This is a genomic window from Frankia sp. R82 (genome assembly GCF_023716925.1).
Taxonomy (GTDB): domain Bacteria; phylum Actinomycetota; class Actinomycetes; order Frankiales; family Frankiaceae; genus Frankia.
This window is the reverse complement of record NZ_JAMQQG010000022.1, coordinates 1-57,671: the sequence shown is the minus strand read 5'-3', so window position 1 is coordinate 57,671 and position 57,671 is coordinate 1. Positions and strand designations below refer to the sequence as shown.

At 69.7% G+C, this 57,671-nt stretch carries 51 protein-coding genes (1 of these 51 running past the window's edge); 30 read left to right on the top strand and 21 right to left on the bottom strand.

Annotated elements, in window-relative coordinates; genetic code table 11:
* A protein-coding gene (locus tag ND747_RS06800) for an esterase family protein (RefSeq protein ID WP_251732613.1) crosses the window boundary here: on the bottom strand, positions 1-1,060 show its 5' portion. The gene continues 101 nt to the left of window position 1, outside the view; 1,060 of the gene's 1,161 nt are visible here — the first part of the coding sequence; the start codon lies at positions 1,058-1,060; its stop codon lies beyond the left edge, outside the window.
* Between the two features lie 262 nt (positions 1,061-1,322).
* On the opposite strand from ND747_RS06800, the gene ND747_RS29235 reads away from it, so the two are divergent.
* From ND747_RS29235 to ND747_RS06770, 6 genes are all read left to right on the top strand, one after another.
* Positions 1,323-1,457, top strand: a complete 135-nt coding sequence (locus ND747_RS29235; RefSeq protein WP_285900107.1) for a hypothetical protein — start codon at positions 1,323-1,325, stop codon at positions 1,455-1,457.
* A gap of 1,264 nt (positions 1,458-2,721) precedes the next feature.
* Positions 2,722-3,279, top strand: coding sequence for a hypothetical protein (locus tag ND747_RS06790; RefSeq protein WP_251732612.1), 558 nt, complete (start codon positions 2,722-2,724; stop codon positions 3,277-3,279).
* A 221-nt stretch (positions 3,280-3,500) separates the two neighbouring features.
* The gene (locus ND747_RS06785) at positions 3,501-3,767 is read left to right on the top strand and encodes a hypothetical protein (protein ID WP_251732611.1); all 267 of its coding nucleotides are present in this window, start codon (positions 3,501-3,503) and stop codon (positions 3,765-3,767) included.
* A gap of 942 nt (positions 3,768-4,709) precedes the next feature.
* Complete coding sequence (locus ND747_RS06780) at positions 4,710-6,098, top strand: glycosyltransferase family 4 protein (protein ID WP_251732610.1); 1,389 nt, start codon at positions 4,710-4,712, stop codon at positions 6,096-6,098.
* A 778-nt stretch (positions 6,099-6,876) separates the two neighbouring features.
* On the top strand, positions 6,877-7,065 hold the full coding sequence (locus ND747_RS06775; RefSeq protein WP_251732609.1) for a hypothetical protein: 189 nt from the start codon (positions 6,877-6,879) through the stop codon (positions 7,063-7,065).
* A gap of 44 nt (positions 7,066-7,109) precedes the next feature.
* Positions 7,110-7,958, top strand: coding sequence for a hypothetical protein (locus ND747_RS06770; protein ID WP_251732608.1), 849 nt, complete (start codon positions 7,110-7,112; stop codon positions 7,956-7,958).
* Between the two features lie 52 nt (positions 7,959-8,010).
* Here the strand turns inward: ND747_RS06770 and ND747_RS06765 are convergent, their stop codons facing one another.
* Both ND747_RS06765 and ND747_RS06760 read right to left on the bottom strand, forming a co-directional pair.
* Positions 8,011-9,339, bottom strand: coding sequence for a HAMP domain-containing sensor histidine kinase (locus tag ND747_RS06765; RefSeq protein WP_251732607.1), 1,329 nt, complete (start codon positions 9,337-9,339; stop codon positions 8,011-8,013).
* Positions 9,339-10,001 (bottom strand): response regulator transcription factor, encoded by a 663-nt coding sequence (locus ND747_RS06760; RefSeq protein WP_251732606.1) that lies wholly within the window; start codon positions 9,999-10,001, stop codon positions 9,339-9,341. The genes ND747_RS06765 and ND747_RS06760 overlap by 1 nt, the downstream gene beginning before the upstream one ends.
* Positions 10,002-10,319: 318 nt before the next feature.
* Between ND747_RS06760 and ND747_RS06755 the strand changes: the two genes are divergently transcribed.
* From ND747_RS06755 to ND747_RS06710, 10 genes are all read left to right on the top strand, one after another.
* Positions 10,320-10,652, top strand: a complete 333-nt coding sequence (locus ND747_RS06755; RefSeq protein ID WP_251732605.1) for a hypothetical protein — start codon at positions 10,320-10,322, stop codon at positions 10,650-10,652.
* Between the two features lie 181 nt (positions 10,653-10,833).
* The gene (locus ND747_RS06750) at positions 10,834-11,211 is read left to right on the top strand and encodes a metalloregulator ArsR/SmtB family transcription factor (RefSeq protein WP_251732604.1); all 378 of its coding nucleotides are present in this window, start codon (positions 10,834-10,836) and stop codon (positions 11,209-11,211) included.
* Between the two features lie 11 nt (positions 11,212-11,222).
* Positions 11,223-12,974 (top strand): NRAMP family divalent metal transporter, encoded by a 1,752-nt coding sequence (locus ND747_RS06745; RefSeq protein ID WP_374216166.1) that lies wholly within the window; start codon positions 11,223-11,225, stop codon positions 12,972-12,974.
* A 205-nt stretch (positions 12,975-13,179) separates the two neighbouring features.
* Positions 13,180-13,428, top strand: a complete 249-nt coding sequence (gene tatA / locus ND747_RS06740) for a Sec-independent protein translocase subunit TatA (protein WP_251732602.1) — start codon at positions 13,180-13,182, stop codon at positions 13,426-13,428.
* Between the two features lie 102 nt (positions 13,429-13,530).
* Positions 13,531-15,114, top strand: coding sequence for an LCP family protein (locus tag ND747_RS06735; protein WP_251732601.1), 1,584 nt, complete (start codon positions 13,531-13,533; stop codon positions 15,112-15,114).
* Between the two features lie 94 nt (positions 15,115-15,208).
* The gene (locus tag ND747_RS06730; RefSeq protein ID WP_251732600.1) at positions 15,209-16,126 is read left to right on the top strand and encodes a polysaccharide deacetylase family protein; all 918 of its coding nucleotides are present in this window, start codon (positions 15,209-15,211) and stop codon (positions 16,124-16,126) included.
* Between the two features lie 302 nt (positions 16,127-16,428).
* Complete coding sequence (locus tag ND747_RS06725; protein WP_251732599.1) at positions 16,429-17,436, top strand: ATP-binding cassette domain-containing protein; 1,008 nt, start codon at positions 16,429-16,431, stop codon at positions 17,434-17,436.
* Positions 17,433-18,269: an ABC transporter permease gene (locus ND747_RS06720; RefSeq protein WP_251732598.1), complete on the top strand. Its 837-nt coding sequence runs from the start codon at positions 17,433-17,435 to the stop codon at positions 18,267-18,269. Before ND747_RS06725 ends, ND747_RS06720 begins: the two co-directional genes overlap by 4 nt.
* A 4-nt stretch (positions 18,270-18,273) precedes the next feature.
* Positions 18,274-19,662: a histidine kinase gene (locus ND747_RS06715; protein ID WP_251732597.1), complete on the top strand. Its 1,389-nt coding sequence runs from the start codon at positions 18,274-18,276 to the stop codon at positions 19,660-19,662.
* Positions 19,663-19,666: 4 nt separating this feature from the next.
* Positions 19,667-20,362: a response regulator transcription factor gene (locus ND747_RS06710; protein ID WP_251732596.1), complete on the top strand. Its 696-nt coding sequence runs from the start codon at positions 19,667-19,669 to the stop codon at positions 20,360-20,362.
* 39 nt (positions 20,363-20,401) lie between these two features.
* Here the strand turns inward: ND747_RS06710 and ND747_RS06705 are convergent, their stop codons facing one another.
* Complete coding sequence (locus ND747_RS06705) at positions 20,402-20,761, bottom strand: hypothetical protein (protein WP_251732595.1); 360 nt, start codon at positions 20,759-20,761, stop codon at positions 20,402-20,404.
* A 302-nt stretch (positions 20,762-21,063) separates the two neighbouring features.
* On the opposite strand from ND747_RS06705, the gene ND747_RS06700 reads away from it, so the two are divergent.
* The 3 genes from ND747_RS06700 to ND747_RS06690 all read left to right on the top strand — a co-directional run bounded on the left by ND747_RS06700 (position 21,064) and on the right by ND747_RS06690 (position 24,482).
* Positions 21,064-21,972: a cytochrome c oxidase assembly protein gene (locus ND747_RS06700; RefSeq protein ID WP_251732594.1), complete on the top strand. Its 909-nt coding sequence runs from the start codon at positions 21,064-21,066 to the stop codon at positions 21,970-21,972.
* 249 nt (positions 21,973-22,221) lie between these two features.
* Positions 22,222-22,548, top strand: coding sequence for a hypothetical protein (locus ND747_RS06695; RefSeq protein ID WP_251732593.1), 327 nt, complete (start codon positions 22,222-22,224; stop codon positions 22,546-22,548).
* Positions 22,549-22,934: 386 nt separating this feature from the next.
* Positions 22,935-24,482, top strand: coding sequence for a N,N-dimethylformamidase beta subunit family domain-containing protein (locus tag ND747_RS06690; RefSeq protein ID WP_374216165.1), 1,548 nt, complete (start codon positions 22,935-22,937; stop codon positions 24,480-24,482).
* A gap of 43 nt (positions 24,483-24,525) precedes the next feature.
* Here the strand turns inward: ND747_RS06690 and ND747_RS06685 are convergent, their stop codons facing one another.
* From ND747_RS06685 to ND747_RS06650, 8 genes are all read right to left on the bottom strand, one after another.
* Complete coding sequence (locus ND747_RS06685) at positions 24,526-25,656, bottom strand: FAD-dependent monooxygenase (protein WP_251732591.1); 1,131 nt, start codon at positions 25,654-25,656, stop codon at positions 24,526-24,528.
* Positions 25,657-25,686: 30 nt separating this feature from the next.
* The gene (locus tag ND747_RS06680) at positions 25,687-26,616 is read right to left on the bottom strand and encodes a VOC family protein (RefSeq protein ID WP_251732590.1); all 930 of its coding nucleotides are present in this window, start codon (positions 26,614-26,616) and stop codon (positions 25,687-25,689) included.
* Positions 26,617-26,728: 112 nt separating this feature from the next.
* Positions 26,729-27,604 (bottom strand): flavin reductase family protein, encoded by an 876-nt coding sequence (locus ND747_RS06675; protein ID WP_251732589.1) that lies wholly within the window; start codon positions 27,602-27,604, stop codon positions 26,729-26,731.
* A 65-nt stretch (positions 27,605-27,669) separates the two neighbouring features.
* The gene (locus ND747_RS06670; RefSeq protein WP_308204574.1) at positions 27,670-28,644 is read right to left on the bottom strand and encodes a fumarylacetoacetate hydrolase family protein; all 975 of its coding nucleotides are present in this window, start codon (positions 28,642-28,644) and stop codon (positions 27,670-27,672) included.
* On the bottom strand, positions 28,641-29,972 hold the full coding sequence (gene eno, locus ND747_RS06665; RefSeq protein ID WP_251732588.1) for a phosphopyruvate hydratase: 1,332 nt from the start codon (positions 29,970-29,972) through the stop codon (positions 28,641-28,643). The genes ND747_RS06670 and eno overlap by 4 nt, the downstream gene beginning before the upstream one ends.
* Positions 29,969-30,961 carry an aminoglycoside phosphotransferase family protein gene (locus ND747_RS06660; protein WP_251732587.1) on the bottom strand — a complete coding sequence of 331 codons (993 nt, stop codon included), beginning with the start codon at positions 30,959-30,961 and terminating at the stop codon, positions 29,969-29,971. Before ND747_RS06660 ends, eno begins: the two co-directional genes overlap by 4 nt.
* Positions 30,958-31,992 (bottom strand): C-terminal binding protein, encoded by a 1,035-nt coding sequence (locus tag ND747_RS06655; RefSeq protein ID WP_251732586.1) that lies wholly within the window; start codon positions 31,990-31,992, stop codon positions 30,958-30,960. The genes ND747_RS06660 and ND747_RS06655 overlap by 4 nt, the downstream gene beginning before the upstream one ends.
* 424 nt (positions 31,993-32,416) lie before the next feature.
* A complete protein-coding gene (locus tag ND747_RS06650) occupies positions 32,417-33,352 on the bottom strand; it encodes a LysR family transcriptional regulator (RefSeq protein ID WP_251732585.1) in 936 nt (311 codons plus the stop codon).
* Positions 33,353-33,472: 120 nt separating this feature from the next.
* Between ND747_RS06650 and ND747_RS06645 the strand changes: the two genes are divergently transcribed.
* The 6 genes from ND747_RS06645 to ND747_RS06625 all read left to right on the top strand — a co-directional run bounded on the left by ND747_RS06645 (position 33,473) and on the right by ND747_RS06625 (position 38,582).
* Positions 33,473-34,492: an amidohydrolase family protein gene (locus tag ND747_RS06645; RefSeq protein WP_251732584.1), complete on the top strand. Its 1,020-nt coding sequence runs from the start codon at positions 33,473-33,475 to the stop codon at positions 34,490-34,492.
* A 363-nt stretch (positions 34,493-34,855) separates the two neighbouring features.
* Positions 34,856-36,052: a cytochrome P450 gene (locus ND747_RS06640; protein ID WP_251732583.1), complete on the top strand. Its 1,197-nt coding sequence runs from the start codon at positions 34,856-34,858 to the stop codon at positions 36,050-36,052.
* A 676-nt stretch (positions 36,053-36,728) separates the two neighbouring features.
* Entirely contained in the window at positions 36,729-36,986 is a 258-nt protein-coding gene (locus ND747_RS06635) for a hypothetical protein (RefSeq protein ID WP_251732582.1), read from the top strand.
* Between the two features lie 121 nt (positions 36,987-37,107).
* Positions 37,108-37,527, top strand: a complete 420-nt coding sequence (locus ND747_RS30025) for a tetratricopeptide repeat protein (RefSeq protein WP_374216164.1) — start codon at positions 37,108-37,110, stop codon at positions 37,525-37,527.
* A complete protein-coding gene (locus ND747_RS06630) occupies positions 37,514-38,086 on the top strand; it encodes a recombinase family protein (RefSeq protein ID WP_251732581.1) in 573 nt (190 codons plus the stop codon). Before ND747_RS30025 ends, ND747_RS06630 begins: the two co-directional genes overlap by 14 nt.
* Before the next feature lie 148 nt (positions 38,087-38,234).
* On the top strand, positions 38,235-38,582 hold the full coding sequence (locus ND747_RS06625) for a hypothetical protein (RefSeq protein WP_251732580.1): 348 nt from the start codon (positions 38,235-38,237) through the stop codon (positions 38,580-38,582).
* Here ND747_RS06625 and ND747_RS06620 read toward each other — a convergent pair.
* Positions 38,562-39,296, bottom strand: a complete 735-nt coding sequence (locus ND747_RS06620) for a hypothetical protein (RefSeq protein ID WP_251732579.1) — start codon at positions 39,294-39,296, stop codon at positions 38,562-38,564. The genes ND747_RS06625 and ND747_RS06620 overlap by 21 nt on opposite strands.
* Positions 39,297-39,469: 173 nt before the next feature.
* Between ND747_RS06620 and ND747_RS06615 the strand changes: the two genes are divergently transcribed.
* Positions 39,470-40,045, top strand: a complete 576-nt coding sequence (locus tag ND747_RS06615) for a hypothetical protein (RefSeq protein ID WP_251732578.1) — start codon at positions 39,470-39,472, stop codon at positions 40,043-40,045.
* A gap of 277 nt (positions 40,046-40,322) precedes the next feature.
* On the opposite strand, the gene ND747_RS06610 is transcribed toward ND747_RS06615, so the two are convergent.
* Positions 40,323-40,616 carry a DUF167 domain-containing protein gene (locus tag ND747_RS06610; RefSeq protein ID WP_251732577.1) on the bottom strand — a complete coding sequence of 98 codons (294 nt, stop codon included), beginning with the start codon at positions 40,614-40,616 and terminating at the stop codon, positions 40,323-40,325.
* Positions 40,617-41,907: 1,291 nt separating this feature from the next.
* Between ND747_RS06610 and ND747_RS06605 the strand changes: the two genes are divergently transcribed.
* Entirely contained in the window at positions 41,908-43,608 is a 1,701-nt protein-coding gene (locus ND747_RS06605) for a DEAD/DEAH box helicase (RefSeq protein WP_251732576.1), read from the top strand.
* Between the two features lie 261 nt (positions 43,609-43,869).
* On the opposite strand, the gene ND747_RS06600 is transcribed toward ND747_RS06605, so the two are convergent.
* The 4 genes from ND747_RS06600 to ND747_RS06585 all read right to left on the bottom strand — a co-directional run bounded on the left by ND747_RS06600 (position 43,870) and on the right by ND747_RS06585 (position 46,322).
* On the bottom strand, positions 43,870-44,949 hold the full coding sequence (locus tag ND747_RS06600; protein ID WP_251732575.1) for a methyltransferase domain-containing protein: 1,080 nt from the start codon (positions 44,947-44,949) through the stop codon (positions 43,870-43,872).
* A gap of 269 nt (positions 44,950-45,218) precedes the next feature.
* Positions 45,219-45,467 (bottom strand): hypothetical protein, encoded by a 249-nt coding sequence (locus ND747_RS06595; RefSeq protein WP_251732574.1) that lies wholly within the window; start codon positions 45,465-45,467, stop codon positions 45,219-45,221.
* 76 nt (positions 45,468-45,543) lie between these two features.
* Complete coding sequence (locus ND747_RS06590; RefSeq protein WP_251732573.1) at positions 45,544-45,756, bottom strand: hypothetical protein; 213 nt, start codon at positions 45,754-45,756, stop codon at positions 45,544-45,546.
* A 224-nt stretch (positions 45,757-45,980) separates the two neighbouring features.
* A complete protein-coding gene (locus ND747_RS06585; protein WP_251732572.1) occupies positions 45,981-46,322 on the bottom strand; it encodes a PadR family transcriptional regulator in 342 nt (113 codons plus the stop codon).
* 77 nt (positions 46,323-46,399) lie between these two features.
* Between ND747_RS06585 and ND747_RS06580 the strand changes: the two genes are divergently transcribed.
* Positions 46,400-47,698 carry a pentapeptide repeat-containing protein gene (locus tag ND747_RS06580; RefSeq protein WP_308204573.1) on the top strand — a complete coding sequence of 433 codons (1,299 nt, stop codon included), beginning with the start codon at positions 46,400-46,402 and terminating at the stop codon, positions 47,696-47,698.
* A gap of 119 nt (positions 47,699-47,817) precedes the next feature.
* Here ND747_RS06580 and ND747_RS06575 read toward each other — a convergent pair whose 3' ends face one another.
* Positions 47,818-47,994, bottom strand: a complete 177-nt coding sequence (locus ND747_RS06575) for a hypothetical protein (protein WP_251732571.1) — start codon at positions 47,992-47,994, stop codon at positions 47,818-47,820.
* A gap of 374 nt (positions 47,995-48,368) precedes the next feature.
* The gene (locus ND747_RS06570; RefSeq protein WP_251732570.1) at positions 48,369-48,998 is read right to left on the bottom strand and encodes a TetR/AcrR family transcriptional regulator; all 630 of its coding nucleotides are present in this window, start codon (positions 48,996-48,998) and stop codon (positions 48,369-48,371) included.
* Positions 48,999-49,128: 130 nt separating this feature from the next.
* On the opposite strand from ND747_RS06570, the gene ND747_RS06565 reads away from it, so the two are divergent.
* Positions 49,129-49,908 (top strand): SDR family oxidoreductase, encoded by a 780-nt coding sequence (locus ND747_RS06565; RefSeq protein ID WP_251732569.1) that lies wholly within the window; start codon positions 49,129-49,131, stop codon positions 49,906-49,908.
* Positions 49,909-50,670: 762 nt separating this feature from the next.
* Here ND747_RS06565 and ND747_RS06560 read toward each other — a convergent pair.
* Positions 50,671-53,499 (bottom strand): LuxR family transcriptional regulator, encoded by a 2,829-nt coding sequence (locus tag ND747_RS06560; RefSeq protein ID WP_251732568.1) that lies wholly within the window; start codon positions 53,497-53,499, stop codon positions 50,671-50,673.
* A 987-nt stretch (positions 53,500-54,486) separates the two neighbouring features.
* On the opposite strand from ND747_RS06560, the gene ND747_RS06555 reads away from it, so the two are divergent.
* Positions 54,487-57,671: type I polyketide synthase (locus ND747_RS06555; RefSeq protein WP_251732567.1), on the top strand; the 3,185-nt coding region annotated here is incomplete at its 3' end.

Genomic DNA, 57,671 nt, shown 5'->3' with positions numbered 1-57,671 from the left:
AGGTGTTCCCGCCGGATGGTACTGCCCATTGAAGGCTGTCGCGCAGGGCCGGACGCCACACACCAAAGTCGTGACTACCCGGCCGCAGCCGCAGAACGACATCGAAGCCCGGGCGTCGCGCCAGGGTGGACGCCATGTTCAGGGTGTCCGACAGCGCCTCGCGGTCACTGCGCCCGCTGTCCATCCACACCCGCATCGGTGGGGACGGCGGCAGGATCGGCGCGTAGCGCGCCGGGGTGTTCGACGCGGCGACGAGCGCGAGATCGGGCCGGTTCCCGAACAGGCCGACCATCCCCCCGTCATGCGTGGGCTTGTCCATCCCGGACATGTCCACAATCGTTGCGACGAGGTCGCGGTGGCGAAGCCCGAGGTTCAATGCGCAGAAGCCGCCGGCAGACATCCCGGCGAAGATCCGGTCGGCGCGTTGCGGAATCGTGCGCAGCCGGGCATCGACGGTGGGGATGACATCGTCGATCAGGTAGGTCTCGATGTGCTCGCTGGGCCGGTCAACGCACTCGCTGTCATCAAGCCACCCGCGGCTGAGCCGCGGGGCGACGAGGATCGCCGGCCGCCCTGCACTGGCGAGCAGCGCGCCGATTGCTGCCGCCCGGTTGGCCCGGTACCAGTCGACCGGGGCGCCCGGAGAGCCGTGCATGAGGTATACCACCGGGAAACGGGCCTGCGGCTCGATGAAGTACTGCGGCGGAAGATAGACCAGCGCCTTCCGGACACCGAAACTGCTGTGCACCCCGGTGATCGGCAGGCCGATCACCGATCCGTTCGGATGCGGCCGCGATGGTGACGAGGTCACGGCCTCGTGTACCGATGCCGTCGGCCACGACCGGACGCCGACGACGTCGTCAACCCGGGGCAGGTAGCTGTAGTAGGCGTTGACGAGATCCGCCACCGTCGCCAGCGTCAACACCACCGACAGCCCCGCCATTGCGACCAGCACGGCCCGTCCCCGCCGGGCCAGCAGCACGCTGCCCACCCAGGACAGCAACGCAAGCCCCGCCAGCGACAGGATGAACCACTTCCCGATGACGACCAGCGATCCCAACGCTCACCCCGCCCCACCCCACAAGGGAGTTGCTCGTTCTGAAGCTCCGTGACCGGTGCTGCGCCTGAGCCCGTCGAACGCCGCCCTGCCAAGAACAGATCCGTGCTGTCCAACGTCCGTCCAGGGACCGTTTGATCCGGATCACAGTGTCCGGTTTCCAGGGGGCAGCAGACCCCTCGCGGTGAATTCGTGGTGAGTCGGGGAGCGAACTGGCTCGTCCATGCCCCAGCACCCGGCGGCGGCTTCGGCGAGGATCAGCGGCGTGGCGGTGCTCGTGCCGGAGGGCGGCGGCGGCGACCCCGACGACGCCGGTGACGCCGGCGGGTTCGAATCACCGGTGCCGCAGCCCGTCAGCCCTGCGGCTGCCACCGCGCCGGCCGCAGCCAGAAACCGGTGACGAGAGGAAGCCGGAACGACCAGCCGGGACATGACGCGCAGGCTACCCAGGCCACTATGTGTGGCAGATTTGGCGTGGGGCGGATGTGGCCCAGGCCTCCGGCCCCTCGCCGCCGCGACCCATGACCCGGCGAAGGTGCTCAGGAATGTCGGCCTGACCGACCGGCCCTACACATTCCTATTCGGAACCAGATCTGGTGCGCTCGACGCGCTTGCCTGCGATCTGAGCGACCGGACCTGGATGCTCGCTCTCGTCGATCACCCGGCGAGATCGTGGGAACCGAAACGTCTGCGCCACCGGCTGTACTCGCTCGCGGGCCAGCGGGCCCACCACGTCCGGCAGGCCTTGCCACACCCCGCGGTCCACCACCGCCTGAGCCCCACTGGCCGTCCAGGCGATCAGGACGTTGCACACACCGCCCGTCCCCGGAGAGCCCGGGCCACCGACCTCCCAGCCCACCGACCTCCCAGCCCACCGACCTCCCAGCCCACCGACCGGAAGGGACCCGTCCCGGACGTGGACGGGATGCCCACCCGCGCGACAGCGGGCACACTGCCACGGCCGCACCCCGACCGAACAGCACAAATCAACATCAACAGGGGTGGGAGGTTTTCCCGCAGTCATACCTGGTTGAGACGGGAAAGATCTGGGTTTACTGGAAGTCGCCGCCAAACGGAAGATACTCCATCGGTTGCGACCGGTGAATTGCGACGTTCTGCGCTGTGGCGGGTGCGGAAAAATATATGAAGGATTGTTCATGCTAGGGTGGCTGGCATGGATCCTGCGGGTGCCGATGTGTAGGCGGTCGCGCCGTGGCGTTGATCCCGCGATGGCCTTGGCCGAATCGGCGCCTGTGGTCCTGGCGGAGGCCGGGTACCGCGTCTGTTCCGGCGTCGCATCGGTGGCCCTGACCATAAGCCGTCCATGCGACGCGTGTAGGCGGACGAATGACGCGTGTAGGCGGACGAATGACGACCGCCAGGCTGTGTGATGCGAGGGTGGCGGGTTCTTGTTCGAACGGAGGAAATGCCCATGAAAGTGGAAGACCTCCACCCGCGATGCGGTGTCACCGGCCGGCTCGGCGCTTTCCCCGTGGCGTCGAGTGGAACCGCCCTGCGAGCATTTCCTGCCATTTTGTTACGTAACTTGTGCAGTTCATGTGCAACTCATACAGGATCTGGACGGCGGGTGTGGCCATGGCTGGCGATGGTCGCTGCATGGTTTCACCCGGAATCATCGGTTAACCCTTATCGTGGAGGTTTCCATGCGTGTACCTCGTAGGGCCGCAGTGGCGGTCGGGACCGTGGCGGCGAGCGCCGCGTTCGTCGGCGGCCTGACTGGTATGGCGAACGCCGCGCCATCTCCCACCCCGTACGCAAGCGTTGCCGCATCGAGGGACAGCTCCAGCCACGCGGGGCGTCTCCCGGTCATCGTGCTTGGTGCTCCTGTTGTCAAAAGTGGTGCTGCGGCCGGCGACTATGTCTGGCATGACCAGGCCGGCTGGCATCTAAGGGTCACCCACCCTGGTCGTGGCAAGGTGGTGTTCACCGGGACGGTCCGCGCCGATCGGCCGATCACCGCGCATGGTGTGCGGTTGGAGAAGGGGGACACCCTCTCCCCTGGTAAGGACCACAGGACGCTTACCTTCAGGTTCGTCAACTACGGCAGTCTTGACGGGATCGACTTCGTCGACGGTGCGGCGGCGCGGACCGGTTTCGCTTTCACGATCGACGGTCGTCCCGCCTCTCCGAACGTGATCCGCCTGGGTGCTCACCAGGCTCACCCAACCAGCAATCCATTCACCATCGAGCGCCGCCCGTAAACAGGTGGTATATAGGTAGGGTGGGCCATGGGGATCGGATCCCGTGCCACACAGGATCCACCCCCCGCCCTTAACTGTAATGATCATATTCTGGTGATGGCTCGAATCCGACGAGGGCGAGGTGTACCCGGCCGGCAAGGGTGCGATCTCTCTGGGATCATGTTCTGGCTGGGGCAGGTGCACCTCGCGGGGGTTCCGGTAGTCCGATTTTTGTACCTCGGATGGATGTGGTCGGCGGCGACCTGTTTCCGTACCGTGTCCTCGTCCAGTTCAATCAGGTAGGCACCTCGGGCCTTGATGCTGCGAGCGGTATCGAAGGCCTCGTCGCGCGGATCACCGACAAATCCCGCCACAGCGAGCAGTATGTCGAGAATCATCTGTGGGAACCGACGGCCGCCGGCGCTTCCCCGGGCGATCAGTCCGGTGAGCGTGTCGGCGCGCAGCGGTCCGGTCAGGGCCGGCAGAACCAGCCCGTCGGCGCCCAGTAACAGCTCTTCCTCACGCCGGACAGGCGTCGTCGGGCAGGCGTAGTAGGGAAACCCGGAACCCACCTCTCGACGCGCCTGCCCGGCCTCCGGCCGTCAAGAGCAACAGGGCACGGGGCCGTCTCCTTGACGGCCAGCGGGTGCAGGCCGAACTCCTCGCGTAGGACGGCGAGATCATCACGATCAGGGTTGTGTAGATCCAGCCAGATCGTCACGCCGGGTTGGTCGGCATACTCGCTGATGTCAGCGGCGGGGAAACCCGAGATACTCAGCTTCCCGTCGCGGTACAACCTGGTCCGGGCGGTTGCAGCGGGTCGCACCGTCATGGGCGGCGCAGGCACGCGCTCCGGTCTGGGGGTCAGGGTCGAGGAGGGGCTGGCCTGGGGCTGGGAGAGGATGCGGCACGCCGAGGACAGCCGGATCGGGGCCGGTGCGTCGACCGGAGCCGTGACCGGGAGCTCCGGCAGATAGGCGAGCGGCCACGCCGATCGCACGTCCGTACCGTGCGAGGTCGTCATGGCACGAGGATCGACCTGAATTTCAGGTCGATCCGTCGGGTTGCCCCGATCTGTCGGGTTGCCCCTCGGTCGTGGAAGGGCGACAGCGTTCCGTCCGGAACGATCCGTCCACCGGTCGCCCTCTCGTTCACATGGAAATCACATGATCCATATCCGAGAATCGAGGCATCGACCGATGCTGTTCTGCCCGGAGACGGGAGGTTGCGACTACCGGTCCGACGAGTTTCCAGGATCTGCAGATCGCTCTTCTTGGTTGTCGTTCTCGTCGGCCATTGTCGAGGCGGAAAGTTTCCGTAGCTGCGTACCGTCGGTTGTGTTGACATGTGCTGCCCGTTGCTCATGTTTCCTCGGGTAACGTGTTCGCACTTTATTGTTGCTCTCCGGTAATGGCACGGTAGGGTCGCGGCACAGTGGGAATCGGGGACAGGTGACGGAGTCGTTCGGGTCGATACGGGCCTTGTGTATCGTGTTCTTCTGCGAGCAGTACCCGCCCGTCGTCTGGGACGGGGCGGGTACCTACACCGCGGCGTTGGCCGTCGCGCTCGCCGGACTCGGGCACGACGTCCATGTGCTCTGCGCGCAGGGTCACCAGTCCACCGACAGTGTCGAGGCCGGTGTCCACGTGCACCGCCGGCCATTGCTGCGGATTCCCGTCAGCCGGGCGCTGGGCCCGGTCGGTACCCGGCTGCGCGGCCCGCTGTACCCGCGGGATTCGCTGTCGCTGCGGGCCAGCCTCCCGCTGTCCTACAGCCTGTGGATGCGCCAGCTGGGCCTGCATCCCGACATCATCGAAACCCAGGACGGGGAGACCCGAGGGCTCGTTCAGGCCATGCGCCGCTCCCATCCCCTCGCGATCCACCTGCACTGCCCAACGATGCTCACTGTCCGGCTGTCCGGGGAACCCATCGGGATCAAGGGCAGCCTGGCTGACCGGATCGACCGCACCTCGGCGAACCGCGCCGCGGTGGTGACCTCACCCTCGCAGCTGCTCGTCGACACCCTGCGTGACTCCGGCTGGTTGAGTCGCCGGGAGGTCGAGGTCATCCCGAACCCGTTTGACGCTTCTCCCTGGCATGACATCGGCGACGTCGCCGAGACCGAACCCACCATCGCCGTCATCGGTCGACTGGAGGCCTACAAAGGTGTCGACGTGGTCCTCGAAGCCTCCGCGCGGCTGCGCGGCGCCGGGGTCGCTCACAAGCTCATCCTCGCCGGCCGATCCGCCGGGATGATCTCCGGGACGCCGTCGGGGCAGTGGCTGGCGCGCCGGGCTGCGCAGCTCGGTCTGAACGTCGAGCTGCCCGGGCATCTGTCCGCCGGGCAGGTCCGCGAGGTCTACCGTCAGGCCCGGGTCGTCGCCGTGCCCAGCCGGTTCGAAAGCTTCTCCATCGTCGCCGCCGAGGCGATGGCCGCGGGCCGTCCGGTGGTGACCACGACCCGGACCGGGGTCGCGCCGTTCGTGCAACGTTGGGAGGCCGGCGCGGCCGTCGCCCCCGACGATCCCGGCGCCCTCGCGGATGCCCTGGCACCTTGTCTGCTCGACGCCGCCCGGGCCAGCGTCATCGGCGCCCACGGGCGCATCGGTGTTGCCGAGATCGAACCGACCGCGATCGCGCGCCGCAAGGAACAGGCCTACCGCCGTGGGATTGCCGCCTTCGACGCCCGCAACGGCAGGCGCCCCAGGCCTGCCCCCCGTCCCGACGTCCGGCCGGCGAGCGATCCGTACAGGAACGTCGAACAACAACGCCGACCCACTGGCGGTTCGAGTGATTCGTTGATCCCGTCTGACCGAGGCCCACGGAGTCGGCCGGAATGACCTGGACCCCATCTGGTGGGCATGGGCCTGGCAGATACAGGTATCCGCCCGAATCCGACTCCTGTCGATGGTTTGTTCCCGCGATGGCGGCGAGGCCTGTGGCTGTGAACTCACCGAATCCTGCGACCTCGCCACGGCGACCGTGAGCCGCGATCCGAAAGTCCTCGTCCATGTCGGCCCGCGGGCCGTATCCACGGATGATCCAATACATCCTCATCACATCAGGCGTCTCTACCATGGAGTCGTGCAATGGGGAGTTGACAAGGTCGCCGGATTGTGGCGGAGATTTCTTGGCATAGCGATGATCATCGGTCTGGCTGTGGTGCTGCTGTCCGGGGCGGCCGATCACTGTCAATTCCTCAAAAATCTCACTCTGTGGACATCGTGATGCTTTCCGGTATCCGGCCGAGTGTGGCAGACGGTGAGAAGTGAAACGCGGTTCGTATCGCGACGAGGTTCGGCGGGGTGGGTCGGCGCCTCATGTCGGCGGGTGACGATGCTGTGGATTGACAGGGTTCGCTCGTCGCGGCGCCACAGACAGAAGATCGCGGCGAGGGTGGGGGCCGCAGCCGCAGCCGCAGCCACATGCCACCGCGAGCCCGATAAGCCCACTGCCCGGCCAGTGGGACGCCACGGTTCGCGAGGAATTCCCACGCGCCCGCACCCATCCCGGTCGTGAGAGTCCCGACGGTCCAGAACATGACGGTGATCTCGGGTGCCCTCGACTCGAGGTGCCCTACCGTGCGACGCCTCTCCGGCTGGGCTGACGGTGTCATCGATGCCTTTCCGCTCCTTCCTGCGGCGCCGCCGGCCTGAGGCGATGGGGATCGTCATGGAAACGCGCCCGTGGCGGGCACTTGTTTCGATATGCTGGCTGGCATTGATGGCCTGCCTGTCCGGCGGTGCCGACGCGTTCATCGCCAGTCAGGTTGTTGTCAGGTTGGCGGCATTATTCTGGGTGTCGTGAGCATGACTACCTCAGCCGGAAAAACGGTGGCCGCAGGTCGGCCGATGTCCAACAAGGTCCCAGAGATAACGGTCTACTTCTGGATAATCAAGGTTCTCTGCACGACCGTGGGTGAGAGTGCCGCCGACTATCTCAACACCACGCTCGGTTTCGGGCTCGGCAGGACGACACTTCTGATGTCCGGCCTGCTGGGTGCCGCGCTGGTGGCGCAGTTCCGGCTTCGCCACTACCTGCCGGGCGTGTACTGGACGACCGTCGTTCTCATCAGCGTTGTCGGAACGCTGGTCACCGACAACCTGACCGACGGCCTGAACGTCAGCCTCGTCGCCAGCACCGCCGCCTTCTCCGCCCTGCTCGCGCTGACGTTCTTCGTGTGGTACCGGGTCGAGCGCACGCTGTCGATCCACAGCATCATCACCAGGCGGCGAGAGGTGTTCTACTGGCTCGCGGTGCTGGTCACCTTCGCGCTCGGCACCGCCGCCGGCGACCTGTTGACCGACCGGCTGGGGCTCAGCCTGCTGACCGCGGTCGTTGTCTTCGCCATCGCGATCGCGGTTGTCTACGCCGCGTACCAGGGTTTCGGTCTCGGCCCGATCCTGTCGTTCTGGATCGCCTACGTGCTGACCCGGCCGCTGGGCGGGTCGACCGGCGACTACCTCAGCGGCGCCAGCGACGAAGGCGGCGCAGGACTGGGCACCCTGGCCACCAGCCTGGTGTTCCTCGCTGCGATCGTCGCGACGGTGATCTATCTGACGGTCACGAAGAAGGACCGATCCGAACTCGTCCACACCGACATGGCCGCCGACAGCATCAGCGGGGCAGATGGGGCAGATGGGGCAGGGGGGGCGAACCGGGACTGGGCCGCGGCCGAGTCCGCGGCCGTGGAAGGCTAGGAGCAGGGCACATGCTCACCTACCGGCTCCGGCGGACGGTGCCCGCCACACCCTAGGCCCGCCACATGCCGGGCAGCGCCGGCAGGATCACGGCCACCTGGCCGTGCCGTTCGGGCACGACGAGCACATCGCCGCCGACGAGCCGGGCGAGCCTTCGCGCGAGGGGCAGTCCGAGCCCGGCGCCGTCCCCCGTCGCGGCGGCCCCCCGGTAGCCGGGGTCGAAAACCGCGTCCACCTCGTCAGGACGGAATCCCGGGCCGTCGTCCTGAACCAGGACCCGCACTGTCGACGCCTCGTCATGCCCCGGACTGGCCGCGCCGATCTGGACGGTGATGGCCGACCGGGCGTACCGAAGCGCGTTGTCGACGATCGGCGCCAGGATCCGTTCGGCCAGGTCCGGATCGCACAGCGCCGGCTGGGCGACGCCGTGGACATGCACCTGCACACGCGGGTGTGCCGTTGTGGCGGCGCGGGTCACCCGCGCGGCCGCCTCGGTGAGGTCCACTCGCCCGGTCGTCGCGGAGCCGTTGTGCGCCTTCAGGAGAGTCTCGACGACTCCGGCGAGCTGGTCGACCTCGCCGATCACCTGGTGGAGGGCTGTCCGCAGCTGCCGGGGCCGTGTGTCGTACCGCGCACTCGCCTCGGCGACGGCCCGCAGCCGGGCCAGCGGGGCCTTGAGTTCATGGGCGATCTGCGCGGTGAGCAGCGTCTCGTGCCGCAGACTCGCCGCGAGCCTGGCGAACAGGCTGTCCAACGTCACCGCGAGGCCGGTGATCTCGTCGCGCGGTGGTCCAAGCCCGAACCGCTGATCCAGATCGTGTACGGCCCATTCGCGGGCGCGCGTCGTCATGTCGGCCACCGGGCGCAACGCCGAACCGACCAGCCGATGCACCAGGACGACCGCGCCGGCCACGATGACGAGGTCGAGCGCGACCGCCGCGCCCACAGCGAGCCGCTCGCTGTGCACATACGGCGCGAGGCCAAGCGCCACCACCACCACGCCGATGCGGCGAGCCCCGTCACCGACCGGCAGTGACCGTAGCTCGACCCCACTGACCACCCGCGTGCCTGGCCCGGACGCGGCGAGCGTGGCGGCTGCCGCATCGAGGGACCGGCCCCCCGGCGGACGTACCACCGGGGACGACCTCAGGTCGAACAGCCACATCTCCGGCTCCACCGCCTCGTCGCCCGGCGTCTCCTCCACGACAAGCCGCCCGGCATCGACCGCGACCAGTGCTGCCGCGGACCGCGCACGCGAGGCCAGCAGGACGTCGGCGTCGTGATGCATCCAGCTCCGCAGAAGCACCCAGAACGCCATGGTGAACAGACCCACCGAGGCCGCGATGACCACGACTGTGAGCCGGACCAGCCGCCGATGCATCAGTCGAACCGGTAACCGACACCCCGCGCGGTCGCGATCGACGCCCGGCTGCCGACGTCGAGCAACGCGCGACGCAGCCTCGCCACGTAGCTGTCCAGCGTGTTCTCCCGAACGAACGAGCCCGGCGGCCATGCACTGGAGATCAGCGATGCCCGCCGCACAACCTCGCCACGGCGACTGACCAGTGCCGCAAGCAGCCGGTACTCGGTGGGGGACAGCGGTCGGGAGCCGCTCGGGCCGGCCACGACATGCCGTACCGGATCGAGAGCGACCTCGCCGGTGACGCCACCAGGCGTCCGGCGGACCAGCACGTCCAAACGTGCCAGCAGCTCCTCCATGGCGAACGGCTTGGTCAGATAGTCGTCCGCACCGGCGCTGAAGCCGAGGACCTTGTCGGCGACCGAACTTTTCGCGGACAGCAGCAGCGCCGGCGCCGCGACACCTCTGCTACGCAGCGCCCCCAGCAGATCCCTGCCATCCGTATCGGGAAGCGCGACGTCCAGGACCAGCACATCGGGCGACCCGGAATCGGCCACCCGTCGCAACGCCGCGCCTCCGGTCATCGCCGACCACGGCACCCCGAACCCCTCGAGACGCAGGACCCGGACGATCGTCGCGCACAGCACCTCGTCGTCGTCGACAACGGCGACGGTCCCACGCATCAGCCCCTCAATTCCCCGGGCAGCCCTGCCTCCGGCCTTTTGAACGCACGCAATGTGTTCGCGGATGGCGTCACCGTCATGATTATCTCCGCCTGTCCTCGCGCCGGCTTTGCCAGAAAATACTACAGCTGTCGGAGACCCGAATGGATCCTTCCGCTGACGCGCCGAGAACCCGTGCGATGACAGATGACTCCGAGGTGGTCAGTGTGATCCGCCGGGTCCGGCCCGGGGCGTTCCGGGGCGCGGTCGGGGTGGAGTCGACGGCGCTCGGGACGGGTGACGGGGACGCGGCCGCGTGATCGTTCGCGCAGCCGATCGGTGCCGGGGCTGCCCCGATGCTCAACATCGACAACAGGAGCCGATGTCCTGACGGCCGACTGGCTGGCTGCCGGGCGCCCTGCGGCGCGTCACGGCAAGGGCGAAATGCTGTCGGTAGTTTTTCGCGGCGCCCGCAGCGGTCTGAGTCATCACGGGCTGCTCTATCTGCCTGCCCGCTGTTTTCGGGGGCCGGCCGATCGGAGATTCCCCGCCCTCGCGGTGTTCCATGGTTTTCCCGGCACACCGGAGACGTTTCCCGGAAACATGTTCATCCAGAACCGTCTCGAACGTCCAACCAGCAGGCTGATCGAACAGGGCGGCGAAGACGGCTGACGCCGACCGTCGCACCCGTGGAGGAGAACCCCCGGTGATCCTCCGGCGGGTTCACCTGGTCGCCGGTGCGGGCTCCCGGAGACGCCTGGCCGGTGTGTGCGGGACGCATCCGGCCCGGCTGGCGCTCCGAAGCCGTGTCGCGGGCCGGGATCTCAGGTGGGCCGGGATCTATGCTGGCCTGGTGTCCGCCCATCCGCCCGTGCCGACCCCGGACAGCGATGGCCGCCTGCGCGTGGACGAGGACACGGCGGGGCGGATCGCGGATGTGATGTTCGCGCTGTCGACGCCGAGCCGGGTCCAGCTCCTGGTCTGCCTCACCGGCGGTCCGCGGCTGGTCGGCGAGCTGGTGGAGGAGCTCGGGCTCGAGCAGTCCGCCGTGTCCCATCAGCTGCGCGTCCTGCGCGAGCATGGACTCGTGCGGGCCGAGCGGGTAGGACGCCATCGGGTGTACGCGTTGTCCGACGAGGATGCGCGGGTCCTGCTGACGTACGCGATCCGGCGGGTGGCCCGGCCAGCCACGCCGCGGGGGCGGCTGCGCGGCGCCGCCTCCGCCTCCTGACTGGGGGCGCGATGCCCACACGCGACAGTGCATCCCACGATCCCGCGTCGCCCCGTGCGGCCGGCTCCTCCCGCCTGGGCGATGGCGTGATCGTCCGCGGTTCGTTCGGTGGACAGCCGGTGGAACGGCGTACGGTGCTCGACCGGGCCCACCGGGGCGACGTGGTGGGTGCGTGGGGCACGATCCCGTTGGTCGACACCGGCCCGCGGACATCGGGCTGGCGCCGGTTGGCGACCTTCGCCGCCGTCCTCGGGCCCGGCGTCATCGTGATGGTCAATGACGCGGGCGGCCTGTCGCTGTACGCGCAGGCCGGGCAGGACCGGGGCTACCGGCTGTTGTGGCTGGTGATACTGCTCGCGCCGGTGTTGTTCGTCAACCAGGAGATGGTTGCCCGCCTCGGCGCGGTGACGGGCGTCGGACACGCGCGGCTGATCTTCGAACGCTTCGGCCGGCTCTGGGGGCGTTTCGCCCTGGCCGACCTGCTCGTGCTCAACGCGCTCACCCTGGTGACCGAGTTCATCGGGATCGCCCTCGGCTGCGGGTATTTCGGGATCAGCCGGCTCGTGTCCGTCCCGCTGGCGGCCATGGCGCTGGTGGGCGTCACGGCGCGCGGCAGTTTCCGGCACTGGGAACGCGCGATGTTCGCCGCCCTGCTCGGGACGCTGGCCGTCGTCCCGTTGGCCCTGCTGGTACAGGCGCATCACCCGGCGCTGGCCGCAGCGCACCTGGCGGCGACGCGAAGGCGCCCGTTACCGACGCGCGGCGTCCTGTTCGTCGTCGCCATGATCGGGACGACGGTCTCGCCGTGGCAGCTGTTCTTCCAGCAGTCCAACGTCGTGGACAAGCGGGTGACCAGCCGCTGGGTCCGCTACGCGCGCGCGGACATCGCCGTGGGCACGCTCCTGTTCGTCGCCGGCGCGGCGGCCGCACTGGCCACCTGCGCGGCGGCCCTGCACCATGTCGCCGGCGCCGGTGCCGGTGCCGGCGGCCGGGGCGGCGGGTTCGTCGACGCCGAGCACACGGCGGCGTCGCTGGGCTCCGCCGTCGGCGCGTGGGCCGGGGTCCTGTTCGCGGTCGTGGTCCTCAGTGGTTCGCTGCTCGGCGCGGCGGCCGTGGCACTCTCGACCTCGTACGCGATCGGCGATGCCAGTGGGCTGCGCCACTCCCTGCATCGCCCGTGGCGGCAGGCGAGGGCGTTCCATGGCAGCTTTCTGGCCATGATCGTTTTTGCCGCGGCAGTGGTGATGATCCCGGGGTTGCCCCTCGGTCTGCTCACGCTGCTGGTCAACGTGCTGGCCGGGGTATTGCTACCGAGCGCGACGGTGTTCCTGGTCCTGCTGTGCAACGACCGAGCAGTGCTCGGGCCGTGGACGAACCCGCCGTGGCTCAACGTTCTGGCCGCCGTGATCGTTGGCATGCTGATCGTCCTGTCGGCGCAGCTCGTGCTGACAACGCTGTTTCCGGGCCTGGGGGTGCCCGTGCAGGTCACGGTGGCCTTGGTCGGGCTCGCCGGTGTCGTCGGTGCCACGAGTGCGCTTGCCTGGGTCCGCGGACCCGGGTGCGGCGCTGACCTGTCCGTCGGACACGGCGCCGGCCGATCTGGGGAGGACCGCGCCACATGGACGATGCCGCCGCTCGAGACACTCGGGCAACCGCCTCGTTCCCGTGGCCGTCGCGCGATCGTTCTGGTGTTGCGGCTCTATGTTCTGCTCGCCTTGATACTGGTAGTGATCAAGGGGATGCGACTGCTGCTGTGCTTCTGAAGGCCGGCGTCCGCGGCGTCCCGGGGGCGGTGCCCACCCGGCCCGGGTCGCTGGTCGCTCACCCGCCCACCGGTGTCGCCCACGAACGAGAACAGAGGTACTCTCGAAACCTACATATGAAAGATCTTTCATATGTAGGTCGATTCTCGGAGTAGGCCCGGGACAGCCCGGGTGAGCGCCTCGCGCTCGAGGAAGGAGCGCTCAGATGGGTGAGTTCGGACCGTGGCACATCCTGATCGTGGCGGCCGTCTTCCTGATCCTGTTCGGTTCCCGTCGCCTGCCTGATGCCGCGCGCTCCCTCGGACAGTCGCTGAGGATCTTCAAGGCGGAGACGCGTGCACTGCACGCAGAGGACACGCAGGGTGCGCTGCCCACCGCCCCGACCGCCCAGGTCACGGCGGAGGATCCCCCGCCGGGCGGGGAGTCGCACCGCGATGCGGACGAGGTGCGGTAGGCGGCCTCTGGCCCGATCCTGCCGGATCAGGTCCAGGGTTGCCTGAGACGGCCGGGTATCGAACGGCTGATCCTCATTCGGTGAGGCGGGGGGCATCACAGCGTGAGTATCCGCGAGCCGGATCGACTCCGGCTCATGCCGGCCGGTGTGCGGCGGCAGCGGTCGGTGGCCGGTGCACGCCAGCCGTCGTCTGTGGCGGCCCGGGTGGTGACGGCCCTCGCCGCCGTGCTGTCCTTCGCCGTGCTCGCCGGCAGCGTCGGTGGCTGGGCGGGGTACCGGTTGTTCAGCGGGTCGATCCTGCGGCTGCGTCTGTCGTCGGGCGCGCACCCGCCGCCGGAGGCGCCCGGAGACGTGAACATCCTGTTGATCGGCACCGACAGCCGGGCCGGGACGGCCGGGGAGTACGGCAGCCAGGCGGAGGTCGGAGGGCTGCACTCCGACACGACGATCATCGCTCATCTCGGTGCCGACGGGCGGGCGACGCTGCTCTCGGTCCCGCGGGACACCCTGGTGACCGCTCCGCCGGACACCCCGCACACCCCGGCCGACGGGCGCGACAAGCTGACGAACGTCCTCGCCGACGGTGGCATCGGTGCCACCGTCGCCACCCTGCAGGCACTCACCGGTCTGCGGATCGACCATTTCGTCCTCATCGATCTCGCCGGCTTCAAGGCGATGACCGACGCTGTGGGCGGCGTGACGGTCTGCGTCGCACCGCTTCCGGACGGCTCGCACGCCAACCTCAACGACAACTGGTCGCAGTGGCACGGCCGGCTTGGCCAGAACCATCTGGACGGCGACCAGGCACTCGCCTTCGTTCGCACCCGGCACGCACTCGGCGACGAGCGGCTGCGGATCCTGCGCCAGCAGCAGTTCCTCGCGAAGCTGCTGGCCAGGGCGACCAGTGCCGGTGTGCTGACCAATCCGGTGCGCATCGCCAGCCTGCTTGCCGCCGTAGGCGGCTCGCTGCAGGTCGACCAGGGGCTTTCGACTGCGCAGATGCTCACGTTCGCCAGACGGCTGCACGGCCTCACCGGTGGCGCAGCCACCTTCGTCACCCTGCCCACCCACGTCCCGACCTCAGCCGAGGGCGCCGTCAACATCCAGGGTGACATACCCCCCCACGGGGATGTGCTCCTCTACAGCAGCCAGCAGGCCGAGCAGATCCTCGCCCCACTGCGCCCGCCTCTGCGCGGCGTGCCCACCGCTGCCTCCGCGTCCGGCCCGACCTCGTCGGCGTCCGCGTCCGCCGCTGCCTCGGTGTCCCGACTCGCGCCCGGGAAGGTACACATCGCCGAGGTCCGCAACGACACCGGCCGCAAGGGGCTGGCGAGCCGCACCGCTCGGGCGCTTCGTGCCGCGGGCTTCGCCGGCGACCTCGTGCCGGTCTCGGATCCGACCACGCGAGTGGGCACGATCGTCCGCTACGGCCCCGCCGAGCTGGCCCCGGCCCGTGATCTCGCCGCCGCGATCCCCGGCGCGCGGATCGCGGCGAGTTCCTCGGCCGCCCAGGGGCTCGTTCTCGTCCTCGGCACGTCCTTCTCCGGCCTCGGGACGGCTTTGCCGGGTGTCGGGACGTCCATGGCCGGCCCGGATCGTGGCCTGAGCGCGACGCCGGCCAGCCCCACTGCGTCGACGCCCGTCCTGGGCGGCCCCGGCTTCGCCGACACCAGCTGTACACCGTGAACGCCCGAGGATCCGGCGACCACGGGCGCCGACCGGAGGCCGCCGTGGCCCACGCTCACCCCGGTCACCCGATCGACCGTCCCGGAGGGGGATGATGAAGGACAGGCATCATGAGCAGACCAGCGGGCCATCCGCCGACGGTCCGTCCGGCGCGGTGGGCCGACGGGAGCTGCTGTCCTGGCTGGTGTCGCTCGGCGCGGTCGCGACGGGCGCGTCCGTCGCCGGCTGCTCCCAGCCGGGATCCTCTCCGGCGCAGCCGCGGGCGCGGTCCGAGCTACGCCCGTCGGCCATCTCGCCGACGCCGCCGATCATCGCCAGCCCGGGGGACGGGTTCTCCCCGAACGCCACCATGAACCCGGACGAGATGGCCGGGCTCGCCGCGCCCCCCACGGTCCCCGCCGCTGCGGTCCGGGCCCGCCCGGTCTTCACCGTCCACGACCTGCTGCCCGACGCCCCCCCGGACGCTGTCGCGCTGACCATCGACGACGGGCCCGATCCGCACTGGACCCCGCAGGTCCTCGCCCTGCTGGCGCGCTACCGGGTACGGGCCACGTTCTCCCTCGTCGGCGTGGAGGCGCATGCGCACAAGGACATCGTCGCCCGGATCGTGCAGGAGGGGCACGCTGTCTGCAACCATTCGATGACGCATCCGCAGCCCTTCGCGCGTCGGCCGCCGGGGGCGATCGAGCAGGAGATCGAGCTTGCCCAGGCCGTTCTCGTCGAGGCCGCCGGTGTCCCGCCCCGGCTGTTCCGCTCCCCGGGCGGTGACTGGTCGCCCGAGGTTCTCGCCGCCGCCGCCCGCCACGGGCTGACTCCGATCGACTGGGACATCGATCCCCGCGACTGGGCCCGCCCGGGACCCGCCCGCATCGTGCGGCGCTTACTCGCGGCAAAACCCGGCGACATCCTGCTCTGCCACGACGGTGGCGGGAACCGTGCGCAGACCGTGGAGGCGCTGCGCACCGCCCTGCCCCGACTTATTGCCCATGGCTATCAGTTCGTCACACTGTGAGTATCCGCCCGGTGGGGGCGCACGGTCCGACGAGTCGGGCACCGCCCTGGCACGGGATGTTCGGTGGCCTGCGGTCCTGCCGCACCGTCGTGTCCGCCGGCCGCGGCGGTCTCCCAGCCGGCCATCCGCACGGTCTGATTCGTCCAGGACAGCGGGCCGGGTACCTCTCTGGTCTCGGGGGCGTACGTCTGAAGGTGGATTTCCGGGCTTTCGGAAATCGCTCCTGCGGCCGTCGTCGGCGGTGTTCCGCGCGGGCTAGTTTGGCGGGACGACCCCGGATCTCAACAGATGGGTGATCACTGATGATCGAGGTGGCGGGTCTCACCAAACGGTATGGCGAGAAGCTCGCGGTCACGGACCTGAGTTTCACGGTTCGGCCCGGACTGGTAACCGGATTTCTCGGGCCGAACGGCTCGGGAAAGTCGACGACGATGCGGATGATCGTAGATCTCGACACGCCGAGTTCGGGGACGGTCCGCATCAACGGCCAACGCTACCGTGACTTCCGGGCCCCGCTGTGCGAGGTCGGTGCCCTGCTGGAGGCGCGGTCGGTGCACAGCGGGCGCTCGGCCCACAACCATCTGCTGGCGCTGGCGCAGACCCACGGCATCGGGCGTCGACGGGTCGACGAGGTCGTCGAGCTGGTCGGCCTGGCTGCCGTGGCCCGTAAGCGGGCGGGTGGTTTCTCGCTGGGTATGGGGCAGCGGCTGGGGATCGCGGCGGCGCTGCTCGGCGATCCGGGAACGTTGATTTTCGACGAGCCCGTCAACGGGCTGGACCCGGAGGGCATCCGCTGGATCCGCACGCTGCTGAAAGACCTGGCGGCGCAGGGACGGACGGTTCTGGTGTCGTCCCACCTGATGAGCGAGATGGCGCTGACAGCCGAGCATCTCGTGGTCATCGGGCAGGGTCGGCTGATCGCGGACCAGTCCGTCGCGGACTTCGTCGCCGCCGCCTCGGGAAACACCGTGCATGTGCGGTCGCCGCGCGCGACCGAACTGCGTGATCTGTTGCTGTCCACCGACGTCACGGTCCGCGCCGACGGTCCCGACGTCCTGGAGGTCTCGGGGTTGTCCAGTGACCGGATCGGTATCGCCGCGGCCGGGGCCGGCATCCCGCTGTACGAGCTGACGCCGCGGCAGGCGTCGTTGGAGGAGGCGTTCATGACCCTGACCCGGGACACCGTCGAGTACCACGGCGGTACGCCGTCGTCGCCGCCGGGTGACCCGACGACAACGGCGGGCAGGTCGGGAGCGGAGCTGGTGGGAACGGCCGGGGCCGTCGTCGGCGGGCCAGGAGCGCGGGCGTGACCGCGGCAACCGTCGAGCGACCAGCCCCGAGCGGCCTCGCGGCCGGCGCCGGCTACCGGGTCACCCCATGGCGGGTCCTGCGCTCGGAGTGGACGAAGCTGCGCTCCCTGCGATCGACCCTGTTCAGCCTGCTCGCGGCGATCGTCTTCGTGGTCGCCCTCGGCTGCCTCATCTCGTGGGCGCGGGTCCAGCACTGGGACCAGGAATCCCCACTCGAGCGGCTGCGCTTCGATCCGACGGGTGTCAGCCTCAGCGGGGTGTTCCTGGCCCAGCTCGCCATCGGTGTGCTGGGTGTGTTGACGTTCAGCGGCGAGTACGGCACCGGCATGATCCGAGCGACGCTTACCGCGGTGCCCCACCGCCTGCCCGTGCTGTGGGCGAAGGCTGTCGTGTTCGCGGCGGTCACCTTCGTGCTCATGACGATCTCGTCCTTCACCGCCTTCCTCCTCGGGCAGGGGGTGCTGTCGTCGCGGCATATTGACACCACGCTCGGACACCCCGGCGTCCTCACCGCGGTGCTCGGTGGGGGGCTGTATCTCACGGTCGTCGGTCTGCTGGGAGTCGGGCTCGGTGCGCTGATCCGAAGCACCGCGGGCGGTATCGCCACGCTGTTCGGCATCCTGCTCGTCCTGCCGCTGATCGTGCACTTCCTGCCGTCCAACTGGTCGGACAACATCGATCCGTACCTGCCCAGCAGCGCCGGTCAGGCGATCCTGTCCGTCGTCCATGACCCCACGTCGATGGCACCGTGGAACGGCTTTGCACTGTTCTGCGGATACGCGGCGGTCGCCCTGGCCGGGGCGGCGGTGGCGCTGCGCCGACGGGACGCCTAGCGTCGTGGCGCTCTCCGCGCGGGGCCTGCGACGGGTCATCTCCGGCGCGGCGGAGTGGCTCGCCCACGATGCGCCCGGCGGTGGCCTGCCCGCCCCGCGTTCCCGTGGTGCGCTGCGACGGCTGCTCACCACGCATCCGATGGCCGTCGACGCGGCGGTCGTCCTTCCGCTCGCGGCGGTGGCGCTGATCGCCGTCGTGCTGCATCCGCAGGGATATCCGGCCGGCCACGTGTTCGCGGCCGTCCTGCTCCCGCCGCTGATCTGGCGCCGCTCCCGTCCCCTCGCGGTGTTCGCCGTCGTCGTGGTACTCGCTTTCGTCCAGTGGCTGGTGAACGTGCGCTCGCCGGGCGACGCGGCGTTGCTGGTCGCTCTCTACACCGTGGCCGCGTCCCGCTCCCGGCGCTGGATGCTGGTCGCGGCCGGTGTCGTCGAAGCCGGCGTGGTGCTGGCCGCGGTGCGCTGGGGCGGTCCTTCGGTACAGCCCGCGTTCAGCGCGTTCGTGTTCCTCACCGGCATGGTGATCGCGGCCTGCGCGACCGGGGTGAACATCGGCGACCGCCGGGCCCGACTGGCCTACCTGGAGGACCGCGCGGCCCGGCTCGAACGCGAACACGAACAGCAGAGCCGCCTGGGCGCCGCGGCCGAGCGGGCCCGGATAGCCCGCGAGATGCACGACATCGTCGCGCACAACCTCGCCGTCGTCATCGCGCTTGCCGACGGCGTGGGGCTCACTCTCGATACCGATCCTGCCGTGGCCGGCCGCGCGGCCGAGGCGATCTCGGACACCGGCAGGGAGGCACTCGCGGAGATGCGTCGGCTGCTCGGCGTGTTGCGAGACGACAGCGAGCAGGACATCCGGGCGCCACAACCCGGCCTCGGGGATCTCGACCGGCTGGCCGAACAGGTCCGCGCCACCGGCCTGCCGGTCAGTCTGGAGATCGACGGCGAGCCGCGCGCAATGTCCGCCGGCGCCGAGCTCACCGTGTTCCGGCTCGTCCAGGAGGCGCTGACCAACACCCTCAAACATGGCGGGCCCGGGGCGGTGGCCCAGGTCCGGCTGCGTTACAGCCCGCACGGAGTCGACGTCGAGATTCTGGACGTCGGCGGGGAACAGCCCTGTCTGGTCCCGGCGGCGCGGGCCAAACAGCCTTCCGAGCCGGCCACCGAGCCGCATCGACAGAGCAACGGCGGCCAGAGCAACGGCGGCCAGGGACTCGTCGGTATGCGGGAACGGGCCGCGGCGTTCGGCGGCCTCGTCACCGCCGGCCCACGGCCAGCGGGCGGCTGGCGGGTCCACGCCCGCTTTCCCGCCGGGCCCGGCCAGGAGTCCTCCGGCCCGGGCCACACGATGTGGGCCGCGGCGCCGGAGCCGGCCATGCCCGAGAGAGGATGAGCGAGTGCCCCTCTCAGTCCTGCTCGTGGACGACCAGCCGCTGCTGCGCCTCGGTTTCCGGATGATCCTGAGCTCGCAACCCGGCCTGGCCGTAGCCGGTGAGGCCGAGGACGGAGCCGAGGCGATCCGGATGGCCGCTGAGCTCGCACCCGACGTCGTCCTTATGGACATCCGGATGCCCGGCATCGACGGCATCGAGGCGACCCGCCAGATCATCGCCGCCGGAGGGGCGACCAAGGTGCTCATCCTGACCACCTTCGACATCGACCAGTACGCCTACGCGGCGCTGCGCGCAGGCGCCAGCGGATTCCTGCTCAAGGACGTACGCCCGGCTGACCTGCACTCCGCGATTCTGGCGGTGGCGAGCGGCGACGCGGTCGTGGCTCCGAGCATCACCCGGCGGCTCCTCGACACGTTCGCGCACAAGCTCCCCGACCCGGACCAACCCGAACCGTCCGCCGACCCCCGCCTCGGCCGACTCACCGAGCGCGAGACAGTCGTCCTCCACGAGGTTGCAGCCGGGCGGTCCAACGCCGAGATAGCACGGCACCTCGTGCTGTCCGAAGCGACCGTGAAGACCCACGTTGGCCGCATCCTCGCGAAACTCGAACTACGTGACCGCGTCCAGGCGGTCGTCTTCGCCTATGAGACGGGCTTCGTCCGCGCCTCCGACCGGCCATCCCCCCGGCCAGGGGGCTGACCGGGGAGTGGTCCCGGTCGCAGGACGGTGACTGTCGCATCACGCGGCCTGACGGCCGTCCGTCGACCGCCGACGCGCGCCGTGCAGACGGCTCATGGTCAGCGCCGCCGCCGCGACGCTCGGACAGATGCAGTACGGCTGCGAGCACCAGTACGGGATGGGTCCCCACCGGACCCGGCGACGCGAGCGCACGGCCTGGACAAGACCGATGTACACCCCGTCGCGTGCCACCACGTACAGGTCAGGCTCGACCTTTGCCCAGGCGAGCCCGCGGCGCTGGGCGAGCCGGGCAAGCGCCTTCTCCCGCAGCACCCGGGACTCGGCCTCGGCCAGGACCTCGAGTGCCGATTCGACGACGACCGCCGCGGGATCGGCGCCACCGCGCCACCACCTACGCATCGGTACCCGCACAGTCAGGATGCATAGCGGCCATTTAAACATGAACGATCCTTCATGCTCTGTGTCCGCTCCGGACAGGAGGTCGAGCTACTGTCCGGACATGATCAAGTGGCGGGTCGAGGTGTGGTCGCCCCACCCCGGTCGGGTCGAATCCCACCACCCGCAACGGCCATACCGGCGTCGGGTCGGGTGGGCCCGGGCGTAGCGTGCGCAGGCGCCGCGGGATGCGGTGCTCGGGTACACGACGGCCTGTAGGGGGCAACCGGATGGGATCGGTACGTGTCTTTGGCGCGTCGCCGGGGGTGACGGCCCTCTCCGCGCCGTCTCACCCGTGGGCGGCGTTCCATCTGGATCCAGTTGCCTGTGCGTTGATCGGGATCGCCGCGGTGGGGTACGCCGGTGGGGTGTTTCGCCTTGCCGGGCGGGGGGAGAGCTGGCCCGTCCGGCGCACGGTGATGTTCTTCGGTCCGGGCCTGCTCAGCCTGCTGTGGTTCACGATGGGGTGGTCAGGCGCCTATGCCCACTCCTTGTTCTCGGCGTACATCGTCCAGGTTCTCGGCCTGTTCATGGTCACGCCTGTGTTCCTGGCATGTGGTCGGCCCGTCGAACTGGCTCGCGCCCTCGCGTCGGATCGCTCGCGCCGGACGGGGAATCGGCTCGCACGGGTGCCACTGCTGCGCGGCGTGGTCAGCCCGGTTTTCGGCGCACTACTGGTGCCGGTCACCACCTCTGTCATCGTGTTCAGTGGGATCTTCGGGGCTAGCCTGCGAAGCCATTTGATCTACCACATTTTGCAGGTCACGCTACTGGCGCTGGGGTTCCTTGTCGCGGTGCCGCTGATCGAAGAATCGGCACGGGTGACGGGGATCGCCGCGGCAGCCGCGCTTTTCATCAGTTTCCTGGAGCTCTTGCTGGACAGTATTCCGGGCGGAGTTCTGACGTTTCGAACCCATGTCCTGGCACCTGTGTACTACCTTGCTCTGCATCGTTCCTGGGGGCCGGCGCCGCTGGCTGATCAGCACACGGCTGGCGCGATCCTGTGGGGTGTCGGTGAGGTGGCCGACCTTCCTTTCATCGCCGTGCTGATGGTGCGCTGGATGCGAGCGGACGAGCGGGAGGCCCGCGAGGCGGACCGGCTGCTGGACGAGGCCGAAGGGGGTGCGACGCTCATGCGACCATGGTGGGAGACAGATCGTCGCCCGTCCCGGTGACCGCGACGACGTCGATGTCGCGCCGGCGCTGATGGATGGGGGTGCGGGCATCGAGGCACCGGACGGATCGATCGGCACGCCGCCGCTCTGGGAGTCCTCAGCCGACGACATCACCTTCTGGCTCGGGCAACACGGCGCGAGGTCGTCGAAGCCAGATGATCAACCACCTGTCTGATGGCCATCCTGAGGACCACCGGAGCCCCGGCTGGAACTCCGGGCCCGGTAGAACGCCAGGAGAGGAAGAGCATCATGTCCGATGCGATCTACGACGACCGCACAGTCCGCTGCGACGAGCAGGAGATCACCATCCGCAGCTACTACCCATGGGGGGACAAGCGGATCCGTTATTCCTCGGTCAGGGGCGTCGAGGTGCTTCCCCTGACCGGCGCGAACAGGATGCGCAAGTGGCGTATCTGGGGCTCGGGGGACTTCATCCACTGGTGGAACCTCGATCCCAACCGGCTGAGGAAGGACGTGGCGCTGGTGCTCGACGTCGGCCGCCGGGTTTACCCCACGATCACACCGGATGATGCGGCCACCGTCGCCCGCATCATCACCGGAAAGATGCGAGGGTGATGGGACAACACGTCACCGTGCTGATGCCAGTGGCTGAGGGGGGCCATACCGTGCACGAGGGCTGTCGGGGCTTTCCTGGAACCGACCCGGTGGAGCGCTGCGCGTCCGGCTCGGCGGAGACATCGCCGGACGGGCCGGACGGGCGCCGGTGGGCCGGCGGATGGTGACCTCCGAGGGTTCTGCGACGATGAGTCGTGCCTCGGTCCTGGCTTCTCCGCGCGGCGACCCGCCGCCGCCCCCGCGCGGGACGTCCGTCTGTTCGCCGCCCCCCTTCCGGCCTGGGGCGCCCTCGCCCGGCCGCAGCGCGGGTCCGGGCGGGGGCGCTGGCCGTCCCCACGAGCCGGCCGCCGACGCGGTCGGCCGGCTCGGTCATCCGGCTGGCGGCGATGTCGGTTCTGTTGCTCCTGGTCGGCTGCGCGGTCGGTGGCACCCCCGCGCGACCGGCGCGTTCCGGCGATCGGTCCGCCGGGCCGACCGGGTCAACCGGGTCGACCGGCGCCGGAGGTTCGGTGGCCGGCGGGCTGGACGTGCGGGCGGAGAACGCGCGGCCCGGGGCGGAGTGCGGGCTCACCCAGCTCGGTCCGCAGCATGCCGTCGAAGGCTGGCTGGATCGGGTGAGCATCCGACCGGGCGACCCGGTGCGGCTGTTCGCCTCCACCTCGGCGCCGTCACTGACCGCCTCGGTGTTCCGCACCGGCTGGTACGGCGGGCGGACCTGCCGGCTCGTCACGACCACCGGTTCCCTGCGGCCGGGTCTGCAGGCGGCGCCCGCCCACGCCCCCGGGATCAACACGATCTCCGCGGCCGCCTGGCAGCCGACGGCCACGTTCGACACCTCGTCCTGGCCGCCGGGGGACTACCTGTTCCGACTGGACGCCTCCGACGGCAACCATCGCTACGTGCCCCTGACGGTGCGTGGCCCGGGGGCCGCCGGCCGGGTGGTCATCCTCAACGCCGTCACGACCTGGCAGGCCTACAACGCGTGGGGGGGCTACAGCCTGTACCACGGTCTGCGCGGATTCGCCGACCGGGCCCGGGTCGTCTCCTTCGACCGTCCGTACGACTACGGCGACGGGGCCGCGGACTTCACCGGCAACGAGGAGCCGCTGGTCGCGCTCGCCGAACGCCTTGACCTGCCGGTCGACTACGCGACCGACGTCGATCTGCACGCCGACCCGAACCTGCTCGACGGCGCCCGCGCGGTGATCTCGCTCGGGCACGACGAGTACTACTCCCCGGCGATGCGTGCCGCGCTGACCGCCGCCCGCGACCGCGGCACCAACATCGCGTTCCTCGGCGCCAACGCCGTCTACCGGCGCATCCGCCTGGACCCGTCACCGCACGGCTCGGACCGGTTGGAAACCGCGTACAAGGTCGCGCAGGAGGACCCGTACCACGGTCATGACGACGCCCAGATCACCGCGAACTGGCCGTCGCCGCCCCGGGCCGACCCGGAGAGCTCGCTGACCGGCGCGATGTACCAGTGCAACCCGGTGCACGGCGACATGGTCGTCTACCGGCCGCAGTCGTGGCTGCTCGCCGGGACAGGCCTGACCGCCGGAGCCCACCTGCCCGGCCTGATCGGCTCGGAGTACGACCGGGTCGACACGGCCTACCCGACTCCCCGGCCGATCGAGGTGCTCATGCACTCCCCGATCACCTGCCGGGGGGCGCGCGACCACTCCGACGTCTCCTACTACGTCACGCCGTCGAAGGCCGGCGTGTTCGACAGCGGCACCAGCGCCTGGGTCTGCGCCCTGGCGGATGTCTGCGGCCCAGGCGCGCGCGGACCCGCCGTCCAGATCCCGATCACCCGGATCACCACGACGATGCTGACCGCCTTCGCCGCCGGGCCCGCCGGCGACGCCCATCCGGCCGTCGACGCCATCCCGCCCGACGATCGGGCCATCGCCGCCCCCGGCGAGAACGACTGACGTCCCAGCAGAGACCTCCGGTACGGTTCGCGCCGGTGGCCCGTCAGGCCGCCTGGCTGACGAGTGCGGCGATCGTGCGGGTGAGCCCGGGGACATCTCCCTGGACGCGGTCGAGACTCCACTGCGCCATCTGTACCGAGGCATCGACAACCGTCTTCACACGTGCGTACCGACGCGCGGTGAACGCCGCCCACAACCGATCGTCGACCGCGGTCGAGGTGGTCAGGAGCTCGGCCAGCACCGCGGCGTCCTCCAGGCCGGCGGCGGCACCCTGTGCGAGCGTCGGCGGGCACACATGCGCCGCGTCACCGATCAGCACGACGCGGCCGCGATTCCAGGGTGCGTCCAGCAGATGGGCCTCGAACCAGGTGTAGTTGAGGTGCCGTGGATCGGTGAAAGCGCCGCGCACCTCGTCCCATGGGCCGTGGTAGGCCCCGGAGAGCTCGAGGAAGTCCGCCAGCTGCTCCTGCGGTGTCTGTGTCGTGCGGTCCTGGGCCGGTTCCACCAGGAACCAGTAGGCGCTGGTCGCCGAGGTGGGCGTCACCCCGGCGATATAGCAGGGGCCGCCAAAAATAGCCTGGGACGAGGTGACGTCGGCCGGCCGCGGCCCGAACATCCGCCAGGCGCCCATACCGAGGGATCGCGTCTCCAGCGGAATCTCCAGCATGCGGCGGGTCCACGAGCGCACCCCGTCGGCGCCGACGACGAGGTCGTAGCGACCCGAGGAACCGGTCGAGAAACGCACCTCGACGCCGGCTCCGTCCTGCTCGAGAGACTGCGTGGTGGTCGAGTAGCGGATTTTGACGCCCGCCTGCTCGGCGCGGTCCATCAGGATCCGGGCGAGGTCGGGTCGGTACATGCCCATGGACGAGGGCAGGTCGGGGCCGCCGAACGGAATGTCGTCCAGCTCGGCCACAATGGTCGCCCGCGGATCCGGCGCCCGCACCACGAGTTTCATGGACTCGTATCCCAGTGCCGCGCAGCTCTCGAGGACGCCGAGCTGGCGCAACACGCGCAGTGCGTTGCCCTGCAGGGTGATCCCGGAGCCGACGGCGGTGACCTCGGACTTGATCTCGACCAGCTCCACGGCGACCCCGGCCTCGGCCAGCAGAATCGCCACCGCGGCGCCGGACACACCGCCCCCGACGACCAGGACACTGTTGACGGCAGACATGGTTGGCTCCTTCTTCCGGATCCGGTGGGCTCAGGGCTGGTGGGGGTGCACGGTCTCGTTGGGCTGGAACCGGAACTCGTGCCCCCACATCTCCATCCGCTTTCCCCGGCGAAAGTTGAGATTGTTGGGGGAGCGTTTTGCCGACTCGTTGACCGCAAGTCCACCCCAGCCGTACTCAATCATAAATCCGCCCGGGGTGTGCACGTAGTAGGAGATGACCTGGTCCCCGACGTGCCGGCCGAGGGCCATCTGCAGGTCAGGGTTCGCATCTCCGCCGAGCACGTCGAAGTACGAGTAGCCGACGTCGTCGATGTCGACCGACTCCAGGTAGACATGGTGCAGCCCGACCGAGTTCGGCATCTCGAGGAACGCGATGCTGTGATGGCGGGGGTTGACCCGCAGGAACCACATCTCCCCGAGCGGCTCCATCATGGTCAGGATCTCGCTCGGGACGAAGCCCATCGCGTCGATGTAAAAGTCGACGGCCCGGCGCGCGTCGGGCACCACGAACACGACGTGACCAAGCCCCTGCTCCCCGGTGACGAACCCGGCGTGCGGTCGCGGCGGATGCCAGAAGTGGTAGTTCGACTCCTGGTAGCAGAACAGCTCCAGCGGCTGGCCGAACGGGTCCTCGAACTGGACGAGCTGGTCGACCCCGCGAGCCCGCGCCAGCTCCTTCTCGGCGAAGCGGGGCTTCGCGCCCGCCCCCTCCAACCGGTTCACCGCAGCGTCGAGATCGCGATGGTTGAGCACCTCCCAGCCGGTGAAAAGCATGCGGTGGTCCTCGCCCGGGTGAAATGAAAGCCGGTAGTCGGCGTCGTCGATTTTGAGGCGGACCGCACCGTCCTCGCCATCGGGCCCGAGCATGCAACCCAGCACCTCAGGGCCCCAGGCCCGCATTTCCTCGTGCCGGGGCGTCTGGACGCCCACGTACCCCAGCTTCGCGATCAGACTGCCCACGGGGCCCTCCGTCGTTATGTACAACCGATGATGGCAACGACGTTAGGAACCGCATGCGGCAACCGGAAATGCGACGTTGTGATTCCTCTGATCCACCAGGTGCATGTGCCGACTACAGGTCGAGGACCAGGTGTCCACCGGCGGCCGTGGACACGCAGGACACAATCTGTCGACCCCCCCTGCGCTCGCGGTCGGTGAGTACGCGGTCGTGGTGTTCGACGGCCCCGCCGAGGACGCGGACCAGGCAGGCACCGCAGCTGCCGGTGCCGCAGGACACGGGCACCTCGACACCGGCCTGGTGCAGGGCTGAGAGCAGTCGGGTGCCCGGCTCGACCCGGATCCGTTCGCCTCGTCGCACCAGGACGACCTCGTAGGCACGCCCGGCGCCAGGGTCGCCTCCGGCCGCGTCGAACTGCTGCCGGTGCAGGTCGACTCCACGCGGCGCCCCCCGCGCCACGTCGTCGACGAACCGGCCGCTGCCGCACACGTACACCGCCGTGTCGGGGCTGGCCTCGGCGAGCGCGCGCACGGCGGCGCCGCGCTCGGGGGTGGACCGGGAGGTCGCGCCGAGGCTCTCGATCTCCTCGCGCAGCGCCGGGTACCGCGACGAGCCGTCCACGTGGACCAGCGACCAGGGGTAGACGCGGGCGGCGCGGACCCGGCGGACCATGGGCAGCAGCGGCGCGATTCCGGCGCCGGCGGCGAGGAACAGGTAGCGGGCACCGCCGCCGAGGGAGAACAGATGGCGAGGACCGCGGACCCGCAGTCGCTCGCCGGTGCGCAGCACGTCGTGGATGTGGTTCCCCGCGCCGTCGCCCGCCGTCGGGGACCGGGCGACCAGCAGCCGCCAGCTGCGGTCGTCGCCCGGATCGCCCGCCAGGGAGTAGGGCCGGGTCAGACCGGTCGGCAGCACCAGGTCGACGTGGGCCCCCGGCGCCCAGCGGGGCAGGCGTTGCCCGTCCGTGGCCGCGAGGACGAGCTCGACCATCCGGTCGGCAACGGGTCGAAGAGAGGCGACGACCAGCGTGCGACCGTCATCGACGGGCGCGGACGTCAGACCTCCTCCGGGACGCAGCGGTTGCGGTGCCCGCCGAGGCCGGTGATGGCCGCCTCCATGACGTCGCCCGGCCGCAGCCAGCGCCGCCAGTGGCCGCCGTTGCCGGCCGGGCTGCCGGTGAGCAGCAGGTCCCCGGGCAGCAACGTGGTGGCGGCCGAGACCGCGGCGATTAGGCTGGGGACGTCGAACAGCATGCTGGCCGGCACGTCGTCCTGCATGCGCTCGCCGTTGAGGTCCAGGGTGATCCGAAGCTGGCGGTGGTCGGAGATCTGCTCGGCCGGGACCAGGAAGGGCCCGGTGGGCAGGAAGGTCGGGCGGTTCTTGGCCCGTATCCAGTCGCCGCCGAGTACCCGGTTCTCGGGGGTGAACTGGAGGTCGCGGGCGCTGACGTCGTTGCAGACCGTGTAGCCGGCGACATGGTCCATCGCCCGCTCCGCCGGTACCCGGTGCGCCCGGGCGCCGATCACGACGGCCAGCTCCGCCTCCCAGTCGACCTGCGTCGACTCCGGCGGGAGTAGCACGTCGTGGTCCGGGCCGCAGATGGCGGTCGGCAGGCCGGCGAAGACGAACGGGTTGCCGCGGCGGACCTTCTCGTCCATCACCTGCTCAGCGACGCGGCGCAGCTCCTCGTCCGACCGTAGGTCGTCGGGTTCCCTGCTGGAGAGGATTATCTGCGCCACGTGGGACCGGTAGTTCGCGCCGGCCTGGAAGATCTGCCGGGGCTCGACCGGTGCCAGGACGTCCAGGCCGCTGATCGGTAGACCGTCGCCCGGGCCGGCCTGTGCGGCCAGCCGGGGCAGGGCCGCCGACACCGTCGCCCATTCCTCGAGCAGGGCGAGGTAGGTGGCGGGCCCCTTCACCAGGCTGTCATCGGTAAGCCGCAGGACCCGGTCGCCGACGGCCAGGCCGGTGAACGCCCCCGCGCCGTCGTCGAACCGACCGAGTGCACAACCATCGACTGATCGCGTCACGATGTCCTCTCGTCCCCGGATTGGTGATCGTGTGGGAGTCGGGTGTGCCGCAGGACGGCCCGACCGGCGTACTCCGCCCGCTCGCCCAGCTCGGATTCGATGCGCAGCAGCCGGTTCCACTTCGCGGTGCGCTCCGAGCGCATGGTGGAGCCGACCTTGATCTGGCCGGTGCGCCAACCGACCGCGAGGTCGGCAAGCCAGTCGTCCTCGGTCTCGCCGGACCGGGCCGACAGGACGGTCGCGTACCCGGTGTCGTGCGCCCGGCGCACGACGGCACGGGCCGTGCTCAGCGTGCCGATCTGGTTGGGCTTGACGAGTACCGCGTTGGCGACCCGCTCGTCGATGCCGCGCTGGAGCCGGTCGGGGTTGGTGACGAACAGGTCGTCGCCGAGCAGCTGGCGCCCGGCGAGGCGCTCGGTGGCCGTGCGCCAGCCGGTCCAGTCGTCCTCGGCGAGCGGGTCCTCCAGGGAGACGATCGGATAGCTGGCGCACCATTCGGCCAGCTCGTCGACCAGCCCGTCGGCGCTCAGCTCGCGGGCCTCCTTGGCGAGCACGTAACGCCCGTCCGCGCGCACGAACTGGCTGGCGGCGATGTCGATGGCGATACCGATGTCCGCGCCGGGCCGAAGCCCGGCGCGCTCGACCCCGGCGACGAGGATGTCCAGCGCCGATCGGTTGGTGGGCAGCGGCGGACCGAGGCCCCCCTCGTCGGCAACCAGGGCCACCGGCAGGCCCCGGGCGGTCAGCTCCTCGGCGGTGCCGGCGCGGACCCGGGCCGCCCACTCGATCGCCTCGGCGAACGAGGACGCCCCCAGCGGGACCACGAGGAAGTCCTGCACGTCGATCGAGCGGCCCGAATGCGCACCACCGGAGATGATGTTGACCATGGGCAGCGGCAGCAACGCGGCGCCACCGTCGTCAGCCACCGCTCTGAACAGCGGAACGCCGCGGTGCCGTGCGCCGGCGACCGCCGCGGCCACCGACACGGACAGGACGGCGTTCGCGCCGAGGCGGCGCAGGTCCGCGGTTCCGTCGAGCTCGCGCAGCCGCTCGTCGAGGACGGCCTGGTCGGTGCCGTCGAGGCCGCGGACGGCATCGTGGATCTCCCCTGCGACGTTGGCGACCGCCGAGCGGACCCCCTGGCCACCGTACCGACGGCCGCCGTCACGCAGTTCCCGGGCCTCGTGGCGACCGGTCGAGGCACCGGAGGGCACCGTTGCCGACCCGGTGGCCCCGCCGTCGAGGCGGACCTCGCAGCCGACGGTGGGCCGGCCGCGGGAGTCCAGTGCCTCCCAGGCGAGCAGGCCCGTGATGGTGGTGTCGCTCATGTGAGCCGCTCCCAGGCATCGGTCAGGGCGGGGGGTGGGTCGAGCAGGAGGCCGCGGCCGAGTGAGCGGACCTGGTCGCGACCGACCGCGGTGAGGTAGTCCGCGGGGCTCCGGCCGTCGACCCGGGCCAGCAGCAGGCAGCCGGTCTGCCGGATGAGCTGGGCCGGGTCGAGCGGCACGGCGCCAGGCCGCTCGGCAGCAAGGCCGGCGAGGAACGCCCTGGCCGCCGCCGCGTACGCCGGCGCCGAGGTCGGACGGTGGACCGATTTCAGCAGCAGGTGCCCGACCGCCCAGGCCGGATCGAAGGTCGGGTCACCGACGTGCGCGACCTCCCAGTCGATCACCCACAGGTCGGTGGCCGCGGAGCCGACCAGCATGTTCTTCGGCGTGTAGTCGCCGTGCACGAGGCAGGTCCGGGTCGTCGCCATGATCTCGATCGTCTGGCGGATCGGGTCGGCCAGGCCGGGATGCCTGTCTGCGACCGTGCGGTGGAACGGGTCGACGCGTAACTGACCGAAGACCGTGACATCCTCGAAGGCGCCCGCCACGTCGCCGTCGTCCGTCGTCGCGCGCTGCCAGCGGCCCAGCATACGGCCGAGCTGTTCGGCCACGGCGACGTCCACCGTGCCGGCGAGCAGATCCTGCTTCCAGGTTCGCCACGTCTGCGGGGCTTGTTCGATGACCAGGTAGCCGCCGGCCAGGTCGATGACCGCGGGGACCGCCCCGGGCACGAGCCGGCCGGCCAGCCGCAGCGCCCGGCCCTCCGTGTTGAGGCGGGCTGGGTCGGCGAGCCATTCCTCGGTGACCCGCAGCCGGCCCCGTGCCCGTTTGACCACCGCGTCGAAACCGGGGGCGTGGACCACGACGACATCATTGGACACCCCACCGGCCAGCCCGCGCACCTCGACGCCGAGAGGGGAGGAAACGAGCCCGCGCTCCACCAGATGACGGGTCAGCGCAGCGGTGTCCAGAACCGCCGGCGCGGTCACCGCGGTGCCAGCGGTGCCCGCAGAGCGGCGCTGCCCAGCACCTCGGGGTTGACGACGCTGTGCGGAACCCGGCCCCGCAGCACGTCGACGACGTTGCCGGCGGCCCTGCTCGCCAGCTCGGCGAGCGAGCCGTCCGAGGAGAAGGCGGTGTGCGGGGTGAGGACGACGTCGTCGCGGCGACGCAGCGGGTGGTCGACGGGCAGCGGCTCGGGGTCGGTCACGTCCAGTGCGGCGCCCGCGATCGCCCCGGTGGCGAGCGCGTCGAGCAGCGCCACCGTGTCGACGAGGCCACCGCGGGCGGTGTTCACCAGCCACGCTGTCGGCTTCATCGCGGCGAGCTGCCCGGCCCCGATGAGATGACGGGTGTCGTCGGTCAGCGGCACGTGCAGGGACACGATGTCGGCCTCGCCGAGCAGCTCCGCCAACGAGGCCGCGCGGCGGATCCCGGACTCGGCGCTGTTCGAGCGGCTGAACGCCATGACGTCCAGACCGATCGCCCGCGCGCGCGGCACGAGCGCGCGGGCGATCTCGCCCAGCCCGACGAGACCGAGCACCTTACCCCTGAGACGGACCGACGTTCCTGGTACGGATCGGCCCCAGCCGCCCGCCGCGACGTCCCGGGTCAGCGGGATCAGCCTGCGCGCGAGCGCGAGGACAGCCAGAAGTGTCGAGTCGGCGACCTCTTCGGTGCAGTAGACCGGAACGTTGCTGACCACCATCCCGAGCCGGGTGGCGTGTTCGACGTCAATGTTGTCCACCCCGACGCCGTAGCGGGCAATGGTGCGGCATCGCGGCGCCGCGTCCAGTACCTCGGCGGGAACCTTCGCGAAGCAGGTGAGAATGGCGTCGACGTCGGCGGCAAGGGCGCTCAGTTCGGCGACGTCACCCGTCGGTGCCAGCACGAGCGTGGCCCCGGCGGCGGCCAGCACCGCGCGTTCCACGTCATCGGTGGGCCATGCGATGTCTGTCGCCAGCACCTTCGGCCGAGTGAGCCCAGGCTCGTCGTCGCACTCGCTGTGAAGTGAGTCCATCGCATCGGCTCCCTGTGGTCGCGTGTGCCCAACCCTAGGCAGGGCGACGCCCGGGCGGAAATACAGAAGGTGAGTGGCTGCGATTCACGGCCGCGATGACTGCCGTCCGGCCGCCTCCGGCTGCGCCGTCGGGTCTGCCCGATGACGGACATCAACGGCGTGGATCGCCGGTATTCACAAGGAGAGTTTCCGATCTGCGCCGCCGTGGACCGATCCTGACCGGGCGGCAGCAGCTGCCGCCCGCCCGGGCCGACTGACCGGCCGCCAGGAACCCACTGGTGGGAATCCCGCCGACCTTTCCCTGGAGAGATTCAGCGATGTCGACCGCGGCCTGTTCGCCGCACCGCCCGTCCAGTCACTGATTCCGGACGAAGGAGTCCCGCAATGCCTGTAGCCCACGCGCAGTCGGGATGCCCGGAGGGTCTCACCCCGTCGCGGCGGCCTGTGGAAACTCCACCCGGGCCACGGCGAACAGCTGCTCACGCAGCCAGACGTGGCCGGGGTCCCGAGCGCGCCGAGCGTGCCAGTACGCCGACTCGCGCAGTGGCTGCAGCTGCATCTCGGGCTCCAGCAGGCGGATCTCCGCCGCTACGGCGACCCGCCTGGCCAGCCGTTCCGGCAGCACCGCCACCAGGTCCGTTCCCGCCAGGAGGAAGGCCATGGTCACCATGCTGCTGGCAGTGGCCGCCACCCGGCGCGTGCAGCCTGCGGCATCCAGGTCCTTCTCCACGATGGCGGGCTGCCCCTGGGTGACGTATCCGAGATAGGGCGAGCGGCCCAGCAGTTCGGCGGTGAGACGGTCCTCGGCGTGGGGATGATCGCGCCACACCACCCCGACAAACCGTTCCACGATGACCGGCATCCGCGAGCAGCCCGGGATCGAGGATTCGTCGACGATCCGGTCGGGAAGGATCGCGACGTCGACCTCGTCCCGGTTGAGAGCCTCCGTATAGCGGATGCCGACCGGGGTGGTGTCCACCTGAGGGCCCGCGGCCAGTCCGGTGAAACGTGCGATCAGGGGCCGAAGGAGAGTCGCGCCGACGTAGTCGCTGCCGATGACCGAGAAGCAGCGCGAGTTGGTGGTGGGATCGAAGGTCGGCGGCCGGGCGATCGTCTGCTCGATCGTCGCCAGTACCTCCCGCACCGGCTCGATGAGCGACTCCGCCCGAGGGGTGAGCTCGAGATAGCGGCCGTTCTTGTGGAGCAGTTCGTCGCCGAGGGCGCGCCGGAGCCGGGCGAGCGCCGTGCTGGTGGCTGGCTGGGAGAGGTGCAGGCTCTCCGCCGCCCGGGTCACGTTCTTCTCTCGCAACAGAGCGTCAAGAACAACTAATAGATTGAGATCTATCTGTCCGAGTTTCATGGCCGTTCCAACCCTTCGCCGGTGGCGGTCATCACGCTGAGTCTCGAAGCATCCGATGTCAAGGTTCACGCTCTGCCTGGTTCAGGCAAGCATCGCCGATTTTTCGCCAGGAGTGATTGCGTGTCGCCCTTACCTGCTATCGATGTCCACGCCCACGTCGCGGTCCCCGAGGTCGACGCGTTCCTCGAGGACCAGCCTGGACTCGCTCGGCAGCGCCAGGTGGACGCGGCCACCCTGGGCCCCACGTCGCTGCGGCTCAACCTTCAGCAGATGGGCGACATCGGAACGAAGCTGACGGACCTCGACCTGCGGCTGGGCGCCATGGATGCCGCCCGGGTGGACATCCAGGCGGTAAGCGCCGTGCCACTGCCGCATGCCTGGGCCGACCGGGACCTCGCCGCCCGGATCGTGGCGGCGAGCAACGCCTCCGTCGCCGCCTTCTGTGCGAAGGACCCGGCCCGGCTGATCCCCATCGGCACAGTGTCGCTCCAGCATCCCGACCTGGCCGTCGGGCAGCTGCGGTCCGCGGTCGTCGACCAGGGCATGCGCGGGGTGCAGATCTCGACGTCCGCCGGGCCGGGCCGTGAGCTCGACGATCCGCGCCTGGCGGAGTTCTGGGCGGCCGCGGCGCAGCTCGACACCGCTGTCCTGATCCATCCGTGGGGCTGCACCCTCGGCGAGCGGCTGAACGCCTACTACCTGTTCAACACCGTCGGCAACCCGGCCGAGACGGCGCTCGCGCTGTCCCGGGTGCTGTTCGGCGGCCTGCTGGAGCGGCACCCGACCCTGCGGATCTGGTCCGCGCACGGCGGCGGGTACCTGGCCAGCTACATCGTGCGCGCCGACCACGCCTGGGCCGCCCGGGCCGACGCCCACACCACGGCCGAGCCGCCGTCCGCTCTCCTGCGCCGGACGTTCGTCGACTCCCTGGTCTACACGCCCGGGCAGCTGCGGCATCTGGTCGGCGTCATGGGCGCCGGCCAGGTCACCCTCGGCAGCGACTATCCCTTCGACATGGGCGTCGAGGATCCGGTCGACCGGCTGGAAGCCGCCGGCCTCGACGCCGCCACCACCGAGGCCATCCGCGGCGGCAACGCCGCCCGCCTGCTCGGCCTTGCCAGGTCTGGAGTGGACCGATGAAGAAACATGACATCACCGTTGACCTCGGCCCCGATGCCGAGGCGGCCATCGCGGCATCGGCTTCTTCCTGGGTGATCATGTAGGCGGTGGCGTGCGACTCGGCCGGGGTGTACACGTCGACGGTCCGTACCCCGGCGCCGCGCCGCGGCCATCCGATCCTGTGGTTCCCGGCGGGGCTGGAACGCCGACGCCAATCCGGGAATCCGCCCGACCACCACCGGCCATTCCACACCACCTGCCCTGGCGGCTGTTCCGGTGCCTGATCCGGGCCGCGGTCGCCCAGATGTTCACCCATGCCGCTGACCGCGGCGCGCATCGCGAACTGGAGGAAGGATGTACCCACCTGACGACAGGAGAAGGCAGATGGTCGAGTTCAACCCCTATGACCTCGCGACGTACAGCGATCCGTACCCCGTCTACCGGGCACTGCGGGATGAAGCGCCCTTATACCACAACCCGGACCTGAAGTTCTGGGCGCTGTCCCGGCACGCGGATGTCGTCGCCGCGCACAAGGACTGGCAGACGTACTCCAGCACGGGCGGCGTGACGATCGAGGGCGCGGAGGCCGGCGCCCCGATGATGATTCTCAAGGACCCGCCGGAGCACCGCTGGCACCGGAAGATCATCGGTAAGGTGTTCACGCCGAATCGGATGCTCGCCCTCGAGCCCTACATCCGTCGTCGGGCCGGCGAACTGCTGGACGCGGTCGCCGACTCCGGCGAGTTCGACGTCGTGCAGAACTTCTCCGTCGCGCTTCCGCTCGACGTCATCAGCGAGCTGATCGGCATCCCGGAGGAACACCGGGCTGTCGTCAACGAGTGCTCTGACCGGATGCTGGCCCGCGGCGAGAGCCAGGAGGCCGATACGGACTTCCTCGAGAGCACCGGCGCTCTGATCAACCTCTACCTGTCCCTGATCGCCGAGCGGCGCAGGAACCCGACCGGAGACCCGATCAGTCTGCTGATCGAGACCGAGGTTGCCGACGACGAGGAGGGCACGACGACCCGGCGGATGACCGATGAGGAGATCGCCTTCCGATTCCTCGAGCTCGGCACCGCCGGCCACGAGACCGTCGCCAAGAGCATTCCGAACGGGATGATGGCGCTCACCCGCTTTCCGGAGCAGCGTCGCCGCCTGCTTGACGACCCGTCGCTCTACGACCGGGCCGCGGGGGAGACGTTGCGTTTCGACGCCCCGTCGCAGCTGCAGGGCCGGACGTCGACCCGCGAGATCGAGCTGCACGGCAGGACGATTCCCGCCGGTCAGCGGGTCATGCTGATCACCGGCTCGGCGCTGCGGGACGAGCGCGCCTACGAGAACCCGGACGTGTTCAGCCTCGACCGCACGGAGGAGCCGACGACGGTGTTCTTCGGCTTCGGCATCCACCGCTGCCTCGGCGCCCACCTGGCCCGCCTCGAGATCAAGGTGGCTCTCGAGGAGATCCTCAAGCGGTACCCCGACTTCATCGCCGACCCCGCCCGGGCCGAGATGAAGGTCTCCTCGAACGTCCGCGGTGTGGCGAAACTGCCGGTCACCCTGAAAGGCGCCGGCATCGCCTAACCCTGCCCTGCCGAGGCTGGCAGCGATCAGGACCCTGGTCGCTGCCAGCCTGGTCACGTCCCTGGCAGATGACCCAGCCGGCACCCTCGTCCCTTGCGGCCGCGGCAGCCGGCAGCCGGCAGCCGCCCAGCTTCCACGCGACGACGGCCAGGGCGGGGCCGAAGACCCGGGGAGCCCCCCGCCGAACCGGCGGAGCGGCTGATCACAGATCTGCTCGGGTCGTCCGCGTGGCGGCCGATCCTCGCCCTCTCCGCGGTCTGGCCATACCTGGACAGAACGGATGTGATCACGCGGGCCTTGATCATTCAACGTCCGTGGCACTTCCTGGACAAATGGTGTTCGCGCCGGCTCGGCGGGTCGCATTCATTGATGCCCGACAATCACACCGCATACCAAAAGGAGTCAAAGTCGCATATTCAAACATAATGTCGATAAACAGGCGTAGCTGTTTTTGTTCTGCAAAGTCGTTGTCGCCGGGTATCAGGGTGGTTACGATGGGATCCGCGGAGGTTCGCTCGACTCGTTGGTGGCCGACTTCCCGTCCGGGGGATCCATGTCTTGACGCGAGTGGGCCGGCCGGTCCGGGCTGGTTGGCCTCGGGTGAACAGAATTCACGTACCCGCTGTTCCCGTTGAAGCGTGGCCCGGCGGGCCACGCCGGCAGAAGGGGAAGACGCATGTCTCTTTACCACACCGAGATCCAGTGGGGCGGCCCGGGGGCGGAATGGCACAAGGACGCCGACCTGCAGATCGTCATCGGTAACCGGAACCAGGTCGTGCCCTCGTCGGGCCGGCCGGAGACCGGGACCCAGGTGACCTGGTCGGGCCCCCAGGGCAACGGCAGCATCACGTTCTTCGACGACGGTGCGTCATTCCAGGGTGCGGCGCAGTTCCCCGGCGAGGGCCCGGTCGCCTACCGCGGGTCGGCGACGTAGGAATCTTTTGGTAAACCCTCGGCAACGCAAGAAGAATCCCACGGCGACGACCCGGGTACGCTGTCCTTTGCTGCCCTCGGCGTCGTCGTGGGATTCTCCGTCTCCCGGTAGCACGCCCGGGATGCTATCCGTGTTTTTCCGACCATCACTATGGGCGACCTGCGTCGCCGTGTTGGGGGAGTACCAGACGGCGCGGGACCGGAACGAGGACACTCTCGCCCGCTGGCGGCGGGTGCTCGGTGACGACCACCCCGACACCCGCTACGGCGTCGGCGCGCTCGACCTGGTTCTCGAACAACTCGGCCGGCCTCCTGGGCCCGCTGTTTCTCGACCGCACCCCGCCATTCTGATCTTGTCGGGAATCATTCGATTACCGGACAAGATCAGAAACGCGGAAGACGGCAATCGGAATCGAGGCAAGGCGGTCGGGCTGCTGTCCGGGAAACATGTTGGAAAGTCTGTGTGTCGAACAACAGTCCTCGACCCGTTTTCCTGCACTCCGATCATGGCGACCGTTGGTCCAGATCATGGTGATCGTTGATCCACCTGTCAGGGCCGATCTGGACGACCCGTTCGCACCCGAACCGGCCGCGGCGACCGGTGCCCTGGTCGGCGATGCGCGGGTGTGCACCGCCGGCCAGCTCCTGGACCGCCAGACCCGCGCGCTCACCGACACGGGCTGCCTGCGGGTCCTCGCCGACAAGCGGTCCGGCAAGAACGCCGACCGGCCCGAACTCACCGCCTGTCTGGACTACCTTCGCACCGGCGACGTCCTGGTCGTCCCGAGCCTGGACCGACTTTCCCGCTCGCCACAGGACCTCATCACCCTCGTCGGTGAGCTGCGCCGGCGCGGCATCGGCCTCCGGCCCCTGCATGAAGGGTTGGACGCCGCCCGCGCCCGCGGGCAGCGCCTCGGTCGACCCCCGCGCTGTCGGCCGAGCAGATCCGCCACGCCCGCATTCTGCTGCGCGAGCCCGAGAACACCGTCAGCTCCATCGCCCGGCTGCTCGGTGTCGGCCGCTCCGCGCTCTGCACCCGCATCCCCGAACTCACCGGCGGCCGTACCCCCCCACCAGCCACAGCCCGCGGCCGTGCCATAAACCCTGGTCACACGGCGAATCCCTGACCTGGCCCTCACCGCCTATCAGGGCCTGACGATGACAGCGGAACAAGTCGGGGTGGAGTATCGGATTCGTTCTGGCCGCGGCCGAGTATGCTGATTCGGCACCTTCGGGGGAAGGGATGGGTATGGGCTATGCAGTCGCGCCCTCTGGTTCGGTCCAGCGTGTGCTACGGGAACTTACCGACGCCGACCGCAAGGAAGTGATCGGCAGTCTGAAGAGCGAGCTGCGGGGCGAGCTGGCTTTCAACACCGTCGAGATCCCCGTGGAGCGTCCCCACGGGGAGGCCCCGTACTGGCTGACGGTTCTTAGCTGTGGCTGGCAGGCTGCCTACCGCAGGCTTACGGATGCCGAGCTGGGTGAGTTCGCGGCTGAACACGGCAAGCCGAGCCCCTACCTGGGCTTCTACCTGGTCGATCTTCATCCGATTGATCCGATCCGACCCTCCACCGCGTCAGCCTCGCGCCTCTGGTAGGCGGGAGGCCGGCGCGGAGCGGTCGATCCTGACGATCGTGGGCCTGGCGTGCTGGTCAGGGTTGCCGGCCCATGCGAAGACGACTATCCCCATCGCGGCAAGTGCCACGGCAACGGACCGCCTGAGGCGCATTCCCAGAACAAGATCTCGGGTCTGGAAGTAGTTCGCGCAGTCCGCGACGTCCTGAGCGATGTCCTGAAGAAGACGCACGCGTGCGAAAGCATGTTCGACCTCATCCGGTGACGGGGCCGTCTCCCCGGCGATGATTGCCTCCGTGCGCGCGTTTGCCTCTCGCAGACGCCGCAGAAGAGTCCCAAGATCCGGGGCGACGTGTGCGTACAGCTCCTCGCGCAGGTTGGCGATCTGCTCTCCGAGGCGGCGTAGCCGCACACTGCGGTCATCGACGGCGAACTCCCCGTCGATGACCGCATCCTGAATTTCGGTAACCGTCACATAGCTGTCCGTTAGAACTCGGGTGGTGTCGCGCACCAGGATCCCAATAGAGATCAAGCTGGTCAGCAGCGCCAACGCCGCGAGCAGGATCCGGGGCCAGTCCGCGGCACCCAACCGTCCCAGGCTCGTCAGCTGCACCCCGGCGACCAGGACCACCGCGACCCCCGCCAATGCCGTCACCAGCCACTTGGCGGTGGAACGCAGGGCCTCCGTCGCCGCCCGAAACTGGTTGTAGTCCCGGCCCGGCGGTTCCACCTTCATCGCGCTGCCACCCCGTTTCCCCCTCGGCGATCACCAGCCTACCCGGCCGTCCACAGCTGTCCGCAGCCGTCCACGGACATCCACGGCTGTCCACGGCCGTCCACAAGCGTTGACAGTATGGCAATGATCGTGGACACTCGGGGTCGGCTTCGGGTTAACGGGGGAGGACGCCGATGAAGATCGCCGGCATCAGGCAGCTCACAGGACCGACCTTGAAAGCGGCTGCCGAGAGCGGCGAACCCCTCGGGGTCAGCAACGGCGGGGTCCTCTGCGCCGTCCTGCTTCCCGTCTCCCCACGGTGGGTCCACAGCCTGGTGGAGCAGAACCTTTCCAGACTCGTGGACAACATCCAGATGGCAGAGAAGGACCGGGCCAACGCCGAGCCGCTGGTCGCCGTGACCCGTTCCTGGGAGAGCACGGGGGAAACCGAGCCCGCACCCCCCCTGCCCTGGCGATCACCTCTACGCAAAGTGGCCATCCGGAAACTTGGCATGGAGGTGATCGCCGAGGCTGCCGCCCGGGGCGAGGCGCTTGGCGTGACGAACAGCGGCACACTGTGCGCCGTCCTGCTTCCCATATCTCCACGGTGGGTGGAGAGCCTGGTGGAACAGAACCTTTCCAGGCTCCTCTACAACATCGGTCTCGCCGAACGGGAACGCGCCCGCGGCGAGCAGCTCGTCAACCTCGACCACCTCGAGCAGCCCCTGCCAGCCGAACCCCCCACGCGCACAGCCGGGGTGGGCACCTGAGGTCCTCCTGGCCGTTACCGGTGGACTCGATGACCGGTGAGTTCGATCGTTGCGGGACACCACCAGATGAACCCGTCAACGTCAGCGACAGTCGAGGACCTCGACGCCGCGCCCAGCGCCCCCAGGCTTCCTTCCGTCAGCTCACCTGGCAGACGACCCGGCACCGTGCACAGCCAGTTCGACAGCCCGCGGGGTGCGTCTGTGTAGGTCATGTCCTTCACGTGCCGCGCCGGCGCCAACCGCCGGGTTCGCGCGATCGGCTGACAGCAGGCGTTGGTCAACAATGCTGGCGCAGGGCGGTCAGGCGGTCGCGTAGCGCGGGCTCGTCGGCCGGTGATGCGGCGATCTCCACGAGCTTCGTGCGGCTGGTGGCGCCGTGGACGAGGGACACGTCGGCACGGCGCAGGCCGAGCGCGTCCGCGAGCGCGCGCAGCGCCGCCTCGGTCGCCTTCCCGTCGACCGCCCGCGCCGAGACACGCACCACCAGGCTCGCCTCGCCGTCCGGGCCGCCCAGCTCGCCGCCGACGGCGGTCCTGCCGGCACCCGGTCGTACTCTGATCGTCACCCGCACGCATCCCATCGTCGACGGTGCAGCCCCTGGCCGGACACCCGGTGCCGCCGTACGCCGGCCCGCGGGACTGGCAGAGCCGCGGAGGTGGTCAGGTGGTCAGGGGGGCTTGGTGCGCAGGGGGCTCGTGGCCAGTCGCGGGCTCGGGGCTGGCGACCAGGTGAAAAACGCCGACACCGTAGCGGCTGCTGTTCGACGATGGCTCCTTCGTCGGCCAGTTCGTCCGGCGGGGCCGTCCGCATCCTGCGCCCTCCGGTCAGAGGTCGCGCACAGACCTGCAGGCCAGAAGGGCTTTTCGGTGCTGTCCCGCAGGTGGGTCGTCGAACGTACCCTGTCCTGGATCGCCGTCCGCCGCCGAGGCGTACGCGCCTACGAACGCCGCTTCGACCACGCGGAATCGTTGATCCGGCGGATCATGATTGCTGCCATGGTCCGCCGCATCGACCGCTCAGCTCCCGCCGGCCGTCCACGTCCCGGAATCACCTGGCCCACGATGCGGCGGGCCGAAGGAGGCCGACGGCGTGATGGCTGTGATCTGCGACGGGTTGCGTACGGAAGCGGCCCGGTACGAAGGCCTGCCTCACCCGGGGTCGGGATCGGCGGTCATGCCCCTGATCAGCGGTCTGCCGATGCCTCCGGACCCGGTGACACCACCCTTTCGATCATGATCGACGAGGGGCTCACGTCATGCCAGATCCGGAGGCCGGGAGCCCCGTTGCGGGGCCACCAAGAAGGTAACGGGGAACTCTGATCGGGCCGAACCCGGTCGATCGCGGCAGACCCGGCTCGAAAATTCATGTGCTGGCCGACGCCGAGGGATTGCTGCTGGTCGTGGCGGTCTCCGGAGCGAACCTGCACGACAGCCACGCCCTGATCCCGCTGGTCGCCAGCATCGGAGGCGATCCGCTGCCCGCGCGGGCCACGGCGACGCAGGCCCGTCAAGCTTCGGGCCGACAACGCCCACGACCGGCAGGGCCTGCGCCGGTTCCTGCGCCGACGCCGCATCGGCGTCCGGATCGCCCGCCGTGAGGTGGACAGTACCGAACGTCTCGACAGGCACAGGAAGAAGATCGAATGGACGATTGCGTGGCTTGATGGCTACCGTCGGCTGACCATGCGCTACGAACGGAACGGGCTGAAATTTCTCGGTGTCCTCTGCCTGGCCGCCGCGATCACCTGCTGGAAGAAACTCCCACACCCCACATGAGACACGCTCGAAGCGGCCAGGGGGTGCGCCGAAGGCCGGCGCGACCGCCTCTTACCAGGCTGCCGGGCGGGAACCGTATTCTCAGGTGTGACCGAGCCCGAGGAGCAGCCGACCTTCCATGATCTCGGGCTTGGTACCCCAGTCCTGCAAGCCCTCACCGAACTCGGCTACGAGGTGCCGTCGCCGATCCAGGTGGGCACGATCCCTGCCCTGCTCGAGGGCCGCGACGTCGTCGGCCTCGCCCAGACCGGGACTGGCAAGACCGCCGCGTTCGCTCTCCCGATCCTTTCCAGGATCGATGTGCGCAGCACCGCTACCCAGGCGCTTGTGCTTGCCCCGACCCGGGAACTGGTCCTGCAGGTCGCCGAGGCGTTCGGCCGGTATGCCCACCACCTCGCCGGCCTGCATGTGCTGCCTGTCTATGGAGGGCAGGCCTATGCTCCCCAGCTGGCCGGGATCCGCCGCGGCGCGCAGGTCGTCGTCGGCACTCCAGGGAGGGTCATCGACCACCTGGAACGCGGGACGCTCAATCTGGGCGGCCTGCGCATGCTGGTCCTCGACGAGGCCGACGAGATGCTCCGGATGGGCTTCCAGGAAGAGGTCGACCGGATCCTCGCCGACACCCCCGACGCCAAACAGGTCGCGCTCTTCTCCGCGACGATGCCCGCGCCGATCCGGCGCATTGCCCGGCAGTACTTGCGCGACCCGGTCGAGATCACCGTCAGGGCGCGGACCGTCACCGCCGCGAACACCCGGCAGCGGTTCCTGACCGTTGCCGGGCCGCGCAAGATGGACGCGCTCACCCGGGTCCTCGAAGTCGAGCCGTTCGAAGCAATGATCATTTTTGTGCGGACGAAGTCGGCAACCGAGGACGTCGCCGAGCGGCTACGCAGCCGCGGCTTCGCCACCGAGGCGATCAACGGCGACCTCAGCCAGCCGCAACGCGAGAAGATCATCGCCCAGCTCCGCGACGGCACTCTCGACCTGCTCGTCGCCACGGACGTCGCCGCCCGCGGCCTCGACGTCGAACGGGTCACCCACGTCGTCAACTACGACATTCCCACCGACCCGGAGTCGTACGTCCACCGCATCGGCCGTACCGGCCGCGCCGGGCGCAGCGGTGAGGCGCTGCTGCTCGTCACCCCCAGGGAAAAGGGCCTGCTCGCCGCGATCGAGAAGGCCACTCGCCAGCCGCTCCTCGAGATGGAACTCCCCAGCGCGGCGGATGTGAACGCCCGGCGGGTCGCGAAGTTCCACGACGCGATCACCGCCGCGCTCGACGCGCCAGCCCACGCCGTGTTCAGGGACCTGATCCTTGGCTACACCCACGAGCACGACGTTCCGCTCGCCGACATCGCCGCGGCGCTGGCCGTGATGACCTGCCAGGAACCGGGCGAATTCCTCCTCCCGCCGGACACCGCTCCGCCTGCCCGGGAGAGCCACCCCCGCGGCGTGGGCAGACCACGGCGGGTCTATGCCACCTACCGGATCGGGGTCGGGCATCGCCAGCGGGTCACCCCGGGCCAGATCGTCGGGGCGCTCGCCAACGAGGGCGGCCTGGACCGAGCGGACTTCGGGCGGATCGACATCCGGGACGACTACAGCCTCGTCGAACTTCCCACCGAGCTGACCAAGGCCACCCAGCGGGCGTTGACCCGCACCCGCATCGCCGGCCAGCCCCTCAACCTGCGCCCCGAACGGCCGAGCCGCGAGTCCGGCGCGCGGCCCGGCAGCAGCCGCCGAGGAAAACCCGCCCCCTCCGCACGCAGGACGCGCAGCCCAGCCTGACGTCACGCCGTTGACGTCGTCAGAACATCAGTGTCTCCGCAGGCATCGGTGCTGGGCAGCGGCTTCGTGACAGGCCGCTTCATCGATCGTGCGGACTCGTGTTGCGGCATGAGGTCGCGGTGCTGCGCCGTACCCAGCCCAGGCCGCGGTGGGACTGGGCTGACCAGGCGGTGCTCGCCGCACTGATCAGGCTTCTCCCCAAGACGCTGCGAGCGCACCCGCTGGTCACGCCTGGCGTCGAGCAGGCCCAGCCACACGTGTTCAGGAAGCCTCACCGTCAGCGTCTGCTCGGCATGGGGTTGGGATGGTCTGGTCCGGCTGGTCACACCAGAAGGTCTGACCTTCAGGCGTGACGGTCAGTCCGAACCGGTCACAGCCGGGTCTCCCGAGCCCGTCCCACCAGTCGTAGGCCGCTTCGAGTTCGTCCCACAGCCGCCGGGGTCCATGCTGGGCGATCTCATGCCGGTCGGGTTCCGAGCGCAACGATGCCCAGGACCCCGACGGCGCGTGCGACAGCAGCAGGGTGGGAGCCGCGCCCCCTTCGACCAGGCGCCCGAGCGCACAGCCCGGCATCCGGGTGTTGACCGCGAAGCCCGCCGCCGGATCGTCGAACGGCGCGCGCAGCTCCCGGTCGGTCGTGCGAATGTCGGGATCACCGTGGCGCCATGCGGGAGGGTCGGGCCGCTGGCCGCGCAGTGGCATGAAGCCGGCTTCCCGGTCGAACCGGCCACATCCGGCCCCGTCCGCGACGGTCAGCGTCAGCAGCGCGCCGCCGAACTCGGAGGTAAACGGCAGCACGATCCGCCCGCCCGGTCGAGTCTGTTCCACCCAGGCGTAGGGCACCCTGGCCACCGACGCGGTCACGATGATCCGATCGAACGGCGCCCGATCCGGGACGCCGGCCTCACCGTCACCGACCACCACGGTCACCGGCAACCCGACCTGGTCCAGCGCCGTCCGAGCCTGTTCGGCGATCGCCGGGTCGATCTCGATCGAGGTCACGGCACCCGCCGGGGTCCGTTCCGCCAGCAACGCCGCGTTGTAGCCGGTGCCGGTGCCCACCTCGAGCACGGCCATGCCGTCCCGCAGGTCGAGCAGGTCGAGCATCCGAGCCATCACCCACGGCGCGCTGCTGGAACTTGTCGGCATCACCCCCTTCCCGCCATAGCGATCTTCTCCGTCGTCCACCTGCGTGGCGATGCCCTCATCGGACCGGCACAGCGCCGTCCACCGGTCCGGATCGTCCTGGCGCCGCACGGGCACCAGGAAGAACCCGTCGCTGCCCCGGGTCCAGATCACCTCCGGGATGAAGTCCTCCCGCCGCACCACGCGATCACTCACGCATTCCCCGATCCTTTGCGCACCCCGCACGTCACCGTCTGGCTCTCACCGTCCGTCGACACCGTCACCGAGCCCGTGCCGTTGCAGACGCCGCAGGACAGATCCTGACCATGCTTTCCCGCCATTTTGATCACCTCTCCATGCTCGATCCGCTGCGGCGCGCCTGGCTGTCGGAGGCGCGGGAGCAGCTGAAGGTGCTGGCTGTCGGGTGTGCCGCACGCGCCGTGCCCGGCAGGCTCGCCGCCCCGTGATGCCTGAACCTCCGCACCCTAGATCAACAGGGTTGATGACGCGCTGCCCACGTGCGCGTCCGCCGCCTCCCGGTGGCGGCCCACCAGGATCGCCGCGAGCTTCACGAGCCGGTCCGCGTAGGCGAGGGTGTAGGTGCGGCCACCGGGACCCCAAGGCAGGCCGGCGAAGGCCAACAGGCCGGCGAACAGCACGAGCAGCAGCGCGGGAAGCGCGCCGGCCAGCGGCTGGACGATCTCACGCAGTCCAGCCAGCCACGGTGGTGACACCGGGAACCTCCTCTATCCGAAACTCTTTATAGGGGTCGAAGGATGTGCGGGCACGACCCTCGCGTGGCGACCGGGGTTACCGGTCGGCGTGGGGGAGTTGCGAGTGGCGGAGTTCGCGGGCGGTGCGGGTCGCGGTGACGCGCACGCACAGCGCCCACCACAGCAGCCGCCAGCCGCGGTACTGGGTGCGGTGGTCAGCCCACTCCTCAGCGAACCGTTCCTGAAAAGGCTCCGGGAGCTGGCAGGAGGCGCGGTCCAGCAAGTGGGTGGCGAGTCGGTTCACGTTCATGCACACCTGCGACAGTCGCCGTTTTTCGCCTGCGCGATTAGCCCGGTGAAACCAGCCCCGCAACGACTCGGACACCCTTTCGCTCTGTCGAGCTTCCGAAATGGGCTCCGACCATCCACTCGCGAAGATCTTGAGAACGAGGACCTCGTCGATGGCGACGGCGAGGACGAGGGCTATAGAAACTCGGGTGGCTCTGGTGATAGCGTCACGAAAGGGGCGGAGCGTCATGCCCCTTCCCCCCGGGGTAGATTGGCGGGCTGGACACCGAGGAGGCGCTGGGTAGTGGCGAGCGCCTCGCGGGCGGCAAGTGCCCCGTGGCCGGTCAGTTTGTACATCCGCCGCCGCGGCCGCTCCAGCTCGGCGAGTTCGCCTTCTTCCCAGTAGCTGGCCAGCCAGCCGGCCGTCTCGAGACGGGCCAGGATCGGGTAGATCGTGCCGGACGGGAAGCCCGAGGCGTTGGCAAGCTCCAGGCCGTAGTAGTCGGCGGTCGGGTTGTCCAACATGAGCCGCAGGACCGCCGCGGTGGGCAGCGTGATCCGCGGCCCGGACTGACGGCGTTTCGGCATGTGCCGCAGCGTACCAGAAACTCTTTATAGGGGGTCTGGGTGGACGGATTCTTGGTCGTGTGGCGTAGAACCTGGTCATGGCCGACAACAGAGGAGCGGCCCGGCGAACCGGGCGGCGCTGGCTGTGGATCGTCGCGGGATTCGCGGCGGCCGGCGCGGTGGCGGCCGTCGCAGGGATCTGGCATCTGCCCGACCGGATGTACCCGGGTAGCTCCGACGGCACGGTCCAGGCCCGGGCGGCGCTGCAGGGTGGGCTGCTGACCGCTGCGGCGGCGCTCACCGCGGTGGCCGGCGCGCTGATCGCGCTGGACGAGACCCGGCAGGCCAATGCAGAAACCCGCCGGTCGAACGAGAACACCCACGTCCGAGAGCTATGTGCCACTGCGATCAGCCAGCTCGGCGATTCCAGCCTGGATGTTCGTCTCGGCGGAATCTACGCGTTGGAACGCGTCGCCCGGGACAGCGCAGCCGATCAGCGAAGGGTAGTCGACGAGCTCTCCGCGTTCGCCCGTGTCCACAGCACCGACCCCGCTCTACGCCCGGACCCCGAACCGGCTGTCCCCGTCCGCCCCGCCCTTGATGTCCACGCTGCCGTCACCGTACTGGCCCGCCTGCCTGTTCTCCCCGACGTCCCTCGTGCGGACCTCCTCGGTGCCGACTTCACCGGTCCCGCCGAGCTCCGTCGTCTCCAGGCCGGTGGGGGCACCCTCACCGACGTCCACCTTGGTGGCGCGGATCTTGGCGGTGCGAACTTCGGTGGCGCAGATCTTCGCGGCGCATTTCTTCGTGGCGCAGTTCTTGAGAACGCGGATCTTGAGGGTGCGGATCTTGGCGGTGCTGACCTGCGTGCCACGGACCTTCGACGCGTAAAGCTCCACGGTGCGAAATTCGCGGGAGCGAACCTCGGCGGCGCGGACCTCCGCAGCGCGAATCTCTGCGGTATGTGCTTTGTTGGCGCTAACCTTGACTCGGTTGATTTCCGCGGAGTTGACCTCCGGGACGCGAATCTCGGCGGCGCAAAGCTCGGGGGCGCGGACCTTCGGGGCGTGTACCTCGACGGCGCAAATCTTGTCAATACGGACTTTCGTGGCGCAGATCTTCGTGGAGCGAGCCTCACCGGCGCGAAAATCCGCAGTACGAACCTCCGCAACGCAAAGCTTGCTGACGCGAACCTCGGTGGTGCGAGACTTGACTACGTAGGTTTCGGGCACGCGAGCATCGACAATACGAACCTCCGCGGCGCAGATCTTCGCAGTGTGTTGGGGTTGACACAGGAACAACTGGAATCGGCGCAGGGAGACGGCCAGACACGCCTGCCAGAAGGCCTGATGCGACCGGCGTCATGGACGTCCGGCGACCCGGCGGGCGGCGCTTGATCCCGCTGGACGGTATGGTTACGACCTGCTGCACGTATGCCCAGGAAGCCCTACAGCGGCAGTGATCGTCGACTCGTCGAGGCGATCCGGACGTTCGGGGGCTGCGGACAGGCCGGAAACTATTCTTTCTTTCCCGGGAACGGCGGATTTTCAGGCGGCCTTCCGATGCCCGGTGGTATCGGAACCGGCGGACCGAACCGCTCTGTCATCTTAGCAATGACGACGGCCGCGAAATCACCGGGAATGCCATCCTGAATCAACGGAATGACCACCTCTTCCCGGTCGGCGCGGGTCATGGATGGCCAGTCGCCCTGCGCTCCCCGATAGATCGTGCGGAGATAAGCTTCATCCCAAGCCGAGATGATTCCTCCCTTGAGCGATGTCTGGCAACTAGGCAACTACGAACCGTTCGCTGCCAACACAGCCTCGGTCTGTGACGACCGCACCCCGGCCGCGAGCCCGACACGCGCGTGGCCGTTGAGCTCGAGCCTTGTCCCGGTTGGTCCGGGAATGCTGACGCCGTTGCAGGCGGCCACTCAAACGCCCACCTCCTCCGGCGCGTTGCCGGTGGTGGACAGCGAGAGAAAGCCCGCCCAGGGCCAGCGGGTGCAAGCCGGTCTCGCCGTGGGCGGGACGGCCGTCGCGGTAAAAGGCCGCGGACCGTCTTCGGCTAGGTCCGCGCGGCCTGTTCGGCTGGCCAGGCGTGCATCGCGGTCTCGGCGACCTCGAGCAGCTGCTCTGCGTCGGCACCGTCGCGAGCCTGCTGGGACATGCCCTGGAGTACCGCGCCGGTGTAGCGGGCGAGTGTGTCGGGGCTGGTGGCTGCGGGCAGAACTCCGGCTGAGATATCCGTCGCGATCCGTGCGCGCAGGGCGGCCAGATTCGCGTCGCGTTGATCGCGCAGGAGGGTCTGGATGTCGGTGGAGTCGGTCGCGCATGCGACGGCGGCGCTGAGTATCAGGCAGCCGCGGGGGCGGTCGGGGTGGGTGTATTCCATGGCGGCTACCCGAAGTGCTCGGTGGACTCCGCGGCGAACGGTCGGCTCCGCGCGCAGAGCCTCCTCGAAGAACCCGCCGAACCGGTCCGTGTAGGCATCGACCGCCGCGCGAAACAGAGCGCGCTTGTCGCCGAACGCCCCGTAGAGGCTCGGTGCCGCGATGCCGATCCGTGCCGTCAGCTCGGCCACGGAGACCCCGTCGAAGCCACGGCGCCAGAACTCGAACATCGCCACGTCGAGGGCCCGCCCGCGGTCGAACCCGCGTGGCCGGCCGGCGCGGGGCACCACGTCGCCTGTGACCACCGGGCAATTGTATAGCGAACCCTAAAATACTTCGAGCCTCCTGGGAGTCGTACCCCTGCCTGCTAGAGTCTCCATGAAGATTTTTAACGATCACTAAGAATCTTGAAGTCGATCCCTGGGGAAGGTATCCATGGCACACCTTGACGGCAGGCTGACGGGCAGGACGGCGCTGGTCACCGGCGCGAGCCGCGGGATCGGGCAGGCGATCGCCCTGCGGCTGGCGCGGGACGGTGCGCTGGTCGGCGTGCACTACGGCCATGACGAGCCGGCGGCGAAGGAGACAGTCACGCGGATCGTCGACGGCGGCGGGCGCGCCTTCGCGGTCCGTGCCGAGCTGGCGGCCTTCGACGCCGCCGATGTCCTGTGGTCGGGTTTCGACGCGGCCCTCGCCGAGCTCGCCGCCCCGCCCGGTGTGGACATCCTGGTCAACAACGCCGGCATCTCGTCGTCGTCCGACCTGGTCGGTACCGGCGTCGACGAGTTCGACCGCGTCTTCGCGGTCAACGTCCGAGCGCCGTTCTTCGTGATCCAGGGGGCGCTCGGCCGCCTGCGCGACGGCGGGAGGGTCATCAACATCTCCTCCGGAGCTACCCGCATCGCCGCACCGTCGATGGTCACCTACGCGATGAGCAAAAGCGCGCTGAACACCCTCAGTTACACCCTCGCGGCCCAACTCGGTGGCCGCGGCATCACGGTGAACTCCGTGTCCCCGGGAATCGTCGACGTCGACAGCAACGCCGCCTGGCTGCGGGACGACCCCGAGCAACTCGCCGTCTGGGGTTCGTTCTCCGCCTTCAACCGGGTTGGCCAGCCCGCCGATATCGCCGACGTGGTGGCCTTTGTGGCCTCCGACGAGGCCCGCTGGATCACCGGGCAAACTGTCGACGCCACCGGCGGCGCGCACCTGTAAGCAAGCGCCTGTGCCATCGGGACGGCCGCCGTCAGACTCCGGCCTACAGCTCACCCACCAGCCAGGAGCCCACCGAGTGATCGCCGAGGCCCAGCCTCAAGCGATCATGTACGAACGAGAGTGTCCGAGGGGGACTCGAACCATTACCCCACCCTGTCCGGTGACCTCATTCTTGCAGGTCGGGCGGAGGTCGTCCGGTGAACGACGCGCTTTCTGCGTCACCTGCGGGCCAGGGGGTAGGGTCGTTCGTTTTGTGTGGTCGCCGTGCTGATCGCCGGCGTTGTCGTGTCGTATCTTCGGATTCCTCGCAGAAGGTCGGGCGCTTCGCGTAGGTCTGTGATGCGGGTTGCGCCGGCTGGTATTGGGTGGCGGCCGGTGCGGTCGATGAGCAGGGCCATCAGGTTGCCTGCGGCGCGTGCGCCCTGGGCGTCGGCGACCGGGTTGTCGCCGACGTGCGCGACGTCGGCGGTGGTCAGTCCCAGGGCTGTCAGGCTTCGGTCACCGGACTGCCCGGCAGACCGATGCCTTCGACGGTCACCTCCACCGTGTGGCCGGCGACCAGCGGGCCTATACCGCGGGCGCTCCCGACAGCTGGCCATCGTCCGGTTCCAGCGTCATGACCGCCGACCACCGCCCGATCAGCGCGGGGGATCTGGTGGATCATCACCGGCCTTCTCCGACGCGTGAACGATCTGCCTACGATCTGCCTCCCCTGCGGAGCGCTGCGTGGCGCGCTCCGTCGAGGTGGGTCCCTGACTCATCTCATTTTGCAGGTAAGGCGGTGCGTGGACGTGGCGACGCCGGGCTGAGTACAGCGGGCAGATCTGCCCGGGACCGCACGTTCAGCTTCCGATACACCCTGGTCAGATGCTGTTCGACGGTACTGGTCGTGACGTACAGGCGGTCCGCGATTTCTCCGTTGGTGTGTCCCAGGGCGGCCAGGGCGGCGACCCGCCGTTCGGCGTCGGTCAGTGCGTCGACCACAGCTGGCGGGTACTGCCGCGCGGCCCCGCACGACTCCTCATGCCCGCGGCCGGCGCGTTGCCTGGGGGGTTCGAGAATCGCCTCGGCCCGGCTCTGGTTCGCCAGTAGTCGGGCGCCTCGCGAGACGGAGCGGGCCTGGGCAATGTTGCCGCTGCCGTGGTAGGCCATGCTCAGGTCGGCCATCGCGCGGGCGAGGTCCACCCTGGCCCCGACCTGGCGCAGGACCTCGACCGACTGCCGCAGCAGGGACAGCCGTTCGTCGGGTGCACTGACGGCTGCCAGCAGCCGAAACGCGTTTCCCGAGGTTCTCGAGTTGGTGAATCCCTCCCGGGCGAGTTGCTCCTCGGCCAGGTGCCGACTGCGGTCTGGCTGTCCCATCCGCAGGTATGCCTCGGCGGCGCCGGTCCGCCAGGCCACCAGACCGGACACGTCCATCCCCCAGCGGACCATCAGATCGCCGCAGGTGCTGAAGTCGGCGAGCGCCGCGTGCAGTCGACCGGTCGCGAGATAGAAGTGTCCTCTGGCGTGTAGATAGTGCAGGCCGAACCGGGTCTGGAACATTGCCTCCGGAACCGGGGTCGTCAGCCAGCGCGCGGCCTCGGTCAGGCGGCCCATACAGACCATGGCAAGCAGCATGCTCGCCAGCGGTGCGCCGAGACCGACCCCCCAGCCATGTGGCGTCACGTCCGTTAGTGCCGTGCGGGCGTGTCTTTCCGCGTTGGGCAGGTCGCCCCGTCTCAGGGCGATCTCGGCCTGTAGACCGGAGACCATGGCCCGCCAGGTGTTCGAACGGGAGATCGTGGGGTGCGTGCTGAGGATGTCGGTGCCGGTGGTGGCGGCGGCGAGGTGGTCGGTGTAGATCAGAACGAGTGCCGCCGACATGACGGCCTCGATGCCGGTGTCGGTCAGCGGCGCGTTCTGGAGCAGATGGTCTGCCTCGGTGCTACCCAGTGCATGCCCCCGCCCGGTGACCACTGCCGCCAGAGCGAGCGCCGCGCGCTCCACCGGATCGGTCGTGGCCGGGTCCAGCCGTTGCGCCGCCGATGCGATGGAGGCCTGGTTGACCTGGTCCATGAGCCCCGGATAGGTACAGAACAACAGGAGCCGCCCGACATCGGGGTCGGTGGCAGCCTGCCCGCCCCGGCGAGCGCTTGCTTCACTGACGTGGACGAGTGCCGCTGACGCCTCGGCCAACCGGCCATGCCAGGCCAACGCCGACACGAGATCAACCGCCCGGCGGCCCACCAGATGGCCCTTGCGTGCCGCAGCGATCAGAGGCGGCAGATAGTGAAACGTCGTGGACGGGTTGAGCTGCCAGTCGACCTTCGCCGCGTCCAGCAGGACCGCGCTGCGTTCCGACTCGGCGGAGCACGCCCGGGCGGCGTGCTGGAGAAACTCGACCGCGTGGGCCAACTGATCATCCGCCTCAGCCTCGGCCGCCGCAACCCGCAGCACCGGGAGGACCCAGATGTCCTCGGTGTGCCGCGCGGCGACCAGGTGCCGGGCGATGTCGACGGCGCGGGCGCCGTCGTGGTGCAGCAGTACCGCGGCGCGGCGATGCAGCTCCAGGCGTCGGTCGACGGGGATGTCAGCCGCGACCGCCTGACGGGCCGCCGGATGGCGCAGGGACAGGTTCTCGAGCAGCCCGGCCTGTTCCAGCACGCGAAGCCCTTGGTCGACGGCATCCGCAGGGCAGCCGAGCAGTCGGGAGATCCGGTCGGGTTGGCCACAACCGTCCAGCACCGCCACCGCCTGGGCGACGTCGAGGGCCGCTGGCCCGGCGCGTTCGAGGCAGGACAGCACCGCCCGCTCGAAGGCGAGCCCGGCCACCGGCTCCGTCGTGGAGGTGGCGACCCGCTGGCCGAGCGCCGCCTGATGATCCTCGATCAGTGCCCGTACCAGGAGAGGATTTCCGCCGGTGGCCCGGTGGACCGCCCGCGCCACCTGGATCGTCCCCCCGGCACCGGTTTGCCGCGCCATGATCAGGGCGACGTCCTCGGGGGACAGCGGCGGCAGCCGGATGCGGGTGACCTGCGGCTGCAGGAAGACCCTGCTCGCCGCCGGATTGCCCCAGGCCGCTTCGCCGGTGGGCTCCGTCAACACGATCAGGGCGCGGAGAAAAGTGATTCGCTGCATGATATCGATGAGGCAGCGTTGAGATGCAGAGTCGGCCCTGCCTGCGTCGTCCACCAGGACGAGAACCGGGCCCCGAGTGCCGAGGTCCCGCAGAAACACCTCGATACCGCCCAGAACTCGGGAGTAGGCCGCCGCCAGCTCCTCCTCGTCCGAATGGTCCAGGGCGAGCGTCACATAGTTGTCGATTGCCCTGGTCACGAGGTGGTCATAGCGCAAATCGCCCGCGAACTCACTGAAGAGCTGCCGGGTCAGTCGGAACGGAAGCGAATTTCTCTCGGTGCACCCGGTAGCGCGTAGCGGGCGAATTCCTGCCGCTACGGCCCGCTCCGAGTAGATGCGTAGGAGTGCACTTTTTCCGATTCCGGCCGGGCCGGCGACAAGAGCGATCTGACCGTTGGGAGGATCGCTCGTACAATCGGCGATCAAACTTTCAAAAACCGCTATTTCGGCCTCGCGCGCGACGAAGATCATGGTCGGCGGTCTCCTTGCGGATGTGGTGGACGGGCCCTGTGGGCGGCTGGGTCGACGAGGCGGTGAGGGGGGCGGGGTCGTGGCGACGGCGCGGCGGGATGCCCGCTCGCTGCCCATGGGCGGAGGCGATGATCGCCGGTGGGGGAGCGGGGTGCGCCGATGGGCGTCGACGAGGTCGATGGGTCAGGTGTGTCTCTCGACGGACGGGCGTCGGTCTCTGTCGTGCGTGGTTCGCGAACTTTCGACATCAGATCAACAGGGAGCGCTCAGGGCAAGAATAGAAATGCTATCTGTAGCGATTCCGCATGATAGGCGAGAGTCGATGGCCGTGTGTCTCCATCTGGAGACTGTGTGCACGCGGTGAGGTGAATGGAGGATATCCCCCAGCTGTCCGTAGATGTGCGGGGACCCGCAAGGCGCCCGGCTGGTGAGGCTGCCCGGCCTGGGAGGCTGCTGGCCGCGTCCGGTGGTCGCCGGCCGGCGGCCGCCTCGCGCCGAGCCCCGCGGAGGAGTCGGGGAGAACCTGGTGGGCGACGAGAGCGCCGCCGGTCGCGCGGGGAGCGGAGAAACCCGGAGGAGCCTGCGGTTCCCGAGAAGGGCCGGCAAGCCTTTCGCGTCCTGTCTCGATGCTGTACCCCTAGGGCCCCCTGTTTCTCGTCTCACAGTGCCGATTGACGCGGCGGCCGGTACGGGCCGTAGGGGTTGTTGTGGCGGTCGAGGGTCAATCAGGATAAGAGTCGCGATGATGCGCTGCCGGTGAACGGTGTGGTCGCCCGGCCGATCCGATACTCCATTGAGTGGACGCTGATGACGGGGTCGATAGAATTGTGGGATCCTCGCGTGGATGATGCACGTCGGGTCATCCCGTGGGTTCTGGGGGCTGCTGGCCCGGCGGATCTGCGAACACGGGCGGCCGAGCTGTGCGCGCAATACCGTGCCGATAACGGGGATCGTCCCCTGGACGTTGGATTCTCGCTGGCATCGCGGGTGACTCCGTCGCCCTACCGCGGCGTCGTGGTCGGTGTGACCCGCGGCGACTTCGTGCGGAGTCTGGACGCCCTCGCCCGTGGCGAGACCGTCCCGGGCGTGGTGCACGGCCCGGCCGGTGCGGCGATGCGCCCCGTGTTCGTCTTTCCCGGACAGGGCTCCCAGTGGCCGGGAATGGCAACGGACCTCATGGCGATGTGGAGCCCCTTCGGCGCCGCGGTCCGGGCGGCGGCCGAGGCGCTGGCGCCGTTCACCGGCCACTCGGTCGTTGACATCCTGCGTTCCAGCGCTGGTGCGGGGGCGCCGACGTTGGAACGCGTGGACGTGGTCCAACCGGCGTTGTTCGCCGTGATGGTGGCGCTCGCCGGGCTGTGGCGTGAGTTCGGGGTCGAGCCGGTGGCCGCCATCGGTCACAGCATCGGTGAGCCGGTGGCCGCCTGGCTGACCGGCGCTCTCTCCCTCGCTGACGGTGCGCGCGTCGTGGCCCGGCTGAGCCAGGCGCAGCAGACCCTTGTCGGTCAGGGCGAGATGGCCCTGGTGTCGCTACCCGTGGCCGAGGCCGAGCGCGATCTTGCCGCTGAGGGAGACCAGGTGGGCATCGCCGCGGTCAACGGTCCGGCATCCGTGGTGATCTCCGGTGCCGCGGAGTCCGTCCGGCGGGTCGTCGCGGATTACACGGCGCGGGGCGTGTGGGCGCGCCGGGTCGCGGTCGGCCTGGCCGCGCATTCGAGCCAGATCGAGCGGGTCCGGGACCGTCTGCTGGACGACCTGGCACCGGTCGCACCCCGATCGGGGCGGTTGCCGTTCTACTCCGGCCTGGCCGGGGACGTCCTCGACGGGAGCTGTCTGACCGGTGACTACTGGTATCGAGCCCTCCGGGAGCCGGTCCAGTTCGCCCGAGCGGCCCGGGCCGCCCAGCTCGCCCATGCCACGGCCGCAGGCGCCGCCTTCCTGGAGATCAGTCCGCATCCCGTGCTCACCGGGAGCCTGCGCGACATCGTCGACGCCCTGGATGCTCCGGGCGGTCCGACGGCGGTTCTCGCCTCCCTACGCCGTGATCAGGACGGCCCTCGCCGGTTTCTGCTCTCGCTGGCCGAGGCCTGGGTCCGGGGCGTGGCGGTCGACTGGACGGTGGCCTTCGCCGGCAGCGGCGGTCGCCTCCTCGAGGACGTGGGCCGGCCGGTCGGCCACGGTGCTCCGGCCCTGATCGCCGACGCGGTGCCCGGTGGCGCGGTGCCCGGTGGCGCGGTGCCCGGTGGCGCGGTGGCCGGCATGGCGGCGGTTGGTGACGGGTGGGCCGGCACCGAGGGAACCGAGCTGGTGCGGCGGCTGGCCGGCCGGTCACCGGCGCAACGCCGACGGATCCTGCTCGCGGTGGTGCGTGGCGAGACGGCGTCCCTGCTGGGGCGTCCGTCGGCCGAGTCGGTGCCACCTGGGGCGGCGCTGCGCGAGCTCGGTCTCGACTCGGTGCCGGCGCTGGAGCTGCGCAGCAGGCTCGGCGAACTGACCGGGCTACGACTGGCGCCGACCCTCGTCTTCGATCACCCGACGCCTCGGGCGTTGGCCGGTCATCTGCTGGCCGAGCTCGACGGCACCGGCGCGGGGGGATCGTGGGAGCACGCCACGGCGGGGACGCCGGCGACCCCGAACGACGCCGGCGATGCGCACGGCGCGGGCGATGGTGCGGGCGCAGGGCCCGACGAGCCGATCGCGATCCTCGCGATGAGCTGCCGACTGCCCGGGGGTATCGACGACCCGGACGCACTGTGGCGGCTGCTCGACGACGGCGGCGAGGTGGTCGGGGGGCTACCGGGTGACCGTGGCTGGGACCTCGACCAGCTCACCGCGGCCCAGCCGGTCCACCACGGCCCCAACCGGCAGCGCGAGGCCGGTTTCCTGACCGGTGCGACCGCGTTCGACGCCGCCTTCTTCGGCATCAGCCCACGCGAGGCGCTGGCGATGGATCCGCAGCAGCGCCTGCTGCTCGAAACCTCCTGGGAGGCGCTGGAGCGGGCCAGGATCGATCCGACGAGCCTGCGCGGCACCGACACCGGGGTGTTCGCCGGGGTGACCGAGCAGGGATACGGCCCGAGGCTGGACGCGGCCCCCGCCGACCTCGAGGGCTTCGTCCTGACGGGCACCACCGCGAGCGTCGCCTCCGGCCGGGTGGCCTACGTGCTCGGCCTCGAAGGACCGGCGGTGTCGGTGGACACGGCCTGTTCGTCCTCGCTGGTGGCCCTCCATCTCGCCGCGCAGGCGCTGCACCGCCGGGAGTGCTCGCTGGCGCTGGCGGGGGGCGTCACCGTGATGGCGCATCCGGGTTCGTTCATCGAGTTCAGCCGGAAGAACGCACTGTCCGCCGACGGGCGGTGCCGAGCCTTCTCCGCCGACGCCGCCGGGTTCGGGCTGGCCGAAGGCGTGGGTGTCCTGGTCCTGGCGCGGCTGTCGACGGCCCGTCGGGCCGGGCACCCGATCCTCGCGCTGATCCGCGGCAGCGCGGTCAACTCGGACGGGGCGAGCAACGGTCTGACCGCACCCAACGGACGGTCCCAGCAGCGGGTCATCCAGCGGGCACTGGCCGCGGCGGGTCTGGCCCCGGGTGACGTCGACGTCGTCGAGGCCCATGGCACCGGCACGCCGCTGGGCGACCCGATCGAGGCCACCGCACTGCTCGCCGCCTATGGCCGGGACCGGCCGGCCGACCGTCCCCTGTGGCTGGGCTCGGTGAAGTCCAACGTCGGCCATGCGCAGGCGGCTTCGGGCGTGGTGGGGGTCATCAAGATGATCCTGGCGATGCACCACGGCCGGCTGCCGAAGACCCTGCACGTCGCGTCGCCGACACCGCACGTCGACTGGTCCTCGGGTGCGGTCCGGCTGCTGACCGGGAGCACCGGGTGGCCGGCGACGGACCACCCGCGCCGCGCCGGCGTCTCCTCCTTCGGGATCAGCGGGACCAACGCTCACGCCATCCTCGAACAGGCTCCCGCCGCCATGGCCGACACCGCCGCTGGACCGGAGGGGATCGCGACGCCGGACCCGGCCGACTCCGCCGGGCCCGATCCCGCCACGCCGATGGTTCCCTGGCTGGTCTCCGGTCGCGGCGAGGCGGCACTGGCGGCGCAGGCGCGGCGCCTGCGGGTCCAGGTCGAGGTGGGCGCGGACGCGGCCGTCACGATGCCGGGCGC

Bases quoted from the DNA above. Each gene is read 5' to 3' on its own strand.
- ND747_RS06790 (WP_251732612.1), top strand. From the start codon at position 2,722: ATGCGTGTACCTCGTAGGGCCGCAGTGGCGGTCGGGACCGTGGCGGCG.
- ND747_RS06785 (WP_251732611.1), top strand. From the start codon at position 3,501: ATGGATGTGGTCGGCGGCGACCTGTTTCCGTACCGTGTCCTCGTCCAG.
- ND747_RS06775 (WP_251732609.1), top strand. From the start codon at position 6,877: ATGCCTTTCCGCTCCTTCCTGCGGCGCCGCCGGCCTGAGGCGATGGGG.
- ND747_RS06770 (WP_251732608.1), top strand. From the start codon at position 7,110: ATGTCCAACAAGGTCCCAGAGATAACGGTCTACTTCTGGATAATCAAG.
- ND747_RS06765 (WP_251732607.1), bottom strand. From the start codon at position 9,339: ATGCATCGGCGGCTGGTCCGGCTCACAGTCGTGGTCATCGCGGCCTCG.
- ND747_RS06760 (WP_251732606.1), bottom strand. From the start codon at position 10,001: ATGCGTGGGACCGTCGCCGTTGTCGACGACGACGAGGTGCTGTGCGCG.
- ND747_RS06745 (WP_374216166.1), top strand. From the start codon at position 11,223: ATGCCCACACGCGACAGTGCATCCCACGATCCCGCGTCGCCCCGTGCG.
- tatA (WP_251732602.1), top strand. From the start codon at position 13,180: ATGGGTGAGTTCGGACCGTGGCACATCCTGATCGTGGCGGCCGTCTTC.
- ND747_RS06730 (WP_251732600.1), top strand. From the start codon at position 15,209: ATGAAGGACAGGCATCATGAGCAGACCAGCGGGCCATCCGCCGACGGT.
- ND747_RS06725 (WP_251732599.1), top strand. From the start codon at position 16,429: ATGATCGAGGTGGCGGGTCTCACCAAACGGTATGGCGAGAAGCTCGCG.
- ND747_RS06705 (WP_251732595.1), bottom strand. From the start codon at position 20,761: ATGCGTAGGTGGTGGCGCGGTGGCGCCGATCCCGCGGCGGTCGTCGTC.
- ND747_RS06695 (WP_251732593.1), top strand. From the start codon at position 22,222: ATGTCCGATGCGATCTACGACGACCGCACAGTCCGCTGCGACGAGCAG.
- ND747_RS06690 (WP_374216165.1), top strand. From the start codon at position 22,935: ATGTCGGTTCTGTTGCTCCTGGTCGGCTGCGCGGTCGGTGGCACCCCC.
- ND747_RS06685 (WP_251732591.1), bottom strand. From the start codon at position 25,656: ATGTCTGCCGTCAACAGTGTCCTGGTCGTCGGGGGCGGTGTGTCCGGC.
- ND747_RS06675 (WP_251732589.1), bottom strand. From the start codon at position 27,604: ATGGTCGAGCTCGTCCTCGCGGCCACGGACGGGCAACGCCTGCCCCGC.
- eno (WP_251732588.1), bottom strand. From the start codon at position 29,972: ATGAGCGACACCACCATCACGGGCCTGCTCGCCTGGGAGGCACTGGAC.
- ND747_RS06655 (WP_251732586.1), bottom strand. From the start codon at position 31,992: ATGGACTCACTTCACAGCGAGTGCGACGACGAGCCTGGGCTCACTCGG.
- ND747_RS06650 (WP_251732585.1), bottom strand. From the start codon at position 33,352: ATGAAACTCGGACAGATAGATCTCAATCTATTAGTTGTTCTTGACGCT.
- ND747_RS06640 (WP_251732583.1), top strand. From the start codon at position 34,856: ATGGTCGAGTTCAACCCCTATGACCTCGCGACGTACAGCGATCCGTAC.
- ND747_RS06635 (WP_251732582.1), top strand. From the start codon at position 36,729: ATGTCTCTTTACCACACCGAGATCCAGTGGGGCGGCCCGGGGGCGGAA.
- ND747_RS30025 (WP_374216164.1), top strand. From the start codon at position 37,108: ATGCTATCCGTGTTTTTCCGACCATCACTATGGGCGACCTGCGTCGCC.
- ND747_RS06630 (WP_251732581.1), top strand. From the start codon at position 37,514: ATGGTGATCGTTGATCCACCTGTCAGGGCCGATCTGGACGACCCGTTC.
- ND747_RS06625 (WP_251732580.1), top strand. From the start codon at position 38,235: ATGGGCTATGCAGTCGCGCCCTCTGGTTCGGTCCAGCGTGTGCTACGG.
- ND747_RS06620 (WP_251732579.1), bottom strand. From the start codon at position 39,296: ATGAAGGTGGAACCGCCGGGCCGGGACTACAACCAGTTTCGGGCGGCG.
- ND747_RS06615 (WP_251732578.1), top strand. From the start codon at position 39,470: ATGAAGATCGCCGGCATCAGGCAGCTCACAGGACCGACCTTGAAAGCG.
- ND747_RS06590 (WP_251732573.1), bottom strand. From the start codon at position 45,756: ATGAACGTGAACCGACTCGCCACCCACTTGCTGGACCGCGCCTCCTGC.
- ND747_RS06585 (WP_251732572.1), bottom strand. From the start codon at position 46,322: ATGCCGAAACGCCGTCAGTCCGGGCCGCGGATCACGCTGCCCACCGCG.
- ND747_RS06580 (WP_308204573.1), top strand. From the start codon at position 46,400: ATGGCCGACAACAGAGGAGCGGCCCGGCGAACCGGGCGGCGCTGGCTG.
- ND747_RS06575 (WP_251732571.1), bottom strand. From the start codon at position 47,994: ATGACCCGCGCCGACCGGGAAGAGGTGGTCATTCCGTTGATTCAGGAT.
- ND747_RS06565 (WP_251732569.1), top strand. From the start codon at position 49,129: ATGGCACACCTTGACGGCAGGCTGACGGGCAGGACGGCGCTGGTCACC.
- ND747_RS06560 (WP_251732568.1), bottom strand. From the start codon at position 53,499: ATGATCTTCGTCGCGCGCGAGGCCGAAATAGCGGTTTTTGAAAGTTTG.